Genomic DNA, 57,671 nt, shown 5'->3' on the forward strand with positions numbered 1-57,671 from the left:
CGTTTTTCAAGCTCAAGATATTGTTCCTCGGCAATCATTTTAAGGTACTTTGTCCATTTTAGGCTATTTGTAGCGCGTGTATCAATGGTGTTTTTTTTGATCGTCCATAGTTCGGCAGGGGTGATGGCCTGCATGGTCTCCTTACTCGGCCCGCCGGTAATAAAGGAGGAGTAGGCCGCTATCCAAGTATTGGGAAAGCGGAAACAATAGGTAATATCTTCCTTGTTTGCACTGCTATAATAAGAACGGAAGATCCCTGATTGTATAAATGCAACCTCATGACAAGGTTGATTCTCTTTAACAAAAAAGTCGTTTTTGTTCAGCTTTCTGTATTCAAAAAGCTGAACAATCTGATTGATCTCTTCTTCCTCAAACAGACGCAAAGACCGAAAATATGCTGCTATCATGAAGTCCAAACTTAGAAAAATTGCGGTGTTCATGCAAAATAAATTCGATGTGATTCAATCGACGCTATGTTTAGTTTGCCGATTGAGCAATAGGTAGATTTTTAATTCGCATCGATTAGAATTGCCAATTGCAGGCACATTTGATCGGAGCGATTGCTCCATGCATGATTCGTGCCACGCTGGATGACAATATCGCCGGCCTGTAAAAGCGTTTCTTCTGTGTCTGTAATCAAGTAAATCTCCCCTGAAAGAATAACGATGTAATCTAAACTTGCTGTCTGATGCATGAGGGGATGAGGGATGCCAATCGCTGTTTCTATACCAAGTTCCCGATCGGGTGGGATCTGTACATAGCGGAAGTACGTGCCATTTTTGATGACTTGGGGTATAGCAGTGTTTTCTATGGGATGCTCTTTCTCAAACTTGGCCGGCATTTGACTGGTTTGCCAGATATCGGAAATAACGAGATTGGGATAGTGCTCCGATACATTATCGACCAATGCATCCGCTTCGATAAAGGATTTGCCGCCACGTATGCCTGTCACGATTCGTCTAGGTATAGTTCTCATTGATTTTGTATAATTAATTTATTGCCTTGAGTCTGGTTGTTTTTCAACATTAGATGCCCTTTTTCTATTGTTTCGGGGCTCAGTTTACCAATAAGATAAATAGGGGCGGATTGAATAATTTCTTGCTCAATATTGTGTCTGATCCGATCCAGCCCATTTTTGAAATAGGGATAATTTAGTTTTTGCGCGTGGATAAAGTTGGATATATTGATGATCTGAGCGGCCGAACTAAATAGTTGGTCTCTTGCTGCCGCGGTCGTAAAATGTGTGATGTCGATATAAGTTCCATAGGGCTTTAATACTGCGGCGGCAACTTCCGAGAGCTGCTGACCCACCGCATCGATAGCGACATCAATACCCTGCTGTTTACTTCTACGCTTGATTATTTCCGTTAAATTCTCTTTTCGATAATTGATGATGCTGTCTTTTTGCAGTCCTAGTTGGTGTAATTTTTCAATACTGCTCATACTTCCTGCAGTTGCCACGATATTTTTAATGCCGTTAGCCAGGAGTAATTTTAATACAAAAAGACCCACGCCCCCGGACGCGCCGGTTAGGAAAATATGGTCTTGCGGATTAATTGTTGCTCTGTCGAAAACCTGTAATGCGGTGATACCAGCGGTAGGAAGTGCTGCTGCTTGCTCAAAAGAAATATTTTTTGGTTTAGGGGCAACGAGGCCGGCTGGTAAATGAATGTATGCTGCATAGGTCCCGTTGCTGCCCATGCTACCACAGGCAAAAAACACAGCATCTCCAATTGTATATTCACTTACTTCTGAACCTTTATCTGTAATAATTCCTGCCCCTTCTCTACCCAGTATGGGGGAATATAAATAACGCCGTTCAAATTCATTTTCACGCATCTGGTAGTCTATGGGATTAATTGCGGAAGCTATTATTTTAATTTTCACCTCGTTGGGCTTCATTTGAGGAAGAGTAACTTCGGCATTTATCAATTGATTGTCTTGATCTAATATAACAGCGTTCATAACTCTATCTATTTTAAGGGATGAAAAATCAAATTGAAAATAATTTACGCTGCATCCATAGATTTTACATCTTATATAGTTGTTATGACAAATCTACCTTTCCTTTGCTATATATTTGTTGGTAGTTAACAAGTGGTAACTAGTTGTTAGAAATCAATATGGGACAAGTTTTTGACGGAAATCAAATGCGGGAGGCGAGTTGTACAGAAGAATTGCGCGCTATGCGTGACGCGCTGGATATTTTGGGTGGAAAATGGAAATTGATGATATTACGTTATTTGGCTAATCGGGAGTCGCAGGAAATCCATTTCAAAAAAATGGAACGGGAGATTCAGGGAATTTCTGCAAAAGTGTTGACGAAAGAACTTCGAGACCTTGAATTAAACTTGTTAGTCGCCCGCCAGCCAAGTGAAGACCCCGTAAAAGTGTTTTATAAAATTACGGCCTATGGTAAAAGTGTGTTCCCCGTCACCGAATCTTTGGTCAGTTGGGGTTTGGAATACCGAGAGAAAGTGAAACAGGAACTCGCTGTACTAGCGAAATAACAATTTATTCCGATTGACGAATTACCTTTTTGATCAGTGAAATCTGACCAAGGTGATAATAGCTATGTTCGATTACAGCTTCGATATTTCTGAGGTAAGATCCATACTTTTTATCAATAAATGGCTGGTCGAAGAGGTTTTCTTCAAATTGGGCAATGCTGTTGGCAAATGTGGCTGCGTTTTTTAGGAATCGATCTACGAGTGTATCCCAGTCTGCTTTGGATCGGATAGGCGGGATATCAAAGCTATACTTATCGTTGATTTCCAATTTTCCGTGTTTAAATGCCATCAGTAACCCCTCGAGGTAATAATTGATATGATAGGTTAGGGCAGCGATGGAATTCAGATCATTTATTTTGATTATGGCTTGTTTCCAGGTCGTGTTCAATAGTTGTTCCTGATAGTTGGTGTTGGCAATCCAACGTCCATTCAAAAAAACTTCGCGAAGTCTGTCTGCAAGAAATATACGTCTTTCCATTTTGTGTTAAAATTTTCCAATGATTAGTTTTTTCCTGCCTTTTTGCCATTATTTACCCGTTATAGCTATAGGAAGAATTAGTATTGATTTTCTAATTCCAATTTACATACAATTTTCCTATTCTTCATCTTTGGTTAATCTCTTGTTAATAAGACTTTCCTTTTTTTGTATAAAGTCATTGTTACCAAGATATCATGTTTGCACTAACCGGAAAAGATCTAAGAAATATTTGGGACCAATTTGTGGCAGAGGAGTGTGAAGAATCATTTTATACGTTATATAAACATTATTACCACTATCTCTCTTATTTGGGGCTAAAAAAGAAAATGTCGGTACAGCGTGTTCAGGATAGCGTGAATGATGTGTTTCTACATCTATGGGAGAAAAAGTCTAGCAATCGTCAGATACGTAATCATCATAATTATATTATTACGGTTTTCTTTCAAAAACTTTTCCGCAAGGAATCACTGAAGCTGACAGATTTGGATTTTGTGGAAGAAATCCATGATCCGTCAATCCATCACTCTGTTGAAGACCAACATATCCGTGCGGTAACAATAAATACCGTAACACAGTTGGTTGCAGAGCATATGGAGCAATTAGGGACAAAACAACGACTGGTGATTTACCAACGATTTTTTTTGGATCTTTCTTATCAGGAAATCGCTGATGCCAATCAGGTTTCGATCCATACGATCTATAATACCATCTATAAATCACTAGAAAAAATAAAAAATAATCTTTCTAGTGAACAAGAAATCTTCCTTAAAGTTGCCGTAGGGCTACTTTCTTCATTTTTGTTGATTTTTTCTTAAAAACGAGTAGTGAAAAAATGACCCTGTCCACTCTATTGTATAAATTACGATTAGAGTAGTATGAACGAACTTAATTTGAAAGCGTTATTATTGGACGAATCTTTTGTGAACTATTGTAAGGGAACAAATAAAGAGGATATCGAAAAATGGGAAAAATGGTTACAAAAATATCCTGAACATAAAGCGTCCATCGCGGAGTTGCAGGAAACCATTGTGGCAATGGGACATTATGCGGGCGAACTATCCGTTCAAACAAACTATGAGCGTTTGCAGTCTCAAATAAAAAAGCGCGCTAACCAGCACAGCTTCATAGAAATTGGTACGGCTGTCTGGTTAAAAATTGCGGCGCTCCTAGTCGTTGTTGGCGCTATCTCACTGTTTCTATTTAAACAACAGCTTGCTGAAGAACAGCCAAAAAACGTACAGCATATCGGTGCTCCGGGAAAGGATGATGCCTTATTGACATTAAAAGATGGCTCCGTTGTTTCCTTAGCTGATATAAAGAATGGAAGTGTTGTTGCACTTCAGGGCGGGGTAGAAATACAAAAGAACAACGATGGTGAATTGGTGTATAAGGCTGTTGAAAAGGAACGGATCGCCAGTACAGCAATGAATAAAATTGCGACGAATAGGGGAAATCAATATCAAATTATATTGCCAGATGGATCGAAAGCTTTCCTCAATGCAAATTCAACCCTGACATATCCTTTGAAATTTAGTGAAAACGAACGGCATGTCCATATGACCGGAGAGGTTTACTTTGAAATTGCAAAAATTGAGACGGAAATGGGAGGGGGAAAACGAATTCCTTTTTACGTGGAGACAGCAAATCAAAAAATAGAGGTACTTGGTACGCATTTCAATGTCAACGCATATGATGACGAACCTTATACAACAACAACTTTATTGGAGGGAAGTGTACGCGTTAGTTCGAAAAAAAGAAATGAATCGGTGCTCTTAAAACCAGGGCAGCGGGCCTTGTTAAATGAAGCCCTGCGTGTAGAAAATGTGGATATTTCTCAGGAAGTAGCTTGGATAAATGGTGACTTTGTTTTTAAAGGAGAGGAGTTAGTAAGTCTGCTGCGTAAAGTTTCAAGGTGGTACAACGTGGATGTAACATGTCCTGAACGACTTGAAAAGCTGAAATTTGATGGTATGGTATCGCGTTCTCAACCGCTATCTACCATTATTGATATGTTGCAAACAACAGGAAAAGTAAAATTAACGCTAAATGGAAGGAGGCTTATTGTGATAGATTGACCTATCTAATTTTTACGATAAGCCGGATAAAAAACAACCAAAGGTGCTGGTAACACCTTTGGTCAATGTGTTAAGCTTATCGATCATGTTGCGATTCAATGATCATCAAATAATATTAACAACAACAAATATATGAGTTTTTATCAATGCATGCGTGTTATGAAAATCACCATGGTATTTTTAACTTGTTTGTTGGTGAAAGTCAGTGCGTTTACTTACGGTCAACGTATTACACTTAACAAACAAAATAGTCATATCCCAGCTATATTAAAAGAAATAAGGCAGCAGAGCGGTTATGACTTTTTTTACGATAATGGGCTCTTTAATCGAGCAAAACCCGTTAATGTCAATCTAAACAATGCAACTGTTGAAGAAGCATTGAATATATGTTTTGCAGGACAACCGTTCGGTTATGTTGTGAAAAATAAACTGGTTGTTGTTACGGCGCTTCAGACTGCGCTGGAAAAGCCCGCCGATGTATTGCAGCAGCGCTTGGCTGGTCGAGTCATTGATCAACAGACAAAAAGGACATTGGCCAGTGTTTCAATCCGTGTTAAAGGGACATCTGGAGGAACGAATTCTGATGCAAATGGAAACTTTTCGCTATCGATTTCTAAAATTCCTACTGTTCTCGTTCTTTCCTATCTGGGCTATCAGACCAAGGAAATTGAAATTAATGATGTGAAGGAAAACCTTGTCATTGGGTTGAACCCTCTTGCTACAGCATTGGAAGAGGTCACCGTTCAGGCAAGGCGTAAAATGAACACTGAAACGGCCGTGCTGGAAGAACGTAAACGCGCTTCTATTGTACAGGATGCTATTTCGGCCGAATTGATTGAGCGTACGGCCAGTATCACGACTACACAGGCATTACAACGCGTTACTGGTGTTACGGTGACTGATGATAAATATGTTGCGATAAGAGGGCTAGGTGATCGATCTGTGATCGGTCAGTTGAATGGCGTAAGATTGGCTTCTTCTGATCCTGACCGTAGTGCCATCCCGTTGGATCTCGTTCCGGCTTCTTTATTGGATAATATTACCGTTTATAAAACAGTAACACCAGACAAACCTGCTGATGCTGCTTCGGGTATCGTTGAGCTCAAAACGAAATCTGTGCCTGAGAAAATGACATTTGAGCTTATCGCTCAAACGGGGCTCAATTCGAACATTGGTTTGGGGGGAAATTACAACAGCTTTTGGAACAGTGAGATGGGATTATTGGGAACACGAATCAATAAGAAAGACCTTTCCTCGGATTTTCTAAATCTTGCAACGCAATATCCCAATGGATTAAGTTCTATCCAGGATATGATCGCCAATAGCAACTATAGTCCTTCAGGATACCAAGAAGTAAACCGGGTTAATACGATTATGAAAGGGTTTGATCCCGTTATGACGACTCGATACCGCCGTGCGCCCATGAACCAACTTTACTCGGCAACATTCGGTAATAGTTATGATGTTTTTGGAAAACACAAACTGGGACTTGTCGTCGGAGGAAATTATTATAGAAGAACCGCTGATATTTATCAGGGCGAACTGACCCAGTATAGCATCTATCAAGGGGTAGTGACTGGTAACCCTGATATTTTTAGTTTTAGGAATATCCCTAATTATATTACACCGAATAGTCTTTTTATGGGGAAGTATCAAACTTATCGTGAAAATACAGGAACCGAAACACTAAACTATGGTACACTTGTAGGGGTCACCTACCGCTTTAATCCACAGCATGAGGTCAGTATGCAATATTTGGGAAGCTGGGGAGGAGAGTCTATCGCAACAAATTTGAATGGGCGCTATGAGTATTCGGGCTTGCCTGGCGAAGTCAGAAGTACTATTCATTCGCTTAAACAGACTTTCCGTAATCTGAATACCTTTAACCTACAGGGCGAACATAAATTTTTGAAAAATGAGCTCTCGCCTCGTTTAAGTTATAATGTTGCAACGTCAAAGTCCACGCAGAATGACCCGGATTTTAGATTTGCAAGTCTTGTAGACTACAAACCTCGGGGTGGAGGATGGTATCGACGTCCCATTATAGGTGAGCAGGCTCATTTTGATGACTATGTATATGCTGAACATCTCTATGCACTTACATCGGGCTATGTAAACGGATTTGGAAATTATGGCATTATTCAAGCTGAACCTAATGGTCGGAGATGGCGGAATTTGAACGAAGATAATTTTAATGCAAAAGCTGATCTGAGTTTTCCTTTCAGGCTATTGGGTGAAAAGCAGTTGTTTAAAACGGGGTTCAATTATTTATTTAGGGATCGTAAATTTACAGAAAACCAGCTGTTTCTGCCAGGTTCAAATTTTACGGGCAATAAGGCCATTCCTTTGTATGACGTCCAAGGCAATTTAGACCGTTTGGTAAGCAATGAAATTGTAGGTGTTGTATTACCAAAAGCGGGACAGGGTGAAGGTATGATGCCAGTAGGTGGATTTCTATACAATAGCCAAAAATCGCCAAATAACTACAAGGGTTATTTTGAAACCAATGCATTATATGGTATGCTGGATCTCAAGATTGCTGAACGATTCCGCATGGCTGGAGGAGTTCGGTTTGAGATGACAAATATTGGTTCGGCAGTGGATACTGCTAATGTATTTTTAGACCCTGCACTGACCGCAACATCTCCAGATGGTACACGCATTCCACTGGATCCGATTAATCCCAATTCTGTCTATAAAACAAAATATAAACCATTCTATTCTGTCAATGCAACCTATACGTTGAATGACAACATGAATTTTCGTGGGGCCTTCAACACGACCCTGGCTAGACCTGAATTGCGTGAGATTACCAATGTATTTGAATTTGATGCCTTTCAAATGGGCTTAGTGGTTGGTAATCCCAATTTGAAAAACCAATATACCCAAAATGCGGATTTTCGTTGGGAATGGTTTCCTGCTAAAGGAGAGGTTATTGCCGTGTCGGCTTTTGGAAAGCGTATAGAAAATCAATTGGTTAAGGTATTTAATCTAAAAACCCAAGGATTAGCTGCTACTTATCCGGAATTTCCAACCATCCAATTTCAGAATGACGGTAATATTGGTAAGGTATGGGGATTGGAATTTGAAGTTGTCAAGAATTTGGGAACCTTATATGATCCTTTAAAAAACTTGTTTTTGGGTACCAATCTTTTATTGGCACAAAGTGAAATTAAAAAATCTGAGGAGCGTTATGAAGCAAATCGTTCACTGGATAGATATACGCCAAAAAATAGTCCGTTGTTTGAACAGGCTCCTTATTCGATTAATGCTTGGTTAAACTATGATAACGACAAATCAGGGACCGATCTCACAGTGACCTTTAATATGGTTGGGGAACGCTTAGTCCAAATTAATCTGACAGGGGAACCGGATCTGTATACACAGCCCGTGCCTTACCTTGATTTTGTTTTTTCCCAAAAGCTCAATAAACGGATCTTGTTTAAAGGCTATGCCAAAAATATAATGAATCCCGCTATTAAAACTGTTTATGCAAATCCGCAAACCGGAGGAAAGTGGTATGGAAATGAGTATATCAACAGAAGTTATAAGCGTGGGGCAGAAATTATGATCGGTTTTACCTATAACTTATTTTAATCTAATGAAAATCAGTATGTTTAAACGTGTGGGGTGTCGGTTTTTTGGTGTTACAGCGTTATGTTTTTTATCCTTTGTTTCTTGTAAAAAGGAAAAACTGGATGTGATTAATGACAATCGTCCTGTAACTGAAAACCGGCCTAATTCAAATACTAGAATTGTTAATCTATCTGACTTCAATCAGGTTATTGCTAATGGCGACAGCTTGACAAGTTTTGTTGTGTTGCATCCGTTAAATCCGGAGAATCATAAATATCCTGGAACGTCATATTTCCCAACAGACGGACGTTTGACAAAGACATGGACAGTTCCACAAGATCTTTTTGATCAGAAAGAAGAGGCAGACCTTACGTTTGCAGCTCGCTTTTATCAGGGTTTTGGTTTGAACCATGATTTTAAAGTCAAGGTTGACAATAGTTATGAGCAACCTAAGGATTATTTTTTGCTTCCTTCCTTAATCATGAATGGTCAACCTGAAGTTGTTGCATTAACGCGGGCTATGACTAGTCCCAGTAAGCCGGACCATTTTAAGATTCGGATTGTTAACCTAGCTGGAGCGATCAAAAACCCTTCCAATGGCATGGGCGGTGCACAGGAGAATCTCGTTGGTGCAATATCGTTAGCTTATGCTGATGGTACTTTGGTTGATCAAAAAACGAATGATATTTCTGTCGCACGTCGCAATTCAGACTATATTGAACTGCCCTATGGGACCTATCAGTTTAAAATATTGCTAGCAGATGGTAGACCCCTTCCTTCTTTGGGCTCAGGGCGGTTTGAGTATGGGCTCATTGATTTACCGACTTCCACCATTCCAAAAGATTATGCAAAGTCTACTAATTTTGCTTATGCTCCGATTCAGGATTTCCAACCTGGTGGTGTTTATACGATCGTAGTCACCCCGCAGCGATTTAGTTATTTCTCAAATGAAATGAACGAAACAGCTGAGGCCTATCAAAATTCGTTTCAGATTATCACAGACATTGCAGCGCAGGTTAATCAAAGTTACTTGAGGATACAAGGTGTAAATGCATATAAGGATCAATCGATAGGGTTTAGGGTCGATGGAAAGGTTATTGCCAGCGGTATCGGATTTGGAAAAGGAAGCAATTATAGTGTGTTTACCCAGAAGCAATATGATATAGAGGCTATAGATGCAACTGGAAACGTACTGGCGACAATAAAACAGGAATTGCGGAGCAATCAAAATTATACGTTATGGCTCTATCCTGACCTAAATGGAAAGGCTCAGTTGCTTCTCATTTCCAATGATCTGAGTGGTACACTCCCTTTACCGGCTGAAGACGATGGGACATACAGTCGGCTAGCTTTTAAATTCTTCTTCTTTAATCGCTTTTTAAATCTATCGACAAGCAATCCTTATATCACCTTTACACTGCCTAACGGACAGCCTTTCGGGAACAGCGGCAATGTAAATCTGCAACCTGGGATCCCTTCGATTAATATGCCTTATACCAATGTAAATATGATGACGAATCCCTATGCAATAATGGCGTATCGTTCTAAACCAGATGTAATACCGGGTGTCTGGGCCGACGATATTGACGTATTGCAATCGACGGAGTTTATAGCAAATAAATCGCTGTATACAATCATTGGAAGGCCTCTACCAGCATTTGAGCCAGGAATTTATACTGTAGCGTTGATTGGAAAAAGTGGTTCGGGATCGTCCGATAAAGAAAAAGCGCGAATGATCATTATCAAACATAATAAATAATGAAAAAGCAAAATATATCAAATCGTATTTGGCTAGTGGCCATTTTCATACTATCGCTTGCTTCCTGTACGAAAATTGAATATACACAGATTGCCGAGCCGGCTTATCTACGTGTTTTTAATAATGTCAATTACGTACAGACTATGGGTAGCAAGGATGATAAAGTACCCTATTTCTGCATGCTTATCAATCCGAAAATAGGATCTGATGGAAAATTTACAGGAGCTGAAATTATAGGTGATTTCTTGGATAAAAGAGATCCTTATGCTCCCCCATATCCTTCGCACATCGGGAACAGTACAGACCCAAGCAATCCCGAATATCCAGGAAAGGAAAATGTTCTAGTCGGTCCTATTTTAAACGGATTTGACTTAAGTAGCTGGGCTCAGGTACCCTCAGGCGAGATAAGGGTCGTATTTGCGTATCGTCCAAAAAATACGGTACCCTTCTTTGAATTGGAAGATCGTTTGAAAAATGACATTCTGATCGATACGGTGATCAATCTTCAAAGCAAAGAAGTTTATACACTCCATCTTTTGCAAAGGGATTTTATAAAGAAGGATCATGGAATCTTATTGAGACATGAAAATTTCTATAAGCTTCCATTATCAGATTCATTGGTGTACGTAAACTTTTACAATATGAGTGCAAAAGGGTTCTGGGAAGCTGATGCAAGCTTAAAAGATGATGATTATCGGTTGAAAAGCTTCAAAAATGGCGTCAAAGATGAAATGAATGTGTTTTTGTCACTTTATGAAAGTCAGGAAGAGCTTAGCCATTATGCTGCGAAAGTAAATGGTTACCAAGGGCGTTTTTTGACAACCATTAAACGTAATACAAGTTCAAATGAAGTGAATGCATATGCAAGTTTTCCGTTATGGGCGAGTAGTAAATCCAACGGTATCCGCACAGCTATTTGGCAACGATTTGACTTTTTTACACTTGGAATGGATCCCGTCACGAATCCATTTTATGATAGTGATACAAATACAGGTAGCAACTGGGCTGTACTTAATTGTCTCCTGAACGGAAAAGTAGGATTGACCAGTAATGAAAACGGAACACTGCTTCCAAATTTGTTGGTCAATGTACATTCGGGAAAGGATAATCCACGCACTTTCGCAACGGTCAATACGATCGAAATTGTCAATGGTCGCGTCTACCTAACTACCATACAACGAAAATATGCTCCACCTATTTACTAAAATTAGCAGAAATGATTCAATATAATAGCAAAATAGAACAGAAGGTCTCACCGCTTCATGCTATGGGCTGGTTTTCTGCGTGCTTATTTATTTTGTTGCTACAAGGCTGCAAACATGATAATCTCATTGTGCCCCAACCTAATGAAAATATACGACCGGCCGCCGACTTTATTCATAACAATTACGAAATGCGCCTCTTTGATGCGGCGCTGGAGAAAACAGGTCTGAATGTCGAACTAAATGGTAATGGGCCATTTACAGTTCTTGTGCCAAACGATCTCGCTTTTAATGAGATCGGTGTGTTTCGTCCAGCTGACCTTGATCGAATGAATAAGGATAGCTTGCGGAGACTGATTTCTTATCATATTCTCCCAAGGCGTCTTTATGTGAGCGATATTCCGAGCAATTCGGTGGATTTTAGGTATGCAACACTGGAAGGTTCCGAATTGTACGCCTCAATCGGTTCTATATCACCCGGGGCTATTACTCCAACAAATATGCTGTTTTTTAGCGGAGCGAAAGCGGTCCGCAAAGATGTGGTTTTATCCAACGGGGTGTTGCATGTGCTGGATAAGGTAATGAAACCACAATTTGAGAAAAATATTCAGGATTGGCTCAGTGACAAGAAAGACTATACTGTTTTTGTGGCTGGACTGAAGAAATTTGGGCTATGGGAACAGCTGGCTGAAAAAGGCCCATTTACGGTATTTGCACCAACAAATGAGGCACTAGAAAAGAGAGGGGTTACGATGGAATTTTTGGATAGTGCTGTTCCACAGAATTATGTCGCTGAGGTATTGTTTGGTGCCTACATCATGTACGATAAACATTTTTTTATATCGGATTCGCAAGTTTTTACTGTCATTAATTCGAATGGTAATTACAAATACCACTTGAAAGACAAAATACATTATATGGAATATTTTGCCAATGAAGCCTATCCGACCTGGAAACTAAGTTATAATATGAGACTCCGGGACAATGATACTTTCTATTCGATTATACTCGCTGATGTAACGTATGCTGTCGGCGCTAAAATGGACTATTTGTGTAGTAATGGTTTGGTTCATGATTTAGATCAAGGGCTGGTAAGCCCAGATCAAGCGATAAAAAAAGGAAAAGATGAAAAATAAATCAATAAATGCCGTTTGGCATATACTGTTGTTATGTACTACTGCTGTGTTTGTACTGCTATCTTGCCAAAAAACTGAGTTCATGCCGGAGCTTGTGGGGGAGGAAGTCCCTTATAAAAATGAAGCTTCACAAGATGTTACGCAACTATTGACAAAGCATAATGAAGCAAAAGTTTTTTTAGCGGCTTGGCAGAAAAGTAACATTGTAGCACTGATAAAGGCTGCTGGAGTCAATACAAAAGTGACCGTATTGGTCCCAACCGATAATGCGTTGAAGCAAGCAGGAATAACATTAGAGACTATTCAAAAAATGACCACGGAGGAAGTTGCCGACTTCATTCAATTTTATAGTTTTTTAGGAGATCTCAACCAAATTAAACTGGGCAAATATAGTCTCATGGTTCGCTCGATGTTAAAAAATCAAAATTACCGAGTACCTTTTTATGATAATACCGAGCCTGTAGGAAGACGTTACGATATCTATGCTTATCGTCATTATCTCGCTGTGAAAGATGGCGATTTGCTAGTCAATGGTAAGTCTAAAGGAAAATTAGCTTATGAGCCCGCGACAAATGGTGGAGTCTATATGTTGGAAAAAGTGATTGAAAAGCCTACTATGACCATATTGGAGGCGCTAATAGCCGACGGAAGGTTTACTTTTTTTGTGGAATCCCAACGTTTGTCCGAGGAAATGTTTTATGAAAAAATGTTGGATGATATTGAACCTCTATGGGGATATCGTATGAGTAAAGAGGAATTTTTGAGCTATTATCCAGAGGCCAGAGTTCCCTATCAACGAGGCTGGGATATAGATAGGGATCCATTTTACAATGAGATACCTAATATTAACCTGACAGCCACCTTTGCACCAACAGATGATGCCTTTCGAAAAGCAGGGTTCAATAGCGTGGCCGATATTTTGGCTTTTAATGCTAAAAGGGGAGATGTAAGATACGACGACATGTATTTTGAACCACGTGGAGCATTTCCGACAGATACTTTATTCAGTTTTCATCGCAATTGGGGCAGAGTGTTTGCAACTGAGGATCCTGCTTATGGCATAGCGATGTCCAATAATACTATCTTTTATAGTAATGATCTGGATCCTACCTTGTTAAACGATTACTATGTGAATATAGGGGGGAATAGTCAGGTTCAATACGCTTATAAAATGCCGTTAGCTTTTTCTAAAAATGGAAACCAGATCCAAATGAAAATCAAAGAAGCTGAGCAAGCACCGATCAATATTATTGAGACAGATATCAATACGGTCAATGGGCCGATCCACGTTGTTGATAACCTATTGCTTCCCAAAGGATTTAAACTTAAATAAAAGATGAGACGACATAATTTTAGTTATAGCAAGTGTAGCCTATTTTTGCTGACGATCAATCTATTATTTGCTTGTAAAAAGGAAGAAAACACGACGAATTTTGACAATAATAAGGTCAACTTGGTGGTTGCTGATAATTTTAATTTATCGGTATTTAATGCTGCATTGCGCGTCAGTAATATGGATAAAGAGTTGCAAAAGGGCGAAGGTCCCTATACTTTGCTTGCTCCATCCGACAATGCCTTTGGAAAGGCGGGTTATCCAACTGTCGTGAGCATGTTGTCTGAACGCGCAGCGATAGTTTCTAATATCGCTAATTATCACATACTGGATGGAAAATATGAGCTCAATAAGCTTCCTTTTCTGTTCAATCAAGAATTAAAAACACGTCGCGGTAAGGTCTATGCCACACATTGGGTAAAAGGAACTGATACAGTACTGACACTGAATGGAGCACGTATATTGACACAAAATTTGCCTGCATCTAATGGACTGATTCAAGTGCTCGACCGCGTTATGACTCCGTATGTACATGACAAGATTGTGGATGCTATCAACGCAGATGCGAGTATCAGCATATTTGCTCGTGCGATAAAAAGGACCGGCATTTTATCCGAAAAAACAAATCAGGGAGCCTATACAGTTTTTGCACCAAATAATGCTGCAATGACTCTGCTGGGATTTCAATCCGTGCAGGATGTGGAGCTGGCCAATTTAGACGATCTGAAAAAATTAGTCCGCTATCATATTCTCCATGACCGTCGTTTTGTGTACGACTATATCTTGAGTACGGGTAATACAAATATGTCTAAGCAAACCATGCTAGATGGTAACAGTGTAGACATTAAGTTGGTTCCAAATACCAGCTCTCCGGGCTCTTTTAGTGGTATCACACTTCGGGGTTTGGGAAATACAAATGATGTCTTATTACAGAAACAGGATATCCTTACCGGAGATGGGGTACTACATATTGTTGATCAGGGGCTCCGGCTAACACAGTAATGAGAAGATTTATCTAACGAATTAATGAAACATAGCAATGAATAGATATCAATATGACGGTATATGCATAGGAAGATCAACCATGACTTTCTATCCTATAATGTCAATACTAAAGCTAATTTTACTCTTTTTGTTTCTTTTGCCAGCGCTCAATTCTTTTGCGCAGGAAACTTCGGGTACAATTAACGGAAAGGTGCAAAGTAGCAGTGGAACTCTTGTGGAGAAGGCGACCGTTACTGTGATACACACACCAACGGGGACCCGTTATGTGCAATCGACCGATAAAGATGGACGTTTTACTTTAAATAATATTCGTATTGGAGGTCCATATACAGTTGATTTAAGTAGCATTGGATTACAAACAGAACGTAAAGAAAATATATTTGTGCGTTTGGGAGAAACCTTGCAGGTAGATTTTATTATGCAACAGCGTAATGAAACACTTAGTGAGGTCGTTGTGACTGGCCGGAAAGCTGATACAAGGGCAGGGACAGTAGGAACCGGAAATCATTTCAGTGGCGAGCAAGTCAGGAATATGCCTACAGTCAACCGTTCGATTACCGATGTAACTCGGCTTACACCTCAAGGAAGTCGCGATAATAGTTTCGGTGGTACAAACTTTAGGTATAATAATGTCACGATTGACGGTGCCATCAATAATGATGCAATAGGTTTTAGCCCCTCTCTTGGCGGACAAACGGGGACCTCAGGAATGGCGGGGAGCAGTACAAGAACAAACCCCATATCAATAGATGCCATTCAGGATATGCAAGTATATTTGGCTCCCTACGATGTCAAGATCGGAAATTTTACAGGCGGCTCGGTCAATGCTGTCACTCGAAGTGGTACAAACCAAGTTGAAGGTTCGGTCTACGCCTATGGACGGAATGCCGCGTTAACGGGTAAGGACCGTGTGGGAACTTTGGGGAAAATGAATAAAGATTTTTACGATTATCAAACAGGTTTCCGAATAGGGTTTCCTTTAATAAAAGATAAATTATTCTTTTTCAGTAATGAAGAGTTTACCAGGCGTCAAGATCCTACGCAGTTGCGTGTTGGAACTATCGAAACAGCTCATATCCTAGAACAGTATGATGTAGACGCAATAGCCGAAGCCGCTCGTTCTCGCTATGGTGATATTTTTAATATTGGAACCGCAGGTAATTATACAAATTGGTCCCGGTCAACCAAGTTTTTCAATCGTTTAGACTGGAATATAAATGCCAAACATCAGTTGGCAATCCGTAACAATACAATCTTTAGTAAGGCAACTCATATGGATCGGGATCAACAGGATTTTCGGTTCAGTAGTATGGCCTTTGAACAAGAGAACAACCAAACAAGTACCGTTGCGGAATTGAAAAGTAGATTTAGTAATAATCTTTCTTCCAATATTGTGTTGGGATATACACAGGTAAATGATCGACGTGACCCCTTAAGTGATCCTTCCTTACCTCAGGTACAGATACAAGGACGTACACCGGGCACAACAATTTATCTTGGAACTGATCGTGAAGCTAGTATATTTAACATGCGACAAGGTACCTGGGAGATTACGGCCAATCTAAATTGGACAAAAGGTAGGCATAAATTGTTATTTGGAACACATAATGAGCTTTATCGCATTCGGTATGGGTTTGTTAATAGTTGGAATGGTCGGGTTGATTACAATAGTATTGCAGATTTCGTCGCGAACGTTCCGTATCGTGTAAGAGGAAGTTACAACTATAAGGATAATTCACGTTCTTACATTTTGGATCATCCCGCAGCAAACTTCTCTGTTGATATGTATAGTCTCTACATTCAGGATGAAATCCGTATAAATGATCGTTTCCAAATCACACCTGGACTCCGTGCGGATTTGGCAGCATTGCCAACAATGCCGACACGGAGTGATAAAGTCAATGACATGTGGTCTGACCCCACTTTTGGCACAACCTACACCTATACGCCACCGAATCGGTTAAGAAATGAGTTTCTAAATAGGATACAGTTGTCTCCGAGAATTGGCTTTCGATGGGAGGCCATGGACAATAAACAACTGACTGTCCGGGGGGGCGCCGGTTTGTTTACAGGGCGTATACCGTTTGCTTGGTTGGCTTATGCATACTATAATACGGGTAACAGTTACGGTGCTTTCGATCAAAAAGCAGATCAGAAACCATTTGCACCTGGGTCTGACCCTATAAAGCCAAGTCCGAATGGAATAGGTGAGTTTATAGCGCAGAATGGCGCTATCATAAATGATCCAAGTACCGGAAAAACGCAGGTTGATCTGGTCGATAACAATTTTGTGCTGCCACAGGTGTTGCGGTCCAGCTTGGGCATAGATTACAAGGTTGAAAGCTGGAAATTTACGGTTGAAGGTATTTATACAAAGAATATTAAAGATGTTCTATTTCAGCAGCTGAACAACAAGGATAACCCATTATGGTATGGGTATGACGTCAATAAACAACAACCTGTTTATAGCGGTACTGTGGATAATCGTTTCTCGAATGTATATCTTCTGAGTAATACCAATCAAGGTTACCGCTACAGTATAACAGGGACCATTGGAAAAACGATCAAAGAAAAATTGAATGCTACACTGAGCTACACCTATGGAGAATCAAAGGATTTAAGTAATGGCGTACGTAATTCTATGGAAAGTAACTGGCAACTGAATCAGTCACTTGTCCCTAATAATCCAAAGTTAGCTTACAGCAATTTCGATATCCGTCACCGTATCGTTTCGAGTATAAATTACGAACAAACTTGGCGTAATGCAGGACGTACGAATTTTACCTTGTATGTCAGTGCGCAATCTGGAAGTCCATTTACCTATGGTATCGTCAATAACAGCATACAAGGCTTGCCACAGCAAGTAAGTTTGGTCTATATTCCAAGACCGACGGAAGCAATTCATTACTTTAAAGATCTTGCAAATGGTTTTTCTGCTCAGCAGCAAGCAGATGCTTTTAATCGGTTCATCGATGGTGATGATTATCTAAGCTCCCGTAGGGGTGATTTTACAGCGCGTAATATGGGGCGAACACCATGGAATGTACAGGCAGATCTTCGAATTGCACATGATCTCTTTCTTCAGAAGTCAAAGAAACAATTTATAACATTTTCGGTGGATGTTATGAACTTGACTAATCTAATCTCCAAGAAATGGGGTATTCAGTATTTTTCACCCAATACATTTAATTCGACGAGTAGTGTGGGCCTTACCCCATCATTATTTCCGCCGAGGCAAAATGCTGATAGCTGGCCCGTATTTACCTTTAGTGATCCTGGGCAACCTTATAGCATCGATTATTTTAACTCAAGAGCACAAATACAATGTGGGGTGCGATATACATTCTAGTTTGGCCATTTGGGAAAAACCTAAAAGGATAGCGGATATATAGTTACAAGAATTTATTCCAATGAAAAATACAATTAATCTAGTCATCATATCTATATGGATGGCTATTGCGACGATCAGTTGCAGTAAAAAGGAAGAATTGGTCGATAAAATTCCGGCTAAAGTGGATAGTTATTACCCTAATTCTGGTAAAGCTGGCACACTAGTTACGATTGAAGGACAGGGCTTCAGCGGGGCAATTACAGAATTTTCTGCAACAGTTGCAGGGAGTTCGGCAGAGGTGATTAGCGCTACTCCAACATCGGTTGTTTTACGTGTGCCAAAAGGTGACAAAAGTGGAGGAATTGTCTTGAAGTATGGAAGTAATAGTTTTGATGTTGGTACTTATACCTATCAAGATCTTTCAGTCTCAAAAATTTTTCCGACAAATGGTACAGGCGGCACCCAGCTACGGATTGACGGGGAGGGGTTTGGTAGTACAGATAAACCTGCAGAAGTCTATGTTAATGGCAAAAAAGCTTTGGTTGTGAGTGTTACAGATAAAGTAATCGTTGCAGAAATTCCCGAAGATGCTGGGTATGGTGCTGTAGAAGTTCGTGTGGATGGTAAAAAGTCTCAAGGACAGAATTTTACTTATCAGGTCGTCCGCAGTATTAAACCATTAACGGGTGGGGCGGGAACCAAAGTTACTCTAACGGGTGAAGGCTTCGAAAAAGTCAGTTCGGGGAATATCGTTGATTTCAATGGAAAGATTGCGGTCGTATTGGAGTCTAGTCCTGAAAAAATTGTCGTAGTGGCTCCAGCTGGCGTCAGTACAGGACTTCTATCCGTGAATATCAATGAACAGAAAATTTCAGGTCCGAAATTTACGGTTGTAGGCAAGCCTGAAATCGGCGCAGTTTCTCCTTTGAGTGGCCCAAAAGGGGCTGAAATGACAATAAGTGGGCTATTGTTTAGTAAAGAACTTGACGAAAATCAGGTTTTTATAAATGGAAAGCAAGTTGCTGTTTCTTCAAGTAGTGAAAATCAGCTTAAGTTGATCATCCCTGGCGGAACTGGATCCGGAAAGGTAAGGGTTGTAGTCAACGATCAATCTGTGGAAGGACCACAGTTTAAGGATCAGACGCTTGGTATTCGTTCTATAAGTCCAGACAATGGTTTGGCGGGAACTAGTGTAACCTTATTGGGAACTGGATTTAGTACAAATGCTGCCGAAAATAGGGTTTATTTTAATGGTGTTTTGACCCCTGTGACAAGTGCTAGTGAGAATAAGTTGGTTATGGAGGCACCACAGGGCGTTGCAACAGGCGAGGTAAAGGTAATCGTTGGCGGTCAGGATGCTTTAGCACCGCAACCGTTCCGTCGCGCAGGTGTAATGACATTCGTAGGGGGGCCAGGAAGTACGGTATTCGGCAACAACCTAGCTGGAATGGCGATAGATGCGCAGGGAAATTTATATGTCGCAGATCCAGAGAATAAACAAGTTAAAAAGGTGTCCCCGACTGGAAGTGTATCTATTTTGCAGGTAGATGGTGCCAATGCTGTATTCGACTATCCTACAGGAATAGTTGTTGACCCACAAAACAATATTTATGTCAGCGATCAGCGAACAAATCAGATCTTTAAAATTACAGCTGCGGGCAAACGCACTATACATGCAAAAGGATTTTCTCCGGGTTCAATGTGTTTAGATCTGTCAGGGAATTTATATGTCGCAGTAGCTGGTTTTGCGCAGGGTATAAACAAAGTCAACGTGGCTGGAAATTATACTAAGGTACCCGGACCTAGTTGGGTAATGGCTAAGCCCTTTGTGGATAGTCAAGGAGTTTTGTATTATTCGGATCAGAATACAAGCAGCAATAACGGGATCGAGATTGTAAGACCGGGTGATACACGTGGGGAACGTTGGGTTGGAGGTTCGGATGCGGGCTATCAAGATGGGATTGGAACGAACACATATTTCAACGGAATAGGCGGTATAACAGCAGGATTAAATAACAGATTGATTGTTGCCGATAACTACAATTATGCTATTCGGGAGGTCAATATGTCGACACGAGAAGTGACTACTTTGATAAAGGGAACGAATGGATATGTGGATGGGACTTTATCGACAGCACGGTTTGGTCTGATAAAAGATGTGGTAGTAGATAAAGATGGTAATATCTATCTTCTGGATGTTGGTAATAAAGCTATTCGGAAACTGTTTCTGAAATAACAATTGTACATAAATCCCCGATGCAATCGTATTGTTTTTTTAGGAGATCCTCTCTTTGAAAATAATGCGGAGCATGTGTCGGGGATTTTTATGTTAAAATTGAAAGGACACCTTTAACTATTGAGGCAAATAGACAATGATTAAAGTGTATTATTCGCAAGTAAGAAGTCTCCGTAGAAATTGGGGATTTTACTCTCGTAAATTGCATTTGCGACAGCTATTATTGGGTAATCTACTTTAACGATCTCGGCATTAATTTCTTTATCAGATAAGGTTATTATTGCGTAGGTCGCTTTTCTGTCTTTTTCTTTACTACGCCCGACTGAACCACTATTGATAAACAAGACGTCTCCATCCTGTTGAATATAAGAATGGTGTGTATGTCCCATCACCAGAATATCGATTGATCTTTGCTTTAATTGGGTCGATAGAGCATGCTTGGGAGTTGATTCATGGATGTATTCGTCATTGCTTTGGAGACTGGCATGGACAAGAAGTATTTTCCTGAGACTCGTTCCAAGCTTGAAGGTTAGTTCAATGTTGTAGGGTAATGTTGCTAACCACTTTTTATGAGGGACCGATATCTCTTTTTTACTTAGGTTGATGGCGATTTCTCGATTTGAAGTCTCTATTACATCATGGTGTGGTAAAGGGATAATGGCTTCGTCAAAAGCAATTCTCTGGTCATGGTTTCCTAGTAGACATGGAATGTTTTTTTCTTGTATTCTGTCAATGACTTCATTCCCCCAGGGAGCGAAATCAACAAGATCACCTAAGCAGTAGATTTGTGTTAATCCTCTGTTTTTGATATCCGTTAATACCGCATCCAATGCAATTTCATTGGCATGAATATCACTTATTATAGCAAGTTGTATCATATTCTTATGCTACAAACATAATCATTCGGGTAATCAGTCAACGTACAATTTATGAGGTAAGGAAGAAAATGATAATAGCATTATAATTTTTAGGCTAAAAGGGGAGAAATTGGTTGAAATTGGTGAAGAAATACTTTAAAATAAGCACATAGCTAATAGCCTCAGCTATGTGCTTATTTAGGTGGTAGGTTACTAAAGATTCATCCCGCCGGATACCTCAATACGTTGTCCGTTGATCCATCTTGCGTCTTCGGTACAAAGGAAGGCAACGACACCGCCGATATCGTCAGGTACACCAGCACGTCCTAAAGCTGTAACAGCTGCAATATGCGCATTTGTTTCTTTGTTATCCCGCACATGCCCGCCGCCAAAGTCTGTCTCGATTGCACCGGGAGCGACAACGTTTGCTGCAATACCACGGGGACCAAGTTCTTTGGCAAGATACCTCGTCAATACCTCGATTGCTCCTTTCATCGAGCCATAGGCAGATGATCCCGGAAATGCAAAACGCGCAAGACCAGAAGAAATATTGATAATACGTCCATCATCGTTCAAATAGGGAAGAACTTTCTGCGTGAGAAAAAATACCCCTTTATAATGGATATTATAAGCTGTATCGAATTGCTCTTCCGTAGTTTCCATGAAAGGGGCGTATAATGCTGTTCCAGCATTATTGATTAGGAAATCGAAGTTTGGTTGTCCTGTTTCTTGTTTTATATGCTGTGTAACTCGTTCGATGAAGAGATCAAAAGACTGCACATTACCTGCGTCTAATTGGAATGCGGTAGCCTTTTGTCCCAAAGACTGTATATGTGAAACCACATGATCTGCTTCTTCTCGATTACTGTTATAGGTTAAGATGACATCGATTCCTTTTTTCGCGAGGCTAACAGCCATGTTTCTACCTAAACCACGGCTTCCGCCTGTTACCAATGCTATTTTATTTGTAGCCATTTTTGATTTGTTTTAAGATTCAACAACACAAAGGTCCTTTAAAAAGGCGGATTCTCCTTTGCAATAAGCAAATGGATATTTGTAAAATTCAAATTATAACGTTTGAGATCGGAAATTGTTTGGTGCCAAACCTGTCTGTTTTTTGAAAAAATTTGAAAAGTGGGCTATCTCTTCAAAGCCAAGTGAAAATGCGATTTCAGAAATGTTCCAATCGGTTTGTCGTAGCAATATTTTAGCTTCCTGTACGATCCTTGCGGCAATGACATGGCTTGTTGTTTTACCTGTATTTTCTTTTAGGGTTTTATTCAGGTGGTTGACATGTATGGCAAGTCGTTCCGCAAAATCATTAGCTGTCCGTAGTTGTAGACGTTGCATTGGAGATTCAATGGGAAATTGTCTTTCTAGCAATTCTATAAATAGAGATGTGATTCTATTTGAGGCATTAGATGTTGGATTCGTTATACTCTTTGGCTGGAGTTTTTGCCCATAGTGGATAATTTCCAGTACATAATTTCGCATTAGATCATATTTAAAGACGTAATCTGAAGATAGCTCTTTATTCATTTTTAGAAAAATTTCCTCTACTTCAATTCGTTGCTCAGGTGATATTTGAAAAATAGGAAGTCCTCCGGGTTGAAAGATCGGCAGATCATCTATGATCACACCACTTTTATTCCTTGCCAGAAATTCATCGGTGAAAACACAAAAATAACCTTTTTGATTTTCGTCTTTTGGTATCCAATGGTAAGGAACTTTTGGTGTTGCAAATACAAGCGCGGATTCATCAATTTCGATTACTTTGTCGGCATATTCGGCTATGTTTTTCCCTGTGATTAAGCTTATTTTATAGTAGGTACGCTTATTGTAGGGCATGATCGGTTTATCTTTTAATTTAGCTGCAAGTTCCTCAAAGCTGAATACATTAAAATGACCAATCTCTCTTGCGATCTCCTTTGGGATGCTCGCATTGATCTCCTGATAAAACTGTTCAATGGAAGTTGTTTTCATTTAAACCCGATTTGCAATAATCAAATGTACTGGTTTTAGATTACATTCGATACACGCAGTCATGTTTTTGATATTTTGCTATTCTCATTTAAATGTAAATTGCAATATTATATTTTGCACAATATAATTTCTTGTCCTACATTTGTGCAAACAAAACAAATTGAAATATGAAAACGTTATATAACATCGGCGCGACAGCCAAAGGAGGACGAAACGGTCAAGTAAAAAGTGAAAATGGTGTACTGGATTTAGCTGTTCGCATGCCTAAAGGTCTTGGTGGAGCAAATGACGATTATGCTAATCCAGAGATGCTTTTTGCGGCAGGCTATGCTGCGTGTTTTGATAGTGCCTTGAATTTGGTTATTAGGTCAGAAAAAGTAAAAACTGGAGAGACTTCGGTAACTGCACATGTGAGTATTGGACAATTGGATAATGGCGGTTTTGGGTTGGCTGCAGAATTACATGCAAATATTCCGGGAGTGAGTTTGGAAGTCGCCCAGCAATTGATTGAAAAAGCACATCAAGTTTGTCCCTACTCAAATGCAACAAGGGGTAATATAGATGTTAAATTGACGGTATCAACTAACGAATAATAGATGAATAACTTGGCTAATGTGCTGACAGCGCTCGTACTTTTAGAACATGTATACATTGTATGGATGGAAATGTTTGCCTGGGAAACTGCAGGAAAACGTAGTTTTGGCAGGGCTCTTCCTGCTGATCTTTTCAAACCCACTAAAGGGCTTGCCGCAAATCAAGGCTTATACAATGGTTTTTTAGTTGCGGGTTTAGCTTGGTCCTTTTTTATCAATGATCCGGTCTGGAGTGGAAATGTACGCCTGTTTTTTCTAGGCTGTGTCCTCGTGGCTGGGGTTTTTGGTGGAATCACAGCGAGCAAAAAGATATTTTTTGTACAAGGAGTTCCTGCATTGTTAGCAATATTATCCATGATTTTCTTAAAATAATTAAATAATTATATGTCACTACTAGAAGATTTAAAATGGCGTCATGCTGTGAAAGCATACGATCCTACAAAAAAAGTTAGTCAGGAAAATGTAGATAAAATCGTTGAGGCTGCACGCTTTGCACCTACTTCTTCGGGCTTACAGCCATTTAAGATATTGATTGTTGAAAATCAGGCATTGAAAGAAGAATTGGCAAAGGGAGCACTAAATCCAGACTGTATGCGTGAATGTTCACATGTGCTTGTTTTCGCTGCATGGGATCGTTATACGGAAGAACGTATTGATAAAGTTTATGATTTTACAACGGATGAACGAGAACTACCTCGTGGACGTTTTGGTTCCTATACCGAGAAGTTAAAGTCAATTTATCTGAATGAAGCTGCGGAAAGAAATTTTGCGCACACGGCAAGACAGACTTATATAGCCTTAGGTTTGGCTTTGGCTCAGGCAGCTGAACTTCGTGTCGATTCTACCCCTGCAGAAGGCTTCGATAACCATGTGGTGGATACGGTATTGCAATTGGAGAAACATGGATTAAAAAGTGTCTCGTTAATGTATGTTGGTGTCGCAGACAGTTCCCGGGATTGGATCTCAACAATGAAGAAAGTTCGAATACCCAAGGAAGATTTTGTTGTTGAGTACAAATAGTTGATTACTGTTTTTCAATCCCTTAAAAACTCAATATCTTTGTAAGATGGATGATTTATTAAAATTAGACAAACAACTCTGCTTTTCCGTATACGTACTGCATAGGGAAATTATGCAGCGCTATCGCGCGATTCTCGAAGAGATTGATTTGACTTATCCGCAGTATATCACGATGATGGCACTATGGGAAAACGACGGACAAACCGTAAATCAGCTTGGTGGAAAACTATACCTCGACAATGGGACACTCACCCCATTGCTAAAGCGTTTGGAGAGTAAATCGTTGCTTACACGAACACGAAGCAAAGAAGATGAACGTGTGGTTAAAATACAGCTTACAGCACAAGGATTGCAATTAAAGGAAAAGGCGAGCTGTGTTCCCATGCAGATTTTTGAAGCCCTCAAGCTCGACTATGCTGATATGCTTCAGCTTAAAGCTTTGGCAGAAAAAATCGTAAATAATGTTGGAAATAGCTAGTTTTTATACGATATGAAATCAAAAAAGGATTAAATACACCAGCCTGTATTTAGTCCTTTTTTTTGTGATATGGATTGTCTTGAGCGATAAATGTTCGCGTTCCTTTTATTATACATCATATTAGCATATTTCGGATTTTTTGGCAGGACTATAATATGGAGATTCGTGCTATGGAAAATGTCATTCAAAACATAGAAAATCTAAATTGGTCTGCGATTACAGAGGAAATGCATAAACATGGTTATGTGGTCATTCCAAATCTATTAACAGATTTACAATGCGATCTATTAAAAGACGGGTATTACGATTCGAGGCTCTTCCGCAAAACTGTCGTTATGGAGAGATATCGATTCGGAATAGGAGAGTACAAATATTTTGACTACCCACTACCTGAGTTGATTCAAACGATTCGATCTCAACTTTATCCCCATCTGGCCGTCATTGCTAATGCTTGGTTTCGCGCGCTGAAAGTCGATAAGTCGTTTTCGATGAAACATGAAGACCTTTTGACGGATTGCCGCTTGAAAGGACAAGAACAGGCAACAGTATTGATTTTGAAATATAGTCAAGGAGGTTTCAATACCCTACATCAGGACTTATATGGAGAAGTCTATTTTCCGATGCAAGCGGTGTTTATGTTGAACGAGCCACAAATAGATTTTACAGGGGGGGAATTTGTCCTAACGCAACAAATACCTCGAGCGCAGTCAAAGGCTATTGTTTTGAAACCCCAAAAGGGAGATCTCGTCCTATTTGCAACAAATTTTAGGCCTGAGAAAGGACGAATCGGATATTTTAGGGTTAATATGAAACACGGGGTGAGTGAAGTTACGGCAGGTGAACGCCATGCGTTGGGTATTATTTTTCACGACGCCGAGAGATAAAACCCGCACAATGGAATGGCATAATAATATATCAGATGCTTCATTGCACGCCAAGATTCGAACGGGAGAAATTCGCTTAGGAGGCAATGAAAAACTAAAAATTTATGGATTGCTTTGTTGTATTTCCGGAAAAAGGATGAAGCGGGAGAACAGGGTCTTTTTTGCCACTGAGCAAGAAGCGCTACAGCATCAATATCGTCCTTGTGGGCACTGCTTAAAAGCGAACTATGTTGAATGGAAGGAAAAAAATAGGAGATTTGGTGAAGTGTAGGTCGCATTAAGTTCTCTTATATAGAGCATCTAAGTAAATCGAGTTTGGAAAAAGCATCTTATGTCAATTTCCTTGTGTATTGTTGAATTTTGTGTTTATCTTGAGGCAGGGTTAATTATCGTAGATCAAAAGAAAAATGCGTTTATTTTCGATTGCTGTTTATTTTATTTTTTCGGCTCTGCTGTTAATAAGCTGTGAAGAGCGGAGACAAGATACTAAAGTATTGAGTTATATAGCGCATAGTGAACGTGATAGTGCCCGTTTGGATCTTAATCTTTTTGAGAGCCGTTTTCATGGTCAATTGTTCTTTTATAGACCTGGAGGTGAGGTTGATTCGGGAGATATTCGCGGCAATATCCAAAAAGACACATTGCTTGGGGACTATTATTATACACCATTTGGCTGGGGACAGAAAAAAAGAAGACCCTTTGTTTTATTAAAAAAAGGGTCTCTGTATATTTTAGGTACAGGAACGGAGCAAGTGTATATGGGAATTCCACATTATATACCTTCAACCATCAATTTCCAAGACCCGAAGTTTATCTTTGAGAAAGTTAATCACTAGCCCTAATCATATAAATTGGGCGTCTACAGTATATCTTTTAATCGAATATATTGTAGTAGCATAATGGTTTTACCATCTTTGATTTCACCTGTATCAATCATATGTAGTGCTTCTTCGATATTGATTTCTAGAATCTCAATATGCTCTTCCTCTTCTTCTAAACCACCGCCATCGCCAACTTTCATGTTATTGGTGTATTCTGCTATAAAAAAATGTAGAATTTCAGTTACAGAACCTGGAGACATATAAGCTTCAAAGATCTTTTTTGCCTCCTTGATCTGATAGCCTGTTTCTTCTTCTGTTTCCCTTCGTATACAGTCGTGTGGAGAATCTTGATCAAGTAGACCTGCACAAGCTTCGATAAGCATGCCTGATTCATTTCCGTTGATGTAGGTGGGTATTCGAAATTGTCTTGTTAATATGACTGTTTGAGTACTGGTATTATAGAGTAAAATGACAGCTCCATTGCCACGATCATAAGCTTCTCGGCTTTGTTGCTGTACCGTACCATCGGGTTTGCTGTATTGATAAGTCACTTTTTTTAAAGTGTACCAGTTGTCTGATAGAATTTCAGTTTTTACAATTTTAATATCTTTTATTGCCATTTTTAGCGCGTTAAAGTCAAAAGATAAAAATAAGAATTGCAATCCAAACTAAGCAGGAAAAACTAAGAGAAGCTTTGATGTATGTCGCGATTCTCCATGGTGCTACCCAGCGTAGTCGAAGCGGGATAAAAAGTAGGATAAAACCCATTGATAAACTAACAGGTATAATCCAAAAGAAATCAATTGGTGCAATCCGACTGTGGGGAAGTAGCGTAACAACCAAAGCAGCAACTAGCGTCAAAGACAGGCCCAAATTTGAAATTATTTTTTCTTTCTCAGGACGGTCGTTACTGGAACCTTGGCCAAAGATGAAAAGAGTTGTGTCCATTACAAGGTTAATAAGCTCAGAAATCATTGATAATGGTGTTTTTATGTAAAAATAACAAGTTTTTGTTTCGCAAATGGACTTACTGTTTATTTTTAACGAAGAAGTATTGGAGCAAAATTTAGTTTATGCTAGGTATTGGCGAACCTCAGTCCGTTCTAAATTGCTTTGGATTCAGACCTGTATGTTGTTTGAAAAAATTGGAGAAGTAAGGAGAGTCGACGAAACCAAGTTTGAACGAAATTTCTTTGATAGATAGACCGGTTGCTTTTAACAATCGTTTTGCTTCCAAGATAGTTCGCTGCTGAATGAGCTGGCTTGGAGATACTTCGAGCTTTTGACGACAGATTTTAGTAAGGTGCGGGGTGGATATATTAAGTTCTTTCGCATAAAAAGATACCGACTTCTCATGCCGAAAATGGATATCAATTAACTCCTGTAACTTTAAGAGACGAGGATTGGATTCATTATTTTGTTCATTTTGGACTACCTTTTGTACCTCTTTGCTTAGTATCGATGCGATCACAGCTGTGCGAGAATAGATAATAGCAGGAACACAATTGTGGTCCTCAAGTTCTTTTCTTATCGCATTAAATTCATAATAAAGTAGAGCAAATGTTTCGTTGGAGAGTGAGATAACAGGATTACGTTGATAGTAAGCGAATGAAAAACGGAAATTGGGTGAAAATTTCTCGAAGTATTCTCTATCGACCATCAATTGGAAACCAGTTGTATTGGCTCCTAATTTCCAGCTATGAACTTGCTTCGGAAACAGGATATGGATTTGATGACGATCAATGTGATAATCTTTAAAATCAATCGTATGGACACCTTCTGCTTGGTCAAAAAGTACCAATAAAAAAAAGTGATGTTGATGTGGACGCGCTATATGATGTTCACCACGCAATTCCGAGTATAAATATCCTTGATTACCTGCAAGCTGGTCTTTTCTAAATTCTTGAATATCTATTGTCGGAAATAACTCCATCGAAATGATTTTGAACCTAAATATAGGTGTTTTATTTTAAACCATCTTCCAGTACCTGTTTGTTGGTGGTGAATTCACGATAGCCAAAGGTTCCATCCAGACTTATAACCAATTACAGCACCAAGTTCAATGCTTTTTGAGTAAGAGGTCTTTGGGAATACAGAAGAGCGGTATACATTGGCCGCAGCTGGTGTTTGCGTAATGAATCTGGCGTTATAAAGGAAACCATCGGTTTGCCAGATGGACGTGTTGATTTGTTTCTTTTCAAATCTTCTGTAGATAACTTTAGGATCGCTTTACTTGGTCTAGGAACAATGCCCCATGAAGAAGCGACTATTCCTATTGACGGACAACTATTTTGTATCAGCTTTAAATTGCTTGGGGCGGAGTATATTTTAAAAGAAAGTATTGCCGGCATCATCAATACGGGTAAGTTTCTTGTGACTGATTTTTGGTTTTTTTTTTTTTTTTTTTTTTTTTTTTTTTTTTTTTTTTTTTTTTTTTTTTTTTTTTTTTTTTTTTTTTTTACAAATTTTAAATATTCTTTTTCTTCTTTTTTGTTGGAGGGAAAGGTGGGAGTTTTTAGAAAGATTTTTTCGGAAAAGGGGGAGGTTACCTGTTGCCGAATTTGCAAAAAAGTTTTTGGAAAAAACATGAATCGTTATTTTAATCAGCAATTTGGACTTTCTTTAAAGTCGTACTGTAATATTTTACGTTTTAGGTCCTCATTGGATCACATTGCAAAAGGGAAACTTTTTCCAGAGGAACATTTTTTCGATCAGACCCATTTTATTAAAGAGATTAAGAAATTTTCGGGAGTAGTTCCCAAAGAGCTGTTAAAAAATAAAAACGACCGATTTATACTATTATCATCGCTTACATCTCAATAGTTTTGTTTTATGAATTTTAAAACAAATAAGATGTTAATACAAAATAAAAAAATAGCCATAATTGGCGGTGGAATTGGCGGCCTTACGTTAGCTCGATTATTACAGTTAAAGGGGGCTGATGTATCCGTTTATGAGCGGGATTTAAATCCTGAAGTTCGTGTACAGGGCTCTACTTTGGATCTTCATGAAGGGACGGGACTTGAAGCGATGAAACGCGCAGGATTAATGGAAGAGTTCTATAAATATCATCGACCGACTGCGAGTAAGCTGCGTATCGTTGATCAGGATCTCATCGTAAAATTTGATGACCATGATGAAGAGCAGTCAGTCGCCGAAAATCGACCGGAAATAGACCGAGCCCCTTTGCGAGATATCTTATTGAATGCCTTGGAACCGCATACCGTTGTTTGGGATAGTCAATTTGTTGCAATGGAAAGATATGGTGAAGGTTGGTTGTTGCATTTTAAATATGCAGTGGATGCATATGCCGATCTGGTGATCGCAGCAGATGGAGCAAATTCAAGAGTACGTCCTTACTTAAGTAATCTAACGCCTATATATTCGGGAATTACATTGGTTGAGGGAAATATCTATGATGCTGAAAAGAATGCTCCTCATCTCTTTAAATTGGCGAACGGTGGTAAAGTGATGGCTTTTGGATCGGAACAATTTATTGGATATGGTACAAAAGGTGACGGTTCAATGATGTTTGTTGCAAGTACAAAGATTCTAGAAGAAGATTATAATAAGGCTAGAATTGATTTTAAGGACAATAAGCAAGTATCGCAATGGCTTAAAGATCATTTCCCTGGATGGACCACGGTTTGGGATGAGTTTTTTGTGAATGACAATGTACAGTTTATACCCCGTCCCCAATATTATTTTGCTCTTGATCAACACTGGGAAACACAGACTAACCTTACAATGATCGGAGATGCAGCTCATCGTATGCCACCATTTGCTGGGGAGGGGGCGAATGTAGCAATGCAGGATGCCTTCGAGTTGGCTGAATGCCTGACAAATGGGAAACATGAATCTTTGCTGGAAGCATTATCTTATTTTGAAAAAGACATGATAAGAAGGGGGGCAGAAGCAACGCAGGATACATTGGAAAATAGTGATCGCATGCATTCGGCTACTGCTTTATCTGCTATGTTGGAATTTTTTAGCCATCCATCGGCGGATTAACAACCTTAAATCACCTTAAGTAGTATAGAGTAACAAAGGGAGTTTCCAGAAAAAGAATATTTATTTTTTCTGGAACTTCACAAGCAGTAAGCTACCGAAAATAAAATAAAGTATCAGAACTAATGTGCTGCCAAGTGCAAAACCATTGCTAAAAAGTTTATCTAACCCGTATTTGTGATGAAACAGACCGATTCCGACTATACATTGGCATAGTGCATAACAAATATTTGCTGTTGCCGTATAACCAAAAAGCCCTAAGAAGCGAACTTTTGTTATTCCAAAAATAAAATGGGGCATCGCGTTTGCGAGCAATACAGCTATACTAAAATCGATAAAGTTCATAATTTTATTGTTTTTTCGTGATTCATAAAAAATGAGACCGCCGGTATTTCAAAAGCAAAACACTTTTCATGCTGAACAATATCAGCTAATGTTTCGCTTCTAAAGAAATCAATTTTTAAAGGTCTTATGTCTTTTGGATCGAACTTTAACGCAATATTCGCCTGTCGGAATAGGCCATTGTCCAGTGGAGTTAAGGCTTGGTCCTGAATAATTATTTTATTCAGGAGTTGATTGATATCTTTCGACAGCTGGAGAAATTGACTTGGAATATTCCAGTGATCACAGGGTTGGCAAACAACCTCCAAGTCTGGTGCATTGCTTCTTCCAGGGATTATTTTGGTGTGAGTTTGAACGCCGATATGGTTATGTTGGAAAGCCAAAGGTTGATGTGTATACATCATGCTACTGAATAAACGACTACCGATGCAATAGATCTGGCTACTCATTACATTTGCGAGAAATAGGACTGTAGGCACTTTAAATTGCTCTTGGGTTTGACTGATGTAAAGTCTCCAATTACTCTGTAGAGGTGACCCATATAAGGATTGTAAATGATATAGTTTTGCAGGGCCGAAATGGCCATGGCGGTAAGTTAGCACTGAAAATAAAACATGGTTACCGACAGGATCGAGGGTAATTCCTGGGGGGACGAATTGTTGAATTCTGGCGAGAGGCACCATCCAGTTTAAATAAACTACATGGCTAATTTCACTTTTCAATTTTATTGCTGAAAAGGGTTTGGTAAGTATAAACTTTGTTTTCCTTAAGAATAGACTATTCAGAAAATTTTCAATGCTTAATGTAAATTTGTTTAGTTTGGCAGCGCGAAATTCTTTTTCTATTAATGACATGATAACAAGCTGAAAATCTATGAATTGCTGTATGGTTCAACTTAATATTTTGCTGGGTAGCTTATATCTATTTTTTATGCCTGCGAGGACTTTCTTGTAGTATTTAGTTTTATTGGTTTCGTCAATAACGACAATTTCAACATCGTTTGCTTGAAGTAATTGCATTTTATCTTTGGAGAGTGCATACCATTTTTTAGTTGTATAATAAAAGAGTTGATTTTCAATAAATGCGCTTCGTCTATAATACTTATTTCTGGCGCGATAGGTTAGCAGCCACCAAAGGTCTATTTCTACAAAATCAAGCGATAGACCTAGAATGTGGATATCCTGTGTGAAAAATAAATCAATCCAGGATTGGAGTTTAGTATCCTTTTTTCGGCTTAATCTTTTAATTAGTGCAGCCTTGTAGACCGTTTGTGAATTATAATTTGTCCCAACAACCACATAATCCCTCATTTTTTGCAATTGCCCACAGTAATGTTCATAACCTAGGTTAATGGAAGATGGATTTAGGCAGTCACCGTGTATATGCCAATAGCTCGTGTTGCCGATTTGGTGTTTACGAAATACACTGTAGGTCGTTTCACGGATTAAGCCGGTATTTGCTGTGGCGATTTCTCCTTCTAAACTGAATTCATAGTTAGTGGTGATTATGTTTTCGATCGAAAGATCCCGAATTAATTGGTGTATTTCGTTTTGATTGATTTGAGAGACGCAATCCGATATATAGGTTTTGAGTTCTCTTTCATTAATATGTTTTTCTCGAATTGCGTTAAGGAATATTTCCTCATACAACATAGGAAAAGGTTTTTGTCCATTTTCTAATGAGCTGACTTTATACTTTTCTTTGATGTTGTGTAGTAAATCACTCCAGCTTATTCCTGGTGAAATATTATTAATGTCGTTTCCAACTAATAAAGCAAACTTGTTCATTGTATTATAAATCAAGATTCACGCATGTAAAGTTAAATGACGATGTCAATCAATCTCATTTTTGGATGTAACATATAATCTATTGAATTTAGATTTCTCTCCTACGAATTTAATAAAAAATCGTAGGATTTATGTCAACTAGATTTGTGATGGTACTGTAAATGGTATTGTCGGCAGGGCCATGGAAGCAATATCGTGTAAATTGAAACCTCTGTAAAAAATGATTATGTCATTGCGAGGGGCGGATCAGTCAGATATGTTGTTTTTATTCGTCAAAAAAGGCTAGGCGAACCAACTTCCTAGCCTTCACGGTATAACTCATCCTATGCTATAACAAACAAATAACAAAGCAGCACAAGAAATGTTTGATGCCTCGTCAATGATGTGAGGTCTGTGGTGATATGGCTTGACAATGATATCACGGTCTTGATAACATGTTCCCTCATAAATTTTAGTAATATTTTGTTGTGTTATTGTTTGCTTTTGAGGGTGATATGAAGAGTTGGTCCTGTTAAAATCACTTTTGGTGAACGCGTACACCGAAGAAAATTTTGTGTAATATTCGGTATCTGTAACCTACCGCTTACATCCAGCTAATAGTCCGTTCTGCGACAGAGGATCACACTTAACTTTGTATAAAAATAGAAGCTAAATGACGATTGATAAAATGTGTTTCCCTTTTTTAATACACAATGGCAATTTTTTTAGCATAGAAAAAGGTTAAGTCATAAAAAAAGTTCGGATATGGAAATTAAAGAAAACAAATTGATCGGTGTTTCTTATAGAGATACACCAAACAAAGGTGGAATTATTAAACCCGTTTATATTATTATGCACTACGATGGTGCATCCAATGCAACGAGTGCAATTGATTGGATGACTGATTCCCGGAGCAAGGTCTCTGCCCATCTTCATATCAGCCGTGTTGGTGTTATAACGCAATTGGCCCATTTTAATATTAAATGTTGGCATGCGGGCCTTAGTACTTGGGCCGGTCAAAGAGATTTGAATAATTGTAGCATTGGAATTGAATTGCAAAATAAAGGTACGGAGAGCTACACCGAAAAACAGATCAATGTGGCGATAGCTGTTTGTAAAACAATTGTCCGTACTTATTCAATTCGGGAGATTTTGGGACATTCGGATATTGCGCCTGGAAGAAAGGAGGATCCGGGGATACAGTTTCCCTGGGAAAAATTTAAACCGTTAACAAAAGGAAGTTATAATGGAATTACTTGAGATTTTGGAGAAATTGATTATCCCTGTAGTGACAGCTGTAGGGGGGTATTATGTTGGAAGGCCCAAGCAGCAAGCCGAAGTGGAGGCAACAAATGTTGAGAATGCCGGAAAGGTGATTGAAAAATGGGAAGGATATGCCAATAGATTAGAGAAAGATATTGAGCAATTACGGACGATCATTGAAGATCTTAATGAAGGGTTACGTTTAGCAAATGACGAACGTACGTCTTGCGCTAAAACCTTAACGGATTTGCAAGTGAAATATGATGATCTCATGAAACTTTATAATAGGTTACAGGTTGAATTAAAGTGAGTTAAAAATGAAGAATACACTACAGATAATCGCAATGCTGCTACTGGTTAGCAGCTGCGGTTTGTTTAGAAAAGTTGAGAAAACCAAGGGGTCACAAGAGTTTGGTGTCAACGAGAAAAATACCAATTATGCTACTATAGCACAGAACACGGAACATATACAAATTGTTCGATCAGATAAAGAGGTTTTGGTAACAGATGAATATGTGATGCAAATTGAAGGTGAAGGGATCCAAATTATGCAGGATGGTGCTGTTCAGCTACGTAAGGGAAAAGTCTATACGAAAAAGGAACATTATTCTGAAAAGCTGCAGCTTGAGAGTAGGTTCGATACCAATTGGAAAGCTCAGAAGGTAAAAAGTCGTCAGCAAATTGAAACGAAAATGGAACTACGCAAAGCACAATCAAAAGAGGTTTCAAAACCAGCGGTGTCAAGCCTTCTTTATTTTTTAATGGGTGGCAGTGTATTGGTCGGTTTGATTATTTGGTGGATAAAGAAACGTAAGTTTGTTGAGTCTTGGTAGTTTCCGATTAAAAAATGTTACTATTATTCTTAATGAAATTCAGATAAGAAACACAAAATAGTCCTTGAGTATTTAAAATTCAAGGACTATATTTTTGGAACCGGGCAGAATTGCCGAATTAGCAGAGCTGGTAGTGTAAATTGAACTGTGTCACATCACTCCTTTTAGGGTTCGTTCTCGGAGGCTGAAAGCCTCGAGAGCGAACCCTAAAAGGAGTTGCCGAAGGCTTTAATCCTGTCCCCAAATTTAATATGTAATTGTTGCATTGTCAATCCCCAATTCCGAATAGGCATGGTCCATTTTTTTGATATATCCTTGATGGTCAGGTAAACTAGCTTTAATAGAGCCTGATCGGATGTAAATGCTCCCTTGGTTTTTGTAATTTTTCTGACCTGCCGGTGCATCGCCTCGATGGCATTTGTCGTATAGATAGCTCTGCGGATATCGGGCGAATACTCAAAGTAAGTAGAGAGGTTCCCCCAATTATCCAGCCATCCTTTTACAGATAAGGGATATTTCTTGCCCCATTTCTCATCAAACTCCAATAGTTTTTCGTAGCCCTGATCCTGACTATTTGCTTGATAGATAGGCTTTAAATCTGCAACAACGGCTTTTTTATCTTTTTCCGGAACATACCGCAGACTTGAGCGTATCTGGTGAACTATGCAAAGCTGTACCTGGGTTTTCGGATAAACAGCTTCGATAGCATCGGGAAAACCCTTTAATCCGTCGACGCACGCAACCAGAATATCTTCTACGCCGCGCTGCTTCAGATCGGTCAGTACCGAAAGCCAGAACTTGGCCCCTTCATTTTCCGAAAGATAAATGCCGATCAGGTCTTTACGACCATCCCTGTTTACCCCAAGTATATTGTACACCGCACGGGTCTGGACACTGCCATTGTCTTTAACTTTATAATGCATACAATCCAGAAAAACAAAGGGATATACCGATTCAAGCGGACGGTTTCGCCATTCGTTCAGGGCAGGGATAACCTTGTCGGTAATATTGGAGATCTCCGTAGCAGATATATCCATGGCGTACATCTCCTTAACATAACCCGAGATATCCCGCGTACTCATGCCCCTGGCATACATCGCTATAACGTTGCCCCTTCCAGTTCGTCAGTGATAATCAACTGTCGTTTAGGAACTATTTTTGGCTCGAATGTACCGTTTCGGTCCCGGCCGCTCTCCAGTTCAAAATGTCCTGATTGAAGGCTCCTGACCGTTTTTTTCGTCTTCCCATTTTTACGGTTGATCTCTCCGGAAGCTCTATTCTCCTGTAGGTGGTGGTCCAGCTCTCCCTCCAACATGCTTTCCAGAAGGTGTTTCAGCATCGGAGCAAAAACTCCGTCTGTACCGCCCATTTTCTTGCCATCATAAAGGCCTTTCATTGCTTCCTCTTTGAAGCTTTCGAAGTCAAAATTGTCTTTACTCATATTCTGTGTCTAAATATAGAAATTCTTTATTTGACACAGTTCAGTTTACACCCTCGCAGAGCTAGTGTGATTGTACAAATAATACTAAACCCCATCGAAATGCCTGTCAATAAGGTAATAATTGGCAATCTGTTTAATTTCCTTTTTGAAATCACGATAGAGGTCAAATTGATTGCAAGCACAGATGATAGATTTCTGTAACGTGTCATTATTTATTTTTAAATAAGGGCCAAGTTCCTTATATATGCTACTTTTTACTTTTGTTTTCAGATTATCTAATTTTTCTGGCTGAAAAATACGTAGAACAACGGCGATAGCTTTGTAACGATGCTGAATATCCTTATAATTGATATATTCACCCATAATCTGTTGAGAAGGTATACCCACAAATTTACAATAGCAGTCAATTACTTGACTGATCTTGGAAAGGTCAGATTCATATATCTTATCGATGGATTTTAGTATTTCAGGATGATTTTCTTTCAAGAAACTCATGATGAATGAATAATATAGTGAGTTCATACCTTGTGAGCTATTTTTGTCGGTTATTGTACTGCTTTCTTCTTTTCTTAAATTACTGTTGTATTTTTGTCGTTGATGATAATCTACTGCGTAAACAATGTGCTGTCCGGGATGTTGTGTCATGAGCTGTTCCATTTTCTTTTTACCTTTAAGTATGAACTGATTTTAGTCTCGTTAATTGCAAATCCAATGAATAGCTAATTGACTTACTACCCTGCTCGTCTATTCTATGGATTTAATATATTTTATTTTTTTGTGTTAAACAAAGTTAAACAAATTTGTTAATCTTACAAGTTTGTTATAAGCTAATTTTTACTTTTTTTATGAATTTTTAAACTTATTTGTTTAACTGTAATATATTGATAATTAGATTTTTATTATTTTATTTTGATTGTCTGTTTGTTTAGGTTTAATAAGTTGTGTAACTTAGTGTCAGATTGTTATATATTTGTGTAACATTTGTTAAATACCCGATCGACTATGGAAACTTATCCAAATAATAACTTTGAAGTTTTACGCTTGGAGATGCGCGTTACTAACCGTGAATTCGCGTCTTTATTGGGTGTACGCGAACAGGTGTACTCGCGTATTAAAAAAGGAGAGTATCCTATTGGACTTACGATGAAAACACGTATTCAAGCGGCTTTTCCTCAGGTTCAGTATGACTGGTTGTTGTATGGAAAAGGTGAAAGAGTAGAGATAACTCCTTTAATGCACCCCGACACGATAGCAATGCTTAGTATTGGTAACGGTAAATCAATAGGGTATTTTTCGGAGGACGTCAAGTTTATTGACGAAAATAAGAATAATATATTTTTTGAAGTTTCCCCAGGACGATATTTGATGCAGACAAAACTTGTGACAGAGAAAGCTAAAGCGGGGTATTTGTCAGGCTTTTCTGATGCTGAATATATGGACGATTTACCGGCACATTTTATTACGGTCAATGAGTTCCATAAAGGTGCCTATCGTTCTTTTGAAGTTAGTGGTGATAGTATGACCGATGGAACCGATGCAAGTGTATTGGACGGCGATATTGTGACGGGACGTTTGATTAAAAGGGAGTTATGGCAATCAAAATTTCATACCCACAAATATCGTTATTGGGTTGTTGTACATAAATATGAAGGAGTCATTATCAAAGAAATTGCTCATCATGATGTCAATAACGGAATTCTTACCCTTCGTTCGCTAAATACTGATAAAACAAGATACCCGGATTTTGAAGTAAGTCTAGATGATGTTGACCAAATTTTTAATGTTGTAGATATTAGCCGTTCGCTTTAGGGGCAGCCTAACTCAGCATATGATCGTTTTGATGGTTCGTCTTTTCATATCAACGTTTATAGGTGGACCGTTTTGTTTAGGCTATAGGTGCGATAAATTAATCCAATCGCCCGCTATTAAATTGAAAGTTCTCCGTATCAATTCTTTATGATTTTGCTAAAAAATATAGAAATAAAAACTAATTATATTAGTTTTTATTTCTATATTTGATTATAAATTGAACGTTTGCGGGCATGTTGTTGCGTGCTGTCTTGGCGCACCTAGTATATATTTAATGTTGAGAAGGCCGATAACGTGAAGAGAATATTGGTTGCTCATTATTCAGGCATGTCCGTGGCGTTCAATTGAAATAATAGGTACATGTGCGCAGGTTGTCAGGGCGGGTAGAGGCATTTTTGAATAAATCAAACTATTTACTAAGTTGTACCTACGGACTTACCATTTACTAATCATCATATGTTTATTTTTGAAGCCAGGTTTTGAAATCTGGCTTTTTTATTTCTTATGCTATCAATTGTTGTTAATTTTAGTCTTTTACAAAGCTTACATCGGTTAATTTATAGGAAAAATTATCTTTTTCCCGTTCAGTTTCAGGTTTTTCCATTTCACTGTAGTGAACAGTTCCCTTCATCTTGAAGGTTGTATGGGAATCTAGATTGATTTTTTCTCCCTTATCGTCAAATACATAAAAGTTCTTAAGCGTATAATTTTTCTGATCTGCGGGAATTTCAAATAAAACATTGTTTTTTTCTGTTCCTACAGGTAATATAACGCTGAATGCAGTGAATTTTTCAGAACTAAATGCATGGGATTTAACTACGAAATTCATGGCCATAGTTTTTGATTTACCTGATGAGAATGTAAAGGATGGTGCATCAAATTCACCTGTTAATGTAATGGTTTTGTTTTGATTGTCATAGTTTGATTCGATAGCTTTTACCGTATCAACAGAACTGCCATTGCAAGATGTGAACAGCGCCATGGCCGAAGATATTAACAATGATGTCGAAAGTAAGTGTTTTGTTTTCATTGGGAAAAATCTCATTAATTGTATATTATTTTGAGCATAACGTACTTCATACTGCTATGCTCCTTTTTTAATTGTAAAGACTCTTTTTATTGATAGACAACTTCTGCTCATTTATGTTTTGGCAGTTTCGTGAAGATTTCTTTGAACCATCAATATACATGCCTTCATGATAATTTAAGCTCACATTCAATAACATCCGTTGATCAATTTTTATAAAAGTAAAGTATTGAGGAAGAGGTTTTAGTACTTGATTTAAATTCGGGGGGAATGAATTTAAATTCGCATGCCGTGGGCTTTTTTTCGTCTATAAGAGATAGGTAAATGATAAACGCGAGTTTTATTTCGGCGGAAATGTCAGTAAACTGGTTATAAAGATTTGATCTTATACGATTAGCCCAATGTTATGATCAATTTTTTGATTTAAAAAAGACCAAGTTAATAACTAAACAAGTGAGTGTAAGTAAAGAAGAGCAAGTTCGGATGTTATTCCAAAATACCCAGGGTTTTTCAAAAGCGTCACGTGCAAGTCTTAACGATTTTTCTGAAGATATCAATAGGTCTATCGAGGCTAATTGATTATTTAAGGGTACATTTTGCGTGCCTGTAACCACAAATACACCAATAATATAGCTTAGGCATGCTGCTAGGGTTAGATAAAATTTTGGCGAATACAGATCAAAAAATAATATGGTAGCCATGAATAACAAAATTGGTGCACCTAGAAAACAGCAGTAAAAAGCTGAGTTTAGTATTTCTTTATTGATATTTTGCATGGCCATCAAAAAGGCTTTATCGTTGAGTTTATGTAGACCCAAATTGACCGAAAAGGTATACGAAAAAAACAAGCCTGATATGATAGCCGAAAATATTGTTGCCAGCGCTAAAATGATGTCTTGCGATTTCATGTCTATATTTTTTTTGATGTACAATGTTTTACTGAACCTAATTCTCTAGGAGCTCTAATTTATCAAAGCATTGTTTTCTTATAGCAAATCTTTCGAAGAAGTTGAGGCTTTAAGAAATTACACACTTTCGTTGAGCTCGCCCTTAGACAATACAAAAGTTGTGATAAACAGTGAGTCAATATAGAATAAAAACGACAGTAACCTACTTTTTGTTAAATGATGTTGGCGTTGTTCCTGTGAAAGTCTTAAAGACACGAATAAAGTGCGATTGGTCGGAGAACCCATTTTCATAAACAATTTCCGTTAGCTTTTGGAAATCTTTGCTATTAAGCTGTTTCAAAGCGGCCTGAAACTGTACCATTTTAGCGAATTGTTTAGCGGACACCCCAGTTTCCTTGAAAAACCTTCTTTCAAAAGTTCGGATGTTCAATGCTTCTTTTTTTGCAATTTCCTTAATAATGATTTGGCCCTTTTTTTTGATGATTTCGAGAATTGCTCGCTGAATCGAAAAATCTATGTTATATTTCTTGCTATCGAAAAAGCTGAGGAGCGATTGTGTTAATAGTTGGATGCTGTTTTCAGCATTTGAAGATGAGAATAATGTACTGCTTAGTTGGTGGAAGGCTCTATTTGAAGGAGCATCTAGATCATAGCAGTCGTCGTTTATGCTTTCGGGCGAGATACCCCAAAATCGGCGTAATACAAATGGGTAAAATTGAAAAACGATAATCTGAAAAGGCCCTGTTACATCTATTGAAATCGGTTTTATTGTCTGACCATAGAGAAAAATCGTCGGCATCTTTTTATCATGGGGCTTGATTGTAAAATCACCATAGCATCGTTGAAACAATAGACCAGGGTAACCATCAGCATAAAAAGGTAAGTTTACGCGATCATTTTTCTGACTTTCAAATACCAGGATCGCCTTTACGAATAATGTAATGGATGTATCAGGGCTGATAATTTGAGAATTCATCAATTAACTTTGTTGGCTTTTGATTACGACCTGTTGTACGTTTAAATATACTGAAAAATCTATTATAAGATGGAGTTGCCCTAAGATTTTCATTAGCGGATTTGTAATATCATGGTATATCTAAAGTCTACGCATGTAATCCGATTTATTTGAAATAAGAAAGGGGATTTTCTCTTCTCACCTGAAATAATTGTGCATGTTCCAGTAATTTAACATAATTATTTTGCCAATAATTGGCAATCCAATTTGAATCCAACGAAGGGTTGTAATGACTCAGGTCACTTTTTAAAACGACCGAATCCACTGCTGTCCCAACATTCCAAATGCTTATTTTGCTGTAACGTCCCCTGTAGGGAGGGGTATAACATTTAATAGCCTGCACGCAACTGTCAACCGAGGGATAATCATAACTGTCGAAATTATCCAATGTTGCAATGCTGATTTTCTGATAATTTTCATCAATCGCAAAGAGTTCTGAATGTGTTTCGATGATTTCTCCGCAAATAGAGTTCCTGGATTTCTCTTCGTTCCAAAAATACTGAATGGGAAAACTATGCTTATAAAACGCGGTTTTCCCTTTGATTTTAAGTGGTTTGCTGTTGTGGTATTCACCTATCTCAATAAAATTTTCAACCTTTGGATTAAACAAATAGGCATGTTCTTGCCACTTCTTGTTCCATACAATATCTTCAAAACCGTCTTTGTTTTGATCGGTAAACGATAATCCTGAATTATTGGTCTTATAATCCATATCTCGCATAATGAGGTGCCATTGATTATTTTGCAGCTTTTCGACCTGAAAGAAACACGCTGAGTCGTTTTTAAAGACGGAAAATCTATAACGCTTATTTGCTATAAAAGAACAATCTTGTTCTATCAGGTTGTAATTCGAAGTTTTTAGGCTATCGATTTCCTGGTAGACTAGAAAAGAATCCGGTAATTGCACATGCTTGTTGTGCGAGTTACAACTAAAGAATGCAACGGCGAATAGTCCCAGCAACAATTTCCAGCTCTGGTTTATTATTTTTGTACGGAATGGCTGTTTGAAATGTCTCATATCAATTAAGCTGTGCTGGTGCGTATTATTGATCGTCTGTCGTATACCTTTGTTTCAGTGAACTCTGACAATAGTGGTTATAATTTTTAAGATTCGTACTGTTGTTAAATAGCGTATAAAATAAATTGACTTTTTGTTATTGTACTCAAAATTGAAACTACCATTATAGTTGGCTCCCACTAAATTTATTTGTGTTCAGGTCGGCAGCTGAGAGCGTTTTTAGAAGTTCTCTAGCTGCGGCGCTACCTGCACGGTTTGCACCGATTGTCGATGCTGATGGACCATAACCCACGAGGTGAATTCTTGGTTCTTTAGCGACCATGGTCGCTAGTCTGCCTGCCATTTGAATGCCACCCTGTTTTTCTTTTGGTAGCACTGCGTCTAGATGGCTCAATGAACTTTTAAAGCCTGTATTCCAAAGTATAACATCTGCTTTTTGTTCCGTTCCATCGGCCCATTTGATCCCCTTTTCGGTTATTTCTTGAAACATTGGAAAACGTTGAAGGACACCCCGTTTTTCCATCTCCTGGATTTCTGTAGAATAGGGGAGGCCCGTAACGGAAACGACAGACAAAGGTGAAAGCCCCAATCGTACACGTTCCTCTACCATAGCAACCGCATTATGCCCGGCCATGTCATCAAATGGCCCCTCTCTGAATAAAGGCGGTCGTCGTGTTACCCAGGTTGTCGTTGTAACCTTGGAAATTTGGTCCAATAGCTGAATGGCAGAAATACCAGCTCCAACAACAATAACATGTTTGCCACGAAAATACTCTGCAGTTTTAAAATCTTTTGTGTGAAGTTGCTCGCCCCGAAATAATTCTGCACCTGGATAGGTAGGAATATAGGGGTTTTCCCATGTTCCAGTGGCGTTGATAATACCGAGTGCTGAGAAAAGAGTTTCTGCCGTATCGATATGAAAGCGATCTTGGTACATGTAGACTTTTTCTACTTTAGCTGGTCGATATACTTGAAGTCCAAATTTTTCTTCATAAAGTTTAAAATAATGAGGAACAGCGGTGTTTGCCTGAACTTCCGCCCCTTTTGTTGATAAAGTCTCCTCAAACGACATGCCGGGCAAATCGTGTATTTTATTGACTGTACTTAAGGTAAGGGAGTCCCAGCGAAATTGCCAGGCTCCTCCTGGTGCAGAGGCTTCATCCAAGATGATAAAATCCGGCCCGATTTTAAGTCCGAGCTTCTTCAAATGATAAGCAGCAGAAAGTCCAGCCTGACCCGCACCAATGACTGCAATTTTTGTTTTGTAGCGAATGTTCTTTATCATACGAAAGAGGAGTTAACGCCAACCAAGTTCGGGAGCTACATGTTCCAAAATGGCTGAAAGAATGTGGACATTGTAGTCGACCCCTAGCGTATTTGGAATGGTCAGTAATAGCGTGTCTGCTTCCTGTATAGCTTCATCTTGCGCTAATTCTTTCACGAGTTGATCTGGTTCTGCGGCATAACTTCGCCCAAAAATCGTCCGCTTGTCCGATTCGATTACCCCAATTTTATCTGTTTTGTCAGCCTCTTGCCCGAAGTAATAACGATCTAAATCATCGACCAGAGCGAATATGGATCGACTGACTGAAACGCGGGGTTCACCAGGGTGCCCTGCTGCTTTCCAGGCCTCTTTGTATAAACGTATTTGTTCGGCCTGCTGAATATGAAAAGGTTTGCCATTTTCATCATATTTCAAAGTGGAACTTTGCAGGTGCATTCTGTTTTGAGCAGCCCATACAGCCGTGGCGTTCGATGCTGCTCCCCACCAGATACGATCACGTAACCCTTCCGAATGGGGTTCGAGCCTCAGCAAACCGGGTGGGTTTGGAAACATTGGATAGGGATTTGGTTCAGCGAAACCAATTCCTTTAAGTTTTTCTAAAAATTCCAATGCTTTTTGCCTTCCCATATCAGCATCTGTTTCGCCCTCGTTGATATTGTAACCAAAGTAACGCCAACCATCTATTACTTGTTCAGGCGATCCTCTGCTGATGCCGAGCTGCAATCTGCCCCCAGAGATTAGATCTGCAGCTCCTGCGTCTTCCACCATATAAAGGGGGTTTTCATAGCGCATATCGATGACGCCGGTGCCGATCTCAATTTTTGAGGTTTTGGCTCCAATGGCCGATAATAAAGGAAAGGGAGATGCTAGCTGATTCGCAAAATGGTGTACACGGAAATATGCACCATCTATGCCTATTTCTTCAGCAGCTACTGCTAGATCGATGGATTGCAATAAAGTATCGCTTGCGGTCTGCGTACTATATGCGGGATGCTTGGACCAATGGCCAAAAGATAAAAAGCCTATTTTTTTCATAAATCACAATGGGATTTGATGTCAATCAAATTTAATAAATGTTGCGATTATTTCGGTAGTTTACATTGTCCGATGGGTGTCAATAATATATGGTTTGAATGAATTTGCCAAATGACAAGTAGGCTGTGGCTCAAAAAGAGTAATTTTATATATTATTCAATTGTATTAGTGATTCAGGATGATGCTTTCAGACAAATTATTACAACAGATCGAGTTTATTAAGGAGATCGATAAGATTAAATATATCCAGCGCAGGACAAAACTTTTCAATAGTGACCGTCCCGAAAATGACGCTGAACATAGTTGGCATCTTGCCCTCATGGCTATTGTACTTTCAGAACACGCAAATCAATCAGTGGATTTATTGAAGGTAGTCAAAATGGTATTGATACACGATATCGTCGAAATTGATGCAGGTGATACTTTTATCTATGATACAGAAAAAAATCATACCAATACAGGTGCGGAGCGTTTGGCAGCTCAGCGGATTTTTGGAATTTTGCCTGGGCAGCAAGCAGAGGAACTCATTGCGATCTGGGAAGAATTTGAAGCTGGCCAAACGCCAGAAGCACAGTTCGCACGAGCGATGGATCGATTGGAACCACTTTTACAGAATAGTTCCAATAATGGTGGAACCTGGAATGAACCTGGTGTAAATTATGAAAAGGTTTATGCAAAAAAATCTGTCATCAAGGATGGCTCAGCAGTATTGTGGGAATATGCAGAAAAATTGATCGATGCTGGAGTTGCTCGAGGGATTCTCAAAAAGGGAGAGTAGTTAGGATACTGATCAATGGCAAGCAGTAAATCCGATACTATTGCTGACAGCTGCCAGCTTTTTATGATGATTGATAACTAAGTTCAGCGGTAAGTCTTCGAGTTCTATTTGTTTCCCAACAGAGGTTAGTGTCCAGCCATTTGGTAGTCCAACTTTATTGCTTTCCAAAATGAACTAATTCTATTTTGTATATTGTTTTGACTGAACGTGAGCTGCGAGGTTGCAAACATGCACGTTGTCAAAATGAATGTTCCTATTCTTTTCATGGGACATATTTACGAAATTGAGTAGTCAGACTAAATAGGAAGCATCAAAATTAAAGAAAACTTAATATTGGACCGCGAACTTAGCGTAGGTTATAACGCGTTGTTTTTTAGTATGGTCAAGAGCCTCTGAAAATCTGTTTGAAAAAAAAATACTATATGACAGGAAATTTAGTATGGAATTCTCTTGTGTAATTGTTTATAGCAAAAGCTGAACGGTTTATAGGTAAAAGTCTGTTGTTTACCGATGGAAATTGTTCTTTCACCGAAAACTTATGGTTTTTTAAAGTTTATTTTTTGAAATTGGATTGATAAACTATTCAATCTTTATTTATGATACACTTCTTTAATTCATTGGTAATTTTAACTATAGTAGGATTGATAACCATCTCTACCAATGTGAAAACCAAAGATCCTCAGGCCAATATTGGGGACACTATAGTAGAATATAAATCTTCAATCAATCGCACTATTAAGCCCAGTATCCTACACAATATGCGACAAGATAAGGTTCAACTATATATGGATTACAAAGATTCTATTTTGTAACATTAACTTTCTTATTTGAAGTGACTGTTTTTATTTTTTGAAAAATATAATTTTTAAATTACTTTATTGTTATATAGATTAATTTCGTATATTGAGTTATATTGAAAATCAAGAGGGTATGTTATGGCGTCTGTTCTGTTTTGCAGCGCTCTAGCGCAATTTCCATCTTTGTGAAGCCTATATTTTTAAATTGATTATTCTTAAATAGCTTGTTATGAAAAAGAAAAGTTCGTCGTGGTTTTTTTATGCCATTATTGCTATTGTCATTTGCGTATTTTTATTATTGAATCTACCTGAACTTATTCAGGGATTTATGAACGGTTATAATTCAGTTATTAAATAGCAGCCTGTTGTTTACCGTTTAATTTACCATACTTACCGAGTTTTTTACTGTGTTTATCTAAATTTTGTAGCTGTTGCACGCGCTGTATTGTAGTTTAGAATGAGTAAATAGAATAGGATTAACACCGTATTTCTTGAATTGAACTTAATCAGATCTAATGAAACGAGTCGAAATATTTAAAACCAATGTTTATCGAATGAAGGATGCACAGCGAATTGTTGCAACTCTTGTCAGCCTGTTTTCCTCTTATAAAATTAATTTCGATCTTGACGATGAAGAACGTATTCTAAGAATTGAATCTTCACAATTGGAAATTGAGACCAACAGCATTGTTAGAAAGATGTTTGAGTGGGGTTATCGTTGTGAAAGAATCATTTAATTATGCTCAAAAAATAAAAAACTAACAATTATATTAATTTTCATTGTAAATTGTGCTGGTAATTTGTTGAACAAAACTGTTGGCAGGTCTTAGGGATATTATGTCGAATAGTCAAGGATTTCAATATAGGATTATTCAAAAAAACAGTCTTGGTAAGCGCAATATATCGGATATGATTGGTAATAGAATGCTCATTCTTTTAATTTTCTTTATTTTTAATACAGATTGTTTGGCACAAAATGGTACTCCTTTATTGATGGGGAGGTCAGAGATTTTGCATTCAAAAGTTTTGGGTGAAGACAGAATGATCAACATTTATCTTCCCGACAATTATAACCCCAATGATGCTGTTCGCTATCCAATTGTATATGTTCTTGATGGTGGTGTTGATGAAGATTTTTTTCATATTGCGGGTATTGTCCGTTTCAGTACACAACCCTGGATCGATAGATTCCCTCGAAGTATTGTTGTTGGAATAGGTGGAAATACACGTAGGAGAGATTTTACCTTCCCTGTTGAAAATACAGATTTTATAGAAAAGGAAGGTTTTCAAAAAGCTAGCTTTCCCTCGTATGGTGGTTCCGATAAATATAGAACCTTCATGAAAAATGAATTGATTCCTTACATAAGTGGCAATTATAAATCGAATGGAAAACAGACTTTAATAGGAGAATCACTGGCTGGGCTTCTTTCCGTAGAGATACTATTAAAACAACCCGAACTATTTGATGACTATATTATTATAAGCCCAAGTTTGTGGTGGGGCGAGGAGTCATTATTGAAAAAAGCGGAGAAGTTTCTACAAGGTAATTTGAAAAAAGATGTAAAAGTTTATCTTGGTGTGCCCAATAAAGAAGAAGATGTGAGAATGTATGACGAGGCCATAGCGTTATCTGATATACTTAATAACAATAAAAAAATTCATTTTGTATTTGATTACATGCCTGATGAATTGCATTCCACTGTAATACATCAAGCGGTCTACAACGCTTTTAAGAAGTTGTATCCAAAAACATTTTATTCAAAATAGTGTGGGGATATGTAGCGATTAATTTTATTTTATACTTAGGTTTCTTCTATCGTGCCATTCATCTTCCAGGATTGACATCAATAGCTTGTCGTGAAATTGATTATCCCTAAAACAGGCTTTACGCATTCTTCCTTCCAATTGAAATCCTGCGTTTTCATATGCTTTTATCGCTGCATAATTCGGTTCAGATACCGTAAGCATAATTCTATTGAGCCCTAGATTTCCAAACCCTATATCTAGGATTAATTTGGTAACTAAAGAGCCTATCCCTTTCCCCCATTCTTGGCGATTCCCTATAAAGATAAAATACTCTCCGGATCTGTTTAGCTTGGAAATATTACAAATGCCCGCATACCCAATCAGTTTATTCGAATCGTTTAGGAAAATTCCACGATTAAAATTTTTAGAATCGTTGACAACGGATAAAAACCAATTGTCTATATGATCCTTTGATCGGAGTGACTGAAAAAGAGAGAGGGAATATTTAATAGATAAATCGTCATTGAGCCATTCATAAAATGGTGAGACATCTTCAACAGAGAGTGGTTTTAAGTTGACCATGGTTTAAGGTATATTGCATTCATTATTTTCAAAATTTATTCAGGTTCAAAGGCTCTTCAGCTAATGCTCGTTCCCCTGATAGATGCACATAGGGTCGTTTTTCTTTGCTCTTTCGAAGCTTTTTTTGTTAGAAATTGACGGAAGTACGATTTGCTATTAGCATTTGCATATGAAAGTGCAGGTAAATTTCCTGCGCTATCTTCTTGACCATTTTATTTTTACTGCTGATAGGTTGGAAGTCTCAAGACGTTGATTCGGTTCGACTTCAAAACCATTTTTCATATAGAAACCTAGCGGTGAATTATACGGGCAATTATTATTTTTTTTCTCCATGTGATGGTCTATCACCCAGCCGTTAAGCTCCGTTTCTTCAGATTTCAATCTGTCAAGTAGATTGGAACCTATTCTTTTTTTGTGTAAAAGACTTGAAAGTATAATAAGAAACCAGCGTTTTGTATCGCGATCAAATTTTGAACACCAACCGACAATTTGTTGATTTTGTTTGACAAGGATGTGTTGTGGTTGGCCTAAGCTTTCCAAATAGTTCTCAAAGGTCGATAGGCTGGAATATGCCATAACTGCGGGATATTCTTTATTCCGTAATCCCATGATAGCAATTTTTTCGTTCCTGTCAAGTTCTGAGGTCATCAGATATTCAGTCGATATTGTATTCATTTAGATTAATTTACCATAATTTGCTTAATTATAAAGAATAGAGTTAAAATATCTATATGGTAGTTTTACAACATACGGTTATGGCCGTATAGTCCTCATTCATGAGCAAATTTGTTGTTTTATTTTAACGGGTTAATGATCACTTGGTCCACCGTTTTCCCCTGCTGATCGAGAATTTTGAAGATTCCTTTTTCATCGTCTAAATCTACGCGAAGCACATTATTATTGGAATTTACAATGACCGGAAATTGTATCGTATTTGTCGCATTTTTGATGATGTTTCTATGTAAATGTCCTGATAGCATGATCTGTGTTCCTGCTTTGTTGAGGATAGGAACAAATTTCTCCAAAATCTCTTGTTCCCCATGCCATCCACCAAAAGGGGGCATATGACAGATTACGATCTTATATTTGGCATCTTTAAATGACGGATCTTCAATAGCTTGAGCTAACCAGGCCGCTTGTTCGCTTCTATAGTTATCCATATCTACAATGCCACTATATTCAATGTCGGTATCGGGTTTATCTTCACCACAATCTAAAATGATAAAACCAGCATTTCCATGCCTAAATTGGTAATATAGTTTACCTGTTGGTGTTGGGAAATATTGGGGATATTCAGTGGCAAAAGGTCCACGTGTTTCATGATTGCCTCTTGAATAAAACATTGGTTTTTCGCTGGCGAACTTTTTAATGGCGGTATCCATAAACCCTTCATATAGTTGTGTTTCACTTAATAGGTTATTAACCATATCACCGTTGAATACCACAAAGTCACTAGTCTTTAGACCGCCGATATCCAATAGCTTATCGAGAACCTCATTGCGTTCGTGAATATCATTAACTACCGTAAAATGGGTAGATTTGGCCATGCCAAAGGTTTGGAAAAATAGGGGTGCCTTTTGATAGACATCAGTGGCCACTACTTTTCCATATTGCACATTGACTCCAACATGTTTGAGAACTTCCTGACTATACACACGATATCTATAGCGTGTTCCAGGTTTTAAATTGGTCAATGTAACCTGATGTAAAGTGCCTACCTTTTTGAAGCCATAGGCAGCCGCATAATATTTTGGTCTTTCCTTAAAGTAAAAGTGACTGGAGTCATCTGGGGCCAGCTCAACCCAGCCAGTAGCAGGCTTGTCTGTCGTCCAAATAATGGAAACAGATTGCTCTGTCAGTCCTTGAATGAAAGGTAAGTGATTTATTCTGATCGCATCCTGACCAACTGCCATAAAACAATTGAAGAACAACAATAGGATGATGCATTTTAGTTTCGTCATTGTAGTACCTGGGTCTATAATTGATTTACCGATGTAAATCGGTTTTTCTTAAGCTAAAGATATAAAATTGTGTAAAAAAGCCATCAATCAAAATGTAACAGTCTTGCTAGACTACATGGCGCCCCGTTTTGTTTTTTGCTAAAAAAGTGCTGTAAACTGGTAATAATTAAGAAAATTAGACCTGTGTTTAGCTCCTATATTTGGAATAACCTAAGTAAGAGCACCTAATCAAACACAAATGAAAAAGATAGTTTTATTTTTATCTGTGTTTCTAACTTCACTAATTGCACTAGGCCAGCAGATCACGGGTACCGTACGTGATAAGAATGGTAAGCAATTAGCCGGAGTAACTTTAAGAAACACGAGTACTTCCAATAGTACACAGACCGATGATCAGGGGAATTTTAAGATTTCAGGTAAAGTTGGAGATGTCTTGGAGACGAGTTTTATCGGATACGAGCGGGCGCGTCAGCCTATCCCTGCAACCGGTAAAATGACCTTTACCTTGGTCGAAACATTAAGTATTCTTGACGAGGCCGTGGTAATCGGTTATCAAAGTACTTCCCGCAAAAAAGCTACTGCAGCTATATCAAGTATTTCAGGTAAGGATCTAGAAAATCTTCCAGCTGCCAGTTTTGATATGTTGCTTCAGGGAAGATTAGCTGGCGTCAACGTTCAGAATTTTTCTGGCGCTCCGGGTGCTTCGCCAACATTGGCTGTTCGTGGTACATCGGCAGTTAGCCTGAATTACTCCAATGACGACTATTACAATGTCATTAGTAATCCACTCTATGTTATTGACGGAGTTCCGCAGCCTACAGAACAATTTGTGGGTCCGAATACAGGAACAGGAACCAACTACCTTGCAGGTCTAAATCCGAATGATATCGAATCTGTGGACGTGCTCAGAGATGCTTCTGCTGCTGCAATTTATGGGTCTAGAGCAGCAAATGGGGTGATTATGATTACGACGAAAAAAGGGCGTAATGGCGATCCCCGTTTTATGCTAACCGGATATGGAGGTCTAACGCAACGGCCCGAACTACGTGAAGTAACACTCGGAAGAACCGAACGTGAGCAGAAGATGACGATACTAAAAAATCAACTCTCTTCCAACGATTTTAGAAATCTACCTTTTATGCTAACCGATTCGCTAAACCCTGCATTCAATGGAAATACAGATTGGCAGGATCTATTCTACCAAAAAGGAAAGATAAAGAGTGCAGACCTTTCTGTTAGCGGCGGATCGGCAATTAGTTCGTATCGTTTTAGCGGGAATTATTACGATGAGGCTGGGATCATTAAAGCAACCGGGTTTAAACGCTATACAGGAAGACTCAATTTGTCCAGTAAGGCTATCAATGAGCGTTTAACGATCAATCCCATTGTTGCCTATTCGTATAATAAGCGAGCGCGGGGGAGCGGGAGTGATGTGAGCCCAATAGCATTGAGTGCGGGTAGTATGCCATCATCACTTTTTAATCTTTCAGATGCTAAAAAAGCTTATCTTTTGGGTACCTATGATAGTAGTCTTGACAATAATGAATCTTCTAATCTGAATACCAATCTAAATCTGATTTTCAATATTGCACCTGGGTTAACTTTTACCTCCCAATCTGCCTATATTAAAGATATGGCCAATAGGGCTTATAATAGACCATCTGCCTTGATGAGCGGGGCTGGTAATTATTCGTCAGCTTATTCTTATGAGAATAGCCAGGTCAGGATATCGAACTTTTTAACCTACGTCAAACAGTTTGGAAAACACTCGCTTAATGTATTACTGGGCCAGGAAGCTGAAAAGAATAGAATGCAAAATGTATCAGCTTGGGGCAGCCAGGGCGTATCGGATCAGATCCAAGTGGTTACAGGTTTTCTGCAAAATAATATTGGTGCCAACTCCGATTTGCAAAAATGGTCACAGCTATCTTATCTCGGTCGCTTTTCCTATGATTTTGATAGTAAATACCTTTTTTCAGGTGCTGTACGTGCTGATGGTTCGTCCCGCTTTGGAGAGAACAACAAATGGGGATATTTTCCATCGGCATCTGTTGGCTGGATTTTAACTGAAGAAGATTTTCTGAAAAACAATCCTACATTCACCTTACTTAAAATTAGAGGAAGTTACGGGTTGACCGGATCTCTCCCCAAAAGCAACTATTTGCAGTATAATCTCTATAATGTCAATAATGGGGGGTATCAGGGTAATTCCGGAGCAACTTCCTATAATGGCCAAGTGGCTATTACACCAAACTTTAACAATGGCGTTGCCCAAAAGAATCTCAGCTGGGAGCGCAACAGGCAATGGAATTTAGGTGTCGATATGGAGTTGTACAAGGGGCGATTTACAGCTATGGTCGATGTCTTTAATAAGGAAAATTATGACGGACTATTTGATGTAATGCTCCCGGTGACTTCAGGATATGATTATGCCAAAACAAATTCTGTCGGGATTCGCAATTCAGGTGTCGATATTCAATTATCAGCTGATGTTCTCCCACGTAGCTCCGCATTGACCTGGCGATCCAATTTAAATATTTCTTATGTCAAGAATCGAATTATGAACCTTCCAAATGGTGGCCGTGATATGGTCATGGACGGCGATCGATTTGATAAATCACATATCCTTTCCGTAGGTAGTCCAATCAACGCATTCTATCTCTATAAAACTTTGGGCGTTTTTGCTACCCTGGATGATATTCCTGTTAACCCCTATACAGGTGAGCGTTATCGCAATTCCAATGGAACGTTCAATCCAGGAGATTTTTATTTTGAAGATGTTGATGGCGATTATTTTGTAGACGTGTTTAACAGTGGTATCAATCCTGATAAAAGGGCTATTGGAGATCCCAATTTTAAATGGACCGGTGGTTGGAATAATGTCTTTAACTATAAAGACTTTTCGCTTACTTTATTTTTTACCTATGGTTTTGGAAGAGATGTACTAAATCTTTTTGAATCAGATCAATTTAATAATTCCACTTCTGGAGATGCGGTATCAAATTTCACTTACTATTCGATACGGGATTTAGATAAACTGAATATTTGGAGGCAGCCAGGTGATAAAGCTGAATATGCCAAATATGATATTGGTACCTATCGCTACTACTATACCTCTGCACAGACTTTCTTTTTAGAAAATGGTTCCTATATGCGTTTCAAGAACCTTATTTTTTCTTACAACCTCCCTGAACGCATTAGCAAGAAATGGAGTATTTCTAAAGTGAGATTCTTTGGTATAGTTGACAATGTAGCCCGTTGGCAAAAATCAAAAAAATTGCCTGATGCCGAGGCAGTAAACCCATATGGAGAGTATAACGGTGGGGGTTATCCTATTCCAAGAAAATATACATTAGGATTTGAACTAACTTTTTAAGACGATGAAAAGATTTTTTTTAAACTATAGACTAGCTGTGCTACTGATGCTGGTTTTCTTGCTAGGGTCATGTAAAAAGTTTTTGGTGGAAGAACCTGTCAATTCAACCTTCGCGGGTGCGTATTGGAAAAGCTCCGGCGATTTGAGAAGTGCTATGGCAGGTAACTATGCCTTGGTACGGGATGTGATGAATTCAGGTAACTGGAATCCGAGTCCTCGATACTTTATGTATGGCGATGCAATTGCCAAGAATTATTTTACAATCCAGTATAATGGCGATGGTCTGGAAGGAATTCAAGACGGAGATTTCACATTTCAATACAACGTAGAAAACTTCGGAGACTGGACCAAGTATTATAAAGCGATTACAATGAGCAATATCCTTATTAATCGAGTTCCTAAGGTAGCGGACGACTTGCTGACCGATGTGACCAATCCGACGAAATTCAAAAATGAGATGCTCGGAGAGGCCTATTTTTTACGGGCGTTCACTTATTTTATGATGCTACGTGTTTGGGGAGATGTCCCCTTGGTAACTGAAGAATACGATGATCCTATTTCTGCTCCAGAATTAGCACGAAGTACCAAAAAAGAGGTTATGGCGCAGATTGAGAAGGACGCACTGTTGGCACATGAACTGCTACCTTGGCAATATTCACTTGTTGGGAATGCGAAAGTTACAGCCAATAAAGGCGCGGTGAATGCATTGTTAGCACATTTTTACCTTTGGAAGGCAACAATGAGCGATGTCAATTCAAACCAACCGGATCTCGAAACGGTAGACAAAGCCGATAAGGCCATCGATGAAATCTTAAATAATGGTATGTATTCATTGACCGATACATCTAATTATTACAAGACTTTCGAAGGACTTTCGAGTGAGGGTATTTTTGAAATTGCAATGAGTGAAAATACGCGTGAAGGAACCAACCAGCATATTGCCAATATGTTTTTGAGAACTGCGCAGCTGGCAACTACTGGAACAAATTCGAGGTGTTATGTCAATGCAGATTATCTGACAAATCATTTTTATAAAATAGACCAAGTTTGGGATTGGTATTGGAATACAAGTTTGCAGCAGTGGGAGTGGAAAGCGATGCCTTCACAGGTCTTTGACGATAGCGATATTCGCTGTCGACGTAATTTTACAGATTTAAACAGCGATAAAGCTACTTGCATAAAATATCAAAGTGTTGTCTATCGTAATCCATCACAAAAGCAAGATCCTTATGTTAGCAATAATTTGATTGTCTTTAGGTTAGCGGATATGCGCTTGTTGAAAGCCGAAATTGCACTCTACAGAAATCAAGTCTCTAAAGCGATAGATATCATCAATGAATTTAGAAAAAGGAATGGCGCCGATGAATCTGCATTCGTGGATAATACATCGAGTAAAGACGATGTCATGTACGAATATATTATTGAAAGAGGTAAGGAACTTTATCTCGAAGGGCATATTTTTTATGATCTATTGCGAACAAAGCAATACAGCAATTTTGTTCCATGGCTTTCAGAATCCCGTTTTCGTCAAGAAGGATTTTATTGGCCGATTAATCCAGCCCTATTCAAAAATAATAACAAGTTGACACAGACCTCTTACTGGAGAGGAAAGGTTTAAGCACTAACTAAAAGAATTATGAAAAAGATAACAGGATTGTTTGCGTCGTTATTGATCTTTCTTTTTGCTTGTAAGAAAGATAATTACAAAGTAGATGGAGGAAAGAGCGACGCCCACGTGAATCAGACAACCTATGATTTTTTAAAGCAGCACGGAAGCTTTGATTCATTGGTTAAGATTATAGATCGCGCTGGTATTAAAGATATTGTCAATTCGGATGTCACTTTCTTTGCTACGAGTGATTATGGCGTACGGGATTATGTAGCCGCCAAAAAACAACTAAAGATCATTGAAGTAGGAAACGAAAATATTCAGTTCGGGATAAATAACATCCCAGTCAAGGAACTACGTGATTCGATGATGATTTATCTATTCGATGGAAAGATTACAAGAGAGAATCTCAGCCCGGATAATAAATATTTTGTGAGCAAGCTTGGCGCGATCCCAAATGTCAGGTTCAATATTAAGTTGCGTAGAACACGTGATTACAGCGATTATTTGGATTATGTAGACTATCTCAATTTTACAAAGGTTATCGGGACTCTTGATGCTGAAGAACCAGATTATAATGCGATTCCCAAAGATCAGCTCGATAAATCCTATGATTGTCAAACCTCAGGAATTATTACGACGACAGGTGTATTGCATGTATTGCAAAACACACATCGTTTATTTTTTAACGCCGGAAAAATGGCTGACTAAAAACAGATATGAAAACGAATTTAAAAATTTTATATAGCCTAGTGTTTGTTTTTACACTGACTTCTGGGTGCAAAAAAATTGAAAACGGTTTTTTGAGTGAAGGTATCCGTTATAAAGACAATACCATCTTTTGTAAACGTGGGATGTCGCTTACGATGTCTGACCGTATCAATACGGATGGCTCCACTCCGCCCTATACATTCGAATTGTTAAATTTAAAGGATGAAGCAACAGGTCAGCCCGCACCGGATGTCTTTTTTAAAGAATTTGACATTTTAACCTTTAAGCCTGGTTTAGTATTCAATGCCGAGACAGATACCACGGTTGAGCTTCTCAATAAAAAGAGAGAAACAGTAAAAAAGGCTCCGATGGAATTCAATACCGTCAGTGGACAGCTGGTTTTTAATCGAGCTTCTGCCAACCTACCTCTAGGGCGTTTTAATTTTGATGTCAAAATGACCAATCCAAGAGGAGAACGGGTATTCCCTAAATTGGCAACCATTGAGATTGTAGAGCCCACGATTGATGATATGTTTAAAGTAACATATCAGGCGGCGTCAGGATCAAGTGCTGCTGAAGTTTTTACTGGGATCACGGCTCCAAAGGTGACTTGTACAAAAATTTCAAACGATGGCGCTCGTGTTATTCTAAAGATCGTCGATAAAAATGGAAATGCATTCAATCCTAAAAATGGAGAAGTGATCAAAAGAGGGGATCGTCCGATGTTTGAATCTCATGTGAAGTTTAATCCCGTACAGGTTACAGATAATTCAATGATCTGTGATTTTGAAGTAGCCCCCTTTCCATTGGCTAAATTAATTGGAAAAGATGGAACAGATTGGGGATTTCTCAATTATTATCGCATCCCAATGAAGTATGCACAGGTAGATGGGTTGAGTGCTAATAATGTTAACCCCGTATTTGGATTCCAACTATTGATGGAAGGTACTTATGAGGTTCAGGTGAAACTGCCAACAGTAACGCGTATAACACAATAACGATTAGGGGGGGCAAAGCGGGGCTCCCCTTGTTTTTAATAGATCCAAAAGATCAAAGTGCAAAAATTATCCAATAATGAGCAAAT

Annotated in this window: 54 protein-coding genes and 1 pseudogene (1 of these 55 running past the window's edge); 30 read left to right on the top strand and 25 right to left on the bottom strand. The window is 38.6% G+C overall.

Going from position 1 to position 57,671, the window contains the following annotated elements:
• The 3 genes from K2F45_RS05855 to K2F45_RS05865 all read right to left on the bottom strand — a co-directional run.
• Window positions 1–407: the 5' portion of a Crp/Fnr family transcriptional regulator gene (locus tag K2F45_RS05855; protein ID WP_248933113.1), read on the bottom strand. It extends 160 nt beyond the left edge of the window; the window shows 407 of its 567 coding nt (coding positions 1–407); its start codon is at window positions 405–407; the stop codon falls past the left edge of the window.
• A gap of 101 nt (window positions 408–508) precedes the next feature.
• Window positions 509–976 (bottom strand): cupin domain-containing protein, encoded by a 468-nt coding sequence (locus tag K2F45_RS05860; RefSeq protein WP_248933114.1) that lies wholly within the window; start codon window positions 974–976, stop codon window positions 509–511.
• Window positions 973–1,965 carry a quinone oxidoreductase family protein gene (locus K2F45_RS05865; protein WP_248933115.1) on the bottom strand — a complete coding sequence of 331 codons (993 nt, stop codon included), beginning with the start codon at window positions 1,963–1,965 and terminating at the stop codon, window positions 973–975. Before K2F45_RS05865 ends, K2F45_RS05860 begins: the two co-directional genes overlap by 4 nt.
• Before the next feature lie 158 nt (window positions 1,966–2,123).
• On the opposite strand from K2F45_RS05865, the gene K2F45_RS05870 reads away from it, so the two are divergent.
• Window positions 2,124–2,510, top strand: a complete 387-nt coding sequence (locus K2F45_RS05870; protein WP_248933116.1) for a winged helix-turn-helix transcriptional regulator — start codon at window positions 2,124–2,126, stop codon at window positions 2,508–2,510.
• Between the two features lie 4 nt (window positions 2,511–2,514).
• Here K2F45_RS05870 and K2F45_RS05875 read toward each other — a convergent pair whose 3' ends face one another.
• Window positions 2,515–2,988: a DinB family protein gene (locus K2F45_RS05875; RefSeq protein WP_248933117.1), complete on the bottom strand. Its 474-nt coding sequence runs from the start codon at window positions 2,986–2,988 to the stop codon at window positions 2,515–2,517.
• A 194-nt stretch (window positions 2,989–3,182) separates the two neighbouring features.
• On the opposite strand from K2F45_RS05875, the gene K2F45_RS05880 reads away from it, so the two are divergent.
• The 10 genes from K2F45_RS05880 to K2F45_RS05925 all read left to right on the top strand — a co-directional run bounded on the left by K2F45_RS05880 (window position 3,183) and on the right by K2F45_RS05925 (window position 20,641).
• The gene (locus K2F45_RS05880; RefSeq protein ID WP_248933118.1) at window positions 3,183–3,803 is read left to right on the top strand and encodes an RNA polymerase sigma factor; all 621 of its coding nucleotides are present in this window, start codon (window positions 3,183–3,185) and stop codon (window positions 3,801–3,803) included.
• Window positions 3,804–3,863: 60 nt separating this feature from the next.
• Window positions 3,864–5,063, top strand: coding sequence for a FecR domain-containing protein (locus K2F45_RS05885; protein ID WP_248933119.1), 1,200 nt, complete (start codon window positions 3,864–3,866; stop codon window positions 5,061–5,063).
• 132 nt (window positions 5,064–5,195) lie between these two features.
• Window positions 5,196–8,660 (top strand): carboxypeptidase-like regulatory domain-containing protein, encoded by a 3,465-nt coding sequence (locus K2F45_RS05890; RefSeq protein WP_248933120.1) that lies wholly within the window; start codon window positions 5,196–5,198, stop codon window positions 8,658–8,660.
• 4 nt (window positions 8,661–8,664) lie between these two features.
• Entirely contained in the window at window positions 8,665–10,398 is a 1,734-nt protein-coding gene (locus tag K2F45_RS05895; RefSeq protein ID WP_248933121.1) for a DUF4397 domain-containing protein, read from the top strand.
• Entirely contained in the window at window positions 10,398–11,603 is a 1,206-nt protein-coding gene (locus tag K2F45_RS05900; protein ID WP_075991347.1) for a hypothetical protein, read from the top strand. Before K2F45_RS05895 ends, K2F45_RS05900 begins: the two co-directional genes overlap by 1 nt.
• An 11-nt stretch (window positions 11,604–11,614) precedes the next feature.
• Complete coding sequence (locus K2F45_RS05905) at window positions 11,615–12,736, top strand: fasciclin domain-containing protein (protein WP_075991348.1); 1,122 nt, start codon at window positions 11,615–11,617, stop codon at window positions 12,734–12,736.
• Window positions 12,726–14,069: a fasciclin domain-containing protein gene (locus K2F45_RS05910; RefSeq protein WP_248933122.1), complete on the top strand. Its 1,344-nt coding sequence runs from the start codon at window positions 12,726–12,728 to the stop codon at window positions 14,067–14,069. The genes K2F45_RS05905 and K2F45_RS05910 overlap by 11 nt, the downstream gene beginning before the upstream one ends.
• A gap of 3 nt (window positions 14,070–14,072) precedes the next feature.
• Window positions 14,073–15,071 (top strand): fasciclin domain-containing protein, encoded by a 999-nt coding sequence (locus K2F45_RS05915; RefSeq protein WP_248933124.1) that lies wholly within the window; start codon window positions 14,073–14,075, stop codon window positions 15,069–15,071.
• A gap of 100 nt (window positions 15,072–15,171) precedes the next feature.
• Window positions 15,172–18,423, top strand: coding sequence for a TonB-dependent receptor (locus tag K2F45_RS05920; RefSeq protein WP_248933126.1), 3,252 nt, complete (start codon window positions 15,172–15,174; stop codon window positions 18,421–18,423).
• 61 nt (window positions 18,424–18,484) lie between these two features.
• Window positions 18,485–20,641, top strand: a complete 2,157-nt coding sequence (locus K2F45_RS05925; RefSeq protein ID WP_248933127.1) for an IPT/TIG domain-containing protein — start codon at window positions 18,485–18,487, stop codon at window positions 20,639–20,641.
• 140 nt (window positions 20,642–20,781) lie between these two features.
• Here K2F45_RS05925 and K2F45_RS05930 read toward each other — a convergent pair whose 3' ends face one another.
• From K2F45_RS05930 to K2F45_RS05940, 3 genes are all read right to left on the bottom strand, one after another.
• Entirely contained in the window at window positions 20,782–21,519 is a 738-nt protein-coding gene (locus K2F45_RS05930) for a metallophosphoesterase family protein (RefSeq protein WP_075991353.1), read from the bottom strand.
• Between the two features lie 192 nt (window positions 21,520–21,711).
• Window positions 21,712–22,473: an SDR family NAD(P)-dependent oxidoreductase gene (locus K2F45_RS05935; protein WP_248933129.1), complete on the bottom strand. Its 762-nt coding sequence runs from the start codon at window positions 22,471–22,473 to the stop codon at window positions 21,712–21,714.
• A 93-nt stretch (window positions 22,474–22,566) separates the two neighbouring features.
• The gene (locus tag K2F45_RS05940; RefSeq protein ID WP_248933130.1) at window positions 22,567–23,481 is read right to left on the bottom strand and encodes a helix-turn-helix domain-containing protein; all 915 of its coding nucleotides are present in this window, start codon (window positions 23,479–23,481) and stop codon (window positions 22,567–22,569) included.
• Between the two features lie 167 nt (window positions 23,482–23,648).
• Here K2F45_RS05940 and K2F45_RS05945 point away from each other — a divergent pair, with 167 nt between their 5' ends.
• The 7 genes from K2F45_RS05945 to K2F45_RS05975 all read left to right on the top strand — a co-directional run bounded on the left by K2F45_RS05945 (window position 23,649) and on the right by K2F45_RS05975 (window position 27,292).
• Window positions 23,649–24,074, top strand: a complete 426-nt coding sequence (locus tag K2F45_RS05945; RefSeq protein WP_075991356.1) for an organic hydroperoxide resistance protein — start codon at window positions 23,649–23,651, stop codon at window positions 24,072–24,074.
• Between the two features lie 3 nt (window positions 24,075–24,077).
• Entirely contained in the window at window positions 24,078–24,446 is a 369-nt protein-coding gene (locus K2F45_RS05950) for a DUF1304 domain-containing protein (protein WP_075991357.1), read from the top strand.
• Window positions 24,447–24,458: 12 nt separating this feature from the next.
• On the top strand, window positions 24,459–25,094 hold the full coding sequence (locus K2F45_RS05955; RefSeq protein WP_075991358.1) for a nitroreductase family protein: 636 nt from the start codon (window positions 24,459–24,461) through the stop codon (window positions 25,092–25,094).
• A gap of 46 nt (window positions 25,095–25,140) precedes the next feature.
• A complete protein-coding gene (locus K2F45_RS05960; RefSeq protein WP_075991359.1) occupies window positions 25,141–25,572 on the top strand; it encodes a MarR family winged helix-turn-helix transcriptional regulator in 432 nt (143 codons plus the stop codon).
• Between the two features lie 170 nt (window positions 25,573–25,742).
• Entirely contained in the window at window positions 25,743–26,456 is a 714-nt protein-coding gene (locus tag K2F45_RS05965) for a 2OG-Fe(II) oxygenase (RefSeq protein WP_075994661.1), read from the top strand.
• A gap of 10 nt (window positions 26,457–26,466) precedes the next feature.
• On the top strand, window positions 26,467–26,727 hold the full coding sequence (locus tag K2F45_RS05970) for an Ada metal-binding domain-containing protein (RefSeq protein WP_248933131.1): 261 nt from the start codon (window positions 26,467–26,469) through the stop codon (window positions 26,725–26,727).
• A gap of 136 nt (window positions 26,728–26,863) precedes the next feature.
• Entirely contained in the window at window positions 26,864–27,292 is a 429-nt protein-coding gene (locus tag K2F45_RS05975) for a hypothetical protein (protein WP_075991361.1), read from the top strand.
• A gap of 23 nt (window positions 27,293–27,315) precedes the next feature.
• Here K2F45_RS05975 and nudK read toward each other — a convergent pair whose 3' ends face one another.
• The 4 genes from nudK to K2F45_RS05995 all read right to left on the bottom strand — a co-directional run bounded on the left by nudK (window position 27,316) and on the right by K2F45_RS05995 (window position 29,865).
• The gene (gene nudK, locus K2F45_RS05980; protein ID WP_088160490.1) at window positions 27,316–27,897 is read right to left on the bottom strand and encodes a GDP-mannose pyrophosphatase NudK; all 582 of its coding nucleotides are present in this window, start codon (window positions 27,895–27,897) and stop codon (window positions 27,316–27,318) included.
• A gap of 16 nt (window positions 27,898–27,913) precedes the next feature.
• Window positions 27,914–28,252, bottom strand: a complete 339-nt coding sequence (locus tag K2F45_RS05985; protein ID WP_075991363.1) for a hypothetical protein — start codon at window positions 28,250–28,252, stop codon at window positions 27,914–27,916.
• Between the two features lie 118 nt (window positions 28,253–28,370).
• Entirely contained in the window at window positions 28,371–29,210 is an 840-nt protein-coding gene (locus tag K2F45_RS05990; protein ID WP_083663504.1) for a helix-turn-helix domain-containing protein, read from the bottom strand.
• A gap of 112 nt (window positions 29,211–29,322) precedes the next feature.
• Entirely contained in the window at window positions 29,323–29,865 is a 543-nt protein-coding gene (locus K2F45_RS05995) for a hypothetical protein (RefSeq protein WP_248933132.1), read from the bottom strand.
• A 265-nt stretch (window positions 29,866–30,130) separates the two neighbouring features.
• Between K2F45_RS05995 and K2F45_RS06000 the strand changes: the two genes are divergently transcribed.
• A complete protein-coding gene (locus tag K2F45_RS06000) occupies window positions 30,131–31,288 on the top strand; it encodes an FAD-dependent oxidoreductase (protein WP_075994662.1) in 1,158 nt (385 codons plus the stop codon).
• Between the two features lie 60 nt (window positions 31,289–31,348).
• On the opposite strand, the gene K2F45_RS06005 is transcribed toward K2F45_RS06000, so the two are convergent.
• From K2F45_RS06005 to K2F45_RS06015, 3 genes are read right to left on the bottom strand one after another with little or no spacing between them, the layout of a single operon-like run.
• Window positions 31,349–31,630 carry a hypothetical protein gene (locus K2F45_RS06005; protein WP_075991365.1) on the bottom strand — a complete coding sequence of 94 codons (282 nt, stop codon included), beginning with the start codon at window positions 31,628–31,630 and terminating at the stop codon, window positions 31,349–31,351.
• Window positions 31,627–32,481 (bottom strand): DUF2071 domain-containing protein, encoded by an 855-nt coding sequence (locus K2F45_RS06010; RefSeq protein ID WP_075991366.1) that lies wholly within the window; start codon window positions 32,479–32,481, stop codon window positions 31,627–31,629. Before K2F45_RS06010 ends, K2F45_RS06005 begins: the two co-directional genes overlap by 4 nt.
• A 36-nt stretch (window positions 32,482–32,517) precedes the next feature.
• Window positions 32,518–33,414, bottom strand: coding sequence for an SIR2 family protein (locus K2F45_RS06015; RefSeq protein ID WP_075991367.1), 897 nt, complete (start codon window positions 33,412–33,414; stop codon window positions 32,518–32,520).
• A 744-nt stretch (window positions 33,415–34,158) separates the two neighbouring features.
• Here K2F45_RS06015 and K2F45_RS06020 point away from each other — a divergent pair.
• The 3 genes from K2F45_RS06020 to K2F45_RS06030 are packed head-to-tail and all read left to right on the top strand — an operon-like array spanning window position 34,159 to window position 35,489.
• A complete protein-coding gene (locus tag K2F45_RS06020; RefSeq protein WP_248933133.1) occupies window positions 34,159–34,653 on the top strand; it encodes an N-acetylmuramoyl-L-alanine amidase in 495 nt (164 codons plus the stop codon).
• Entirely contained in the window at window positions 34,640–34,966 is a 327-nt protein-coding gene (locus K2F45_RS06025; protein WP_088160496.1) for a hypothetical protein, read from the top strand. The genes K2F45_RS06020 and K2F45_RS06025 overlap by 14 nt, the downstream gene beginning before the upstream one ends.
• A 7-nt stretch (window positions 34,967–34,973) precedes the next feature.
• The gene (locus tag K2F45_RS06030) at window positions 34,974–35,489 is read left to right on the top strand and encodes a hypothetical protein (RefSeq protein WP_248933134.1); all 516 of its coding nucleotides are present in this window, start codon (window positions 34,974–34,976) and stop codon (window positions 35,487–35,489) included.
• A gap of 206 nt (window positions 35,490–35,695) precedes the next feature.
• On the opposite strand, the pseudogene K2F45_RS06035 reads toward K2F45_RS06030, so the two are convergent.
• Both K2F45_RS06035 and K2F45_RS06040 read right to left on the bottom strand, forming a co-directional pair.
• Window positions 35,696–36,930, bottom strand: a pseudogene (locus K2F45_RS06035) (IS256 family transposase).
• Window positions 36,931–37,014: 84 nt separating this feature from the next.
• Window positions 37,015–37,587 (bottom strand): hypothetical protein, encoded by a 573-nt coding sequence (locus K2F45_RS06040; RefSeq protein WP_145327708.1) that lies wholly within the window; start codon window positions 37,585–37,587, stop codon window positions 37,015–37,017.
• 345 nt (window positions 37,588–37,932) lie between these two features.
• On the opposite strand from K2F45_RS06040, the gene K2F45_RS06045 reads away from it, so the two are divergent.
• Window positions 37,933–38,739: a LexA family transcriptional regulator gene (locus K2F45_RS06045; protein ID WP_145327709.1), complete on the top strand. Its 807-nt coding sequence runs from the start codon at window positions 37,933–37,935 to the stop codon at window positions 38,737–38,739.
• A 526-nt stretch (window positions 38,740–39,265) separates the two neighbouring features.
• On the opposite strand, the gene K2F45_RS06050 is transcribed toward K2F45_RS06045, so the two are convergent.
• The 6 genes from K2F45_RS06050 to K2F45_RS06075 form a co-directional block, all read right to left on the bottom strand.
• Window positions 39,266–39,769, bottom strand: coding sequence for a hypothetical protein (locus K2F45_RS06050; protein WP_248933135.1), 504 nt, complete (start codon window positions 39,767–39,769; stop codon window positions 39,266–39,268).
• A gap of 407 nt (window positions 39,770–40,176) precedes the next feature.
• A complete protein-coding gene (locus tag K2F45_RS06055; protein WP_088160500.1) occupies window positions 40,177–40,674 on the bottom strand; it encodes an anthrone oxygenase family protein in 498 nt (165 codons plus the stop codon).
• Window positions 40,675–40,876: 202 nt separating this feature from the next.
• Window positions 40,877–41,650 carry a helix-turn-helix domain-containing protein gene (locus tag K2F45_RS06060; RefSeq protein WP_088160501.1) on the bottom strand — a complete coding sequence of 258 codons (774 nt, stop codon included), beginning with the start codon at window positions 41,648–41,650 and terminating at the stop codon, window positions 40,877–40,879.
• 145 nt (window positions 41,651–41,795) lie between these two features.
• Complete coding sequence (locus K2F45_RS06065; RefSeq protein ID WP_088160502.1) at window positions 41,796–42,707, bottom strand: hypothetical protein; 912 nt, start codon at window positions 42,705–42,707, stop codon at window positions 41,796–41,798.
• Between the two features lie 163 nt (window positions 42,708–42,870).
• The gene (locus K2F45_RS06070; RefSeq protein ID WP_248933136.1) at window positions 42,871–43,992 is read right to left on the bottom strand and encodes an NAD(P)-binding domain-containing protein; all 1,122 of its coding nucleotides are present in this window, start codon (window positions 43,990–43,992) and stop codon (window positions 42,871–42,873) included.
• Window positions 43,993–44,004: 12 nt separating this feature from the next.
• Window positions 44,005–45,027: an LLM class flavin-dependent oxidoreductase gene (locus tag K2F45_RS06075; protein ID WP_112373585.1), complete on the bottom strand. Its 1,023-nt coding sequence runs from the start codon at window positions 45,025–45,027 to the stop codon at window positions 44,005–44,007.
• A 178-nt stretch (window positions 45,028–45,205) separates the two neighbouring features.
• Here K2F45_RS06075 and K2F45_RS06080 point away from each other — a divergent pair, with 178 nt between their 5' ends.
• The 3 genes from K2F45_RS06080 (at window position 45,206) to K2F45_RS06090 (ending at window position 48,369) form a co-directional block, all read left to right on the top strand.
• Window positions 45,206–45,805: an HD domain-containing protein gene (locus K2F45_RS06080; RefSeq protein ID WP_232475691.1), complete on the top strand. Its 600-nt coding sequence runs from the start codon at window positions 45,206–45,208 to the stop codon at window positions 45,803–45,805.
• 1,312 nt (window positions 45,806–47,117) lie between these two features.
• The gene (locus tag K2F45_RS06085) at window positions 47,118–47,339 is read left to right on the top strand and encodes a methyltransferase type 11 (RefSeq protein ID WP_075991379.1); all 222 of its coding nucleotides are present in this window, start codon (window positions 47,118–47,120) and stop codon (window positions 47,337–47,339) included.
• 172 nt (window positions 47,340–47,511) lie between these two features.
• Window positions 47,512–48,369, top strand: a complete 858-nt coding sequence (locus K2F45_RS06090) for an alpha/beta hydrolase (RefSeq protein WP_248933138.1) — start codon at window positions 47,512–47,514, stop codon at window positions 48,367–48,369.
• Window positions 48,370–48,393: 24 nt separating this feature from the next.
• Here K2F45_RS06090 and K2F45_RS06095 read toward each other — a convergent pair whose 3' ends face one another.
• The 3 genes from K2F45_RS06095 to K2F45_RS06105 form a co-directional block, all read right to left on the bottom strand.
• Entirely contained in the window at window positions 48,394–48,930 is a 537-nt protein-coding gene (locus tag K2F45_RS06095) for a GNAT family N-acetyltransferase (protein WP_075991380.1), read from the bottom strand.
• Window positions 48,931–49,125: 195 nt separating this feature from the next.
• Complete coding sequence (locus K2F45_RS06100; RefSeq protein ID WP_248933139.1) at window positions 49,126–49,605, bottom strand: GNAT family N-acetyltransferase; 480 nt, start codon at window positions 49,603–49,605, stop codon at window positions 49,126–49,128.
• A 119-nt stretch (window positions 49,606–49,724) separates the two neighbouring features.
• Entirely contained in the window at window positions 49,725–50,891 is a 1,167-nt protein-coding gene (locus K2F45_RS06105) for a purple acid phosphatase family protein (protein WP_075991381.1), read from the bottom strand.
• Window positions 50,892–51,129: 238 nt separating this feature from the next.
• Between K2F45_RS06105 and K2F45_RS06110 the strand changes: the two genes are divergently transcribed.
• Genes K2F45_RS06110 through K2F45_RS06125 form a run of 4 tightly spaced genes read left to right on the top strand, consistent with a single transcriptional unit; the run spans window position 51,130 to window position 57,585 of the window.
• The gene (locus K2F45_RS06110) at window positions 51,130–54,267 is read left to right on the top strand and encodes a SusC/RagA family TonB-linked outer membrane protein (protein ID WP_248933141.1); all 3,138 of its coding nucleotides are present in this window, start codon (window positions 51,130–51,132) and stop codon (window positions 54,265–54,267) included.
• 4 nt (window positions 54,268–54,271) lie between these two features.
• Complete coding sequence (locus tag K2F45_RS06115) at window positions 54,272–55,885, top strand: RagB/SusD family nutrient uptake outer membrane protein (RefSeq protein WP_248933142.1); 1,614 nt, start codon at window positions 54,272–54,274, stop codon at window positions 55,883–55,885.
• Window positions 55,886–55,903: 18 nt separating this feature from the next.
• Window positions 55,904–56,587, top strand: a complete 684-nt coding sequence (locus K2F45_RS06120) for a hypothetical protein (RefSeq protein ID WP_248933143.1) — start codon at window positions 55,904–55,906, stop codon at window positions 56,585–56,587.
• Window positions 56,588–56,595: 8 nt separating this feature from the next.
• Window positions 56,596–57,585, top strand: coding sequence for a DUF5007 domain-containing protein (locus K2F45_RS06125; protein ID WP_248933145.1), 990 nt, complete (start codon window positions 56,596–56,598; stop codon window positions 57,583–57,585).
• Window positions 57,586–57,671: the final 86 nt, after the last annotated feature.

Source organism: Sphingobacterium siyangense, assembly GCF_023277505.1.
GTDB classification, from domain to species: domain Bacteria; phylum Bacteroidota; class Bacteroidia; order Sphingobacteriales; family Sphingobacteriaceae; genus Sphingobacterium; species Sphingobacterium siyangense.

Coding starts and splice junctions, on each gene's coding strand:
- K2F45_RS05860 (WP_248933114.1), bottom strand. CDS start 976: ATGAGAACTATACCTAGACGAATCGTGACAGGCATACGTGGCGGCAAA.
- K2F45_RS05865 (WP_248933115.1), bottom strand. CDS start 1,965: ATGAACGCTGTTATATTAGATCAAGACAATCAATTGATAAATGCCGAA.
- K2F45_RS05870 (WP_248933116.1), top strand. CDS start 2,124: ATGGGACAAGTTTTTGACGGAAATCAAATGCGGGAGGCGAGTTGTACA.
- K2F45_RS05875 (WP_248933117.1), bottom strand. CDS start 2,988: ATGGAAAGACGTATATTTCTTGCAGACAGACTTCGCGAAGTTTTTTTG.
- K2F45_RS05880 (WP_248933118.1), top strand. CDS start 3,183: ATGTTTGCACTAACCGGAAAAGATCTAAGAAATATTTGGGACCAATTT.
- K2F45_RS05885 (WP_248933119.1), top strand. CDS start 3,864: ATGAACGAACTTAATTTGAAAGCGTTATTATTGGACGAATCTTTTGTG.
- K2F45_RS05890 (WP_248933120.1), top strand. CDS start 5,196: ATGAGTTTTTATCAATGCATGCGTGTTATGAAAATCACCATGGTATTT.
- K2F45_RS05895 (WP_248933121.1), top strand. CDS start 8,665: ATGAAAATCAGTATGTTTAAACGTGTGGGGTGTCGGTTTTTTGGTGTT.
- K2F45_RS05900 (WP_075991347.1), top strand. CDS start 10,398: ATGAAAAAGCAAAATATATCAAATCGTATTTGGCTAGTGGCCATTTTC.
- K2F45_RS05905 (WP_075991348.1), top strand. CDS start 11,615: ATGATTCAATATAATAGCAAAATAGAACAGAAGGTCTCACCGCTTCAT.
- K2F45_RS05910 (WP_248933122.1), top strand. CDS start 12,726: ATGAAAAATAAATCAATAAATGCCGTTTGGCATATACTGTTGTTATGT.
- K2F45_RS05915 (WP_248933124.1), top strand. CDS start 14,073: ATGAGACGACATAATTTTAGTTATAGCAAGTGTAGCCTATTTTTGCTG.
- K2F45_RS05920 (WP_248933126.1), top strand. CDS start 15,172: ATGTCAATACTAAAGCTAATTTTACTCTTTTTGTTTCTTTTGCCAGCG.
- K2F45_RS05925 (WP_248933127.1), top strand. CDS start 18,485: ATGAAAAATACAATTAATCTAGTCATCATATCTATATGGATGGCTATT.
- K2F45_RS05930 (WP_075991353.1), bottom strand. CDS start 21,519: ATGATACAACTTGCTATAATAAGTGATATTCATGCCAATGAAATTGCA.
- K2F45_RS05935 (WP_248933129.1), bottom strand. CDS start 22,473: ATGGCTACAAATAAAATAGCATTGGTAACAGGCGGAAGCCGTGGTTTA.
- K2F45_RS05940 (WP_248933130.1), bottom strand. CDS start 23,481: ATGAAAACAACTTCCATTGAACAGTTTTATCAGGAGATCAATGCGAGC.
- K2F45_RS05945 (WP_075991356.1), top strand. CDS start 23,649: ATGAAAACGTTATATAACATCGGCGCGACAGCCAAAGGAGGACGAAAC.
- K2F45_RS05950 (WP_075991357.1), top strand. CDS start 24,078: ATGAATAACTTGGCTAATGTGCTGACAGCGCTCGTACTTTTAGAACAT.
- K2F45_RS05955 (WP_075991358.1), top strand. CDS start 24,459: ATGTCACTACTAGAAGATTTAAAATGGCGTCATGCTGTGAAAGCATAC.
- K2F45_RS05960 (WP_075991359.1), top strand. CDS start 25,141: ATGGATGATTTATTAAAATTAGACAAACAACTCTGCTTTTCCGTATAC.
- K2F45_RS05965 (WP_075994661.1), top strand. CDS start 25,743: ATGGAAAATGTCATTCAAAACATAGAAAATCTAAATTGGTCTGCGATT.
- K2F45_RS05970 (WP_248933131.1), top strand. CDS start 26,467: ATGGAATGGCATAATAATATATCAGATGCTTCATTGCACGCCAAGATT.
- K2F45_RS05975 (WP_075991361.1), top strand. CDS start 26,864: ATGCGTTTATTTTCGATTGCTGTTTATTTTATTTTTTCGGCTCTGCTG.
- nudK (WP_088160490.1), bottom strand. CDS start 27,897: ATGGCAATAAAAGATATTAAAATTGTAAAAACTGAAATTCTATCAGAC.
- K2F45_RS05985 (WP_075991363.1), bottom strand. CDS start 28,252: ATGATTTCTGAGCTTATTAACCTTGTAATGGACACAACTCTTTTCATC.
- K2F45_RS05990 (WP_083663504.1), bottom strand. CDS start 29,210: ATGGAGTTATTTCCGACAATAGATATTCAAGAATTTAGAAAAGACCAG.
- K2F45_RS05995 (WP_248933132.1), bottom strand. CDS start 29,865: ATGTTTTTTCCAAAAACTTTTTTGCAAATTCGGCAACAGGTAACCTCC.
- K2F45_RS06000 (WP_075994662.1), top strand. CDS start 30,131: ATGTTAATACAAAATAAAAAAATAGCCATAATTGGCGGTGGAATTGGC.
- K2F45_RS06005 (WP_075991365.1), bottom strand. CDS start 31,630: ATGAACTTTATCGATTTTAGTATAGCTGTATTGCTCGCAAACGCGATG.
- K2F45_RS06010 (WP_075991366.1), bottom strand. CDS start 32,481: ATGTCATTAATAGAAAAAGAATTTCGCGCTGCCAAACTAAACAAATTT.
- K2F45_RS06015 (WP_075991367.1), bottom strand. CDS start 33,414: ATGAACAAGTTTGCTTTATTAGTTGGAAACGACATTAATAATATTTCA.
- K2F45_RS06020 (WP_248933133.1), top strand. CDS start 34,159: ATGGAAATTAAAGAAAACAAATTGATCGGTGTTTCTTATAGAGATACA.
- K2F45_RS06025 (WP_088160496.1), top strand. CDS start 34,640: ATGGAATTACTTGAGATTTTGGAGAAATTGATTATCCCTGTAGTGACA.
- K2F45_RS06030 (WP_248933134.1), top strand. CDS start 34,974: ATGAAGAATACACTACAGATAATCGCAATGCTGCTACTGGTTAGCAGC.
- K2F45_RS06040 (WP_145327708.1), bottom strand. CDS start 37,587: ATGGAACAGCTCATGACACAACATCCCGGACAGCACATTGTTTACGCA.
- K2F45_RS06045 (WP_145327709.1), top strand. CDS start 37,933: ATGGAAACTTATCCAAATAATAACTTTGAAGTTTTACGCTTGGAGATG.
- K2F45_RS06050 (WP_248933135.1), bottom strand. CDS start 39,769: ATGAAAACAAAACACTTACTTTCGACATCATTGTTAATATCTTCGGCC.
- K2F45_RS06055 (WP_088160500.1), bottom strand. CDS start 40,674: ATGAAATCGCAAGACATCATTTTAGCGCTGGCAACAATATTTTCGGCT.
- K2F45_RS06060 (WP_088160501.1), bottom strand. CDS start 41,650: ATGAATTCTCAAATTATCAGCCCTGATACATCCATTACATTATTCGTA.
- K2F45_RS06065 (WP_088160502.1), bottom strand. CDS start 42,707: ATGAGACATTTCAAACAGCCATTCCGTACAAAAATAATAAACCAGAGC.
- K2F45_RS06070 (WP_248933136.1), bottom strand. CDS start 43,992: ATGATAAAGAACATTCGCTACAAAACAAAAATTGCAGTCATTGGTGCG.
- K2F45_RS06075 (WP_112373585.1), bottom strand. CDS start 45,027: ATGAAAAAAATAGGCTTTTTATCTTTTGGCCATTGGTCCAAGCATCCC.
- K2F45_RS06080 (WP_232475691.1), top strand. CDS start 45,206: ATGATGCTTTCAGACAAATTATTACAACAGATCGAGTTTATTAAGGAG.
- K2F45_RS06085 (WP_075991379.1), top strand. CDS start 47,118: ATGAAACGAGTCGAAATATTTAAAACCAATGTTTATCGAATGAAGGAT.
- K2F45_RS06090 (WP_248933138.1), top strand. CDS start 47,512: ATGATTGGTAATAGAATGCTCATTCTTTTAATTTTCTTTATTTTTAAT.
- K2F45_RS06095 (WP_075991380.1), bottom strand. CDS start 48,930: ATGGTCAACTTAAAACCACTCTCTGTTGAAGATGTCTCACCATTTTAT.
- K2F45_RS06100 (WP_248933139.1), bottom strand. CDS start 49,605: ATGAATACAATATCGACTGAATATCTGATGACCTCAGAACTTGACAGG.
- K2F45_RS06105 (WP_075991381.1), bottom strand. CDS start 50,891: ATGACGAAACTAAAATGCATCATCCTATTGTTGTTCTTCAATTGTTTT.
- K2F45_RS06110 (WP_248933141.1), top strand. CDS start 51,130: ATGAAAAAGATAGTTTTATTTTTATCTGTGTTTCTAACTTCACTAATT.
- K2F45_RS06115 (WP_248933142.1), top strand. CDS start 54,272: ATGAAAAGATTTTTTTTAAACTATAGACTAGCTGTGCTACTGATGCTG.
- K2F45_RS06120 (WP_248933143.1), top strand. CDS start 55,904: ATGAAAAAGATAACAGGATTGTTTGCGTCGTTATTGATCTTTCTTTTT.
- K2F45_RS06125 (WP_248933145.1), top strand. CDS start 56,596: ATGAAAACGAATTTAAAAATTTTATATAGCCTAGTGTTTGTTTTTACA.